This window comes from Gilliamella sp. B14384G12 (genome assembly GCF_016101825.1).
GTDB classification, from domain to species: Bacteria; Pseudomonadota; Gammaproteobacteria; order Enterobacterales; family Orbaceae; genus Gilliamella; species Gilliamella apicola_N.
Genome location: NZ_JACFPU010000002.1, coordinates 288358 through 346028, shown reverse-complemented (window position 1 = coordinate 346028; position 57671 = coordinate 288358). Strand labels below are relative to the sequence as shown.

The following is a 57671-nucleotide window of genomic DNA, read 5'->3' as shown; positions in this document are numbered from 1 at the left end:
GTTTTATGATAAAAATGCCTTATCGGCATTATTAAACGAATCGCCAATAAAAAGAAACATCAAATCTTATATACAGAATGATAAAAAAACACAACTTTATAATCAACCCGATGATAACTCGGCAACAAATATTTACCTAGTCAAACACGATTTTGTTACAATTTTAGATGAGATTTTGAATGAATACCAAGACGATATTCTTTGGTACAAAATAAGTTATAAAAGTGAAGAACACGGTAACATAACTAAATGGATTAAAGGAAAACCGTTTATCTCTAATTTAGATTAGTTTGAATTTGAATATTTGGCATAAAACAAGTTATCACAGTAACAAGCACAGTAAAATAATTAAATGGATTAAAGAAAACTCATTTAACTTTAAGAGAAATGATTAACGAGAACACTTAATTAAATAAATCAGAATGTATATTGATTAACCAGCTAGAGTCAGCAATATAGCTAAATTACAATCCTTAATATTATTGTTATTTTGTCAAAAAGTTTGAGGAAATGGGTATGTTTCAGTATAAAACTAAAAAAATTGGTAGCGTTTTTAATTGATTATTTTAATTATTTAACAGGTGGTTATAATTAAATTGTTTTTTTCCTATATAGGGATAAACGTTTCCTATATACATAAAGTTAAATTTGTCTGCTAAGGATCAAATCAATTTTAGTTACCTTTACTGGTAAATAAATTTATTATTTAAAGGCGATACAGTAATACATATGATTTTTAATACTATTCTTTAATAAATTCATTAAATCTAAAAGTTGACCTATCTATTTTATGGATAGAATGTTTTTTTAAATCCTCACACTCATTAGTAATTAAACTTATCCCTCATTTTGATGAATTTAATGTGATCAAAAACACAATTTTACTATTATCGGTGAGTTTATACACAAAAAAGTTAATGCGGATAACCTGTTGAGAATGATAAGATAGCTTATAGCAAAAGGTTTTATAACTTTAGCTTTTTATACTATGATGTATTTACAAATTAAAAATTGTAGTTTTATATCATGTTCTTTACAAAAGAATATTTGTCAAATAATTAAATTGTTGTAAAGTAGGCAGTCTTTTTTTAGTAGTCAATGGATTAAGGATTTTTATGAAAACATGGCAGCGAGTTTTAGCTTGTTTTTTGGGTGGTTGTTTGATTGTTGGCGCATTTTGGTTTTTTACACAAACTTCATTAAGTGATGGTGATAATCAGATAGAAAAAGAAAAAAAAGCGCTCATTTCTGAGTTTAATTCAAATAAAGAAAATATTTTTTCACAAATTAATCAGCTAATCACTGAAGAAAAATATGATGAAGCGATTTCTTTAGCCAGTAAATATCAGGTTACAGAAGACGAAGCATTGTTAAAATTGAAAGATCAGGCTCAAGCAGAGTTAACAAAAGTTAACACCCAGAAACAAATTACAGATTTGTCAAATGAGCTTAATGCAACCCCTGAATCTGAATTACAGAAACGATTTGATTTATACAGTAAATTATTAGAACTCGTTCCTGATAATTCGGAATATAAAACTAAACACGCTGAGTTAAAGCCAATAGTAGAAAGACTACAAATGATAAGCTCTCAATTTATGGGTGAAAATGGTGCTCATCGTAAACTTGAAAAATTTATAAAATTTAAAATGAAAGATGTAAGCAATTATAAACATCTTGAAACTAAATATGTTGAAAATGACGATAATACGTTAACAATTACTACTACGTTTAATGGTAAAAAGGGTGATAGTGGTAAGATTACTAAAAATACTGTCACAGCGATTGTTGATTCAAATGGCAATCCAATTCGTATTGTAAGTTGGAAATAAAAGGAGCAATAGCTCCTTTTTTAAAGTTATTAAATATGTGGCAACACTGCATAATAATGCGATATTTCTTCACTTTCTGCTTGTTCACTTATTTTTTACTGCATTTCATCTCTAATTTAAATCAGTTAATTTTCCTGAAATTTAATAGTTAGTGTTTCGATCAGTTAGCATGAAAACCTAATGATTTTGAGTAAAAAGATGGACCATCTCCTTTTTCAAGTAAAACAATGATGGCTTGCGGTCTATGCAGTTGTTGCCTTTTTTTTTCTAAACTTATGTCATCAAGTTGTTTAATACTTTTTTTTATTCTTTTCCATTTGGATAGGCTGATTGAAACTCGGCTTTGTTCCCATGCATATTCGCTATTAACACTATAAGGGATTATTTCGTGTTCTTCATTATAATAAGCTAAATATAGATCGATATTATCTTTAGATAATCGGGTGGACAATTCAACATTCTTATCCCAATAGCTATCGGAGTCTCGTCTATAACCACTGTTAATATCTAATACACTCTGATTGGCAATAGAAGAGTGACTAAGCGATTTTCCTTTTTCCTTATAGTAAACTTCTGATAACCCTGACGGAGGCTCAATATCTTGAGCATAAACAGAATCAATCAATAAACGTGCCTCTTGAGGCATTTTGATATATTCTTGCTTAAGTAGGATTTTTTGAGTGAGCCATAAATAAGCGTGATTAGGGTATACATAACTGGTATTGCGAAAAGCAGGATTATCCAGCCAATCTTTTTGCGGTTCATCTTGCCAAGGTGGTGCAAACACAGTAAGAACAGGTGGGTCTCGCTCATCCTTTGATTGATTCTCTTTATTATCAGGTTTGATATTACCGTGTTTATCTCTTACATGCCGTTGTAAACGCCCAGCACGTTGTATCAATAGATCGATAGGGGCTATGTCACTTATCATTTCGTCAAAATCAAGATCTAAAGATTGTTCTATGACTTGGGTTGCAATGATCACTTTTGCTTGGCGAATTTCACTATTTGAGGATTTTCCTGCCCATGTTAAGGCTTTTTCTTCAATTTCCAGTCGATCACAAAAAGCAAATCGACTATGAAAAAGTAAAATATGATCAGCGTCTATATTCAAGGTATGTTGTCGTTGTAGCTGTAGTTGCTGATATAACTCAATAGCATCAGCTACACTATTTTTAATCCAGCAGATAATTTTACCTTGTTCTATTGATTGTTGAATTTTAGTTATACCGGTTTCAATGTCCTCAATCCATGCTATTTTAACCTGACGTTTTACTTCTTCCCGGGTATCTATTGGTTGTTCAGTCAGACCATGATAATTAAGTCTCGTTATAAGCGGAAACGGTAATGACTGATTTAAAGATAAGGTTTGTTGGTTATTTGTTAAACCTTTATTGAATGCATTAAGTAACTTTTCACGTAAAAACCCAGGTAATGTGGCAGTTAAGATAATGGCGCTACCGCCTTGTGAGGCGTGATAATTAAGTAATACTTCTAGCAGCGTTACCATGTAGCTGTCATAAGCATGAACCTCATCTAATATAAGTAATTTATGTCGCAGACCTAATAAACGCAATGATTGATGTTTAAATGGCATGATAGCCATTAAAACCTGATCCAGTGTACCTACGCCAACTTCTGCTAATAAGGCTTTTTTACGAGTATCAACAAACCATTCGTTACATTCAGCACTGACAGATTGTTCACCATTAGAATATTTTTGTTGGCTGATATGATCGTTCGTTAAAATGGATTGGGTAAAATTTGGATTCATATAGCTAGCGCCGTGAGTCAACACTAATGATGGATGACTACCTGTTTGATATAATTTTTCGTAGACATTTGCGGTGCGTTGATAAATGGCATTAGCTGTTGCCATAGTTGGTAGACCAATATAAATTCCTTGTACTTTTTGGGCTGACATTAATCGGCTTGCTAAAATCATTGATGCTTCGGTTTTTCCTGCACCCGTCACATCTTCCATAATAAACAATTCAGGGTGCTTATCAGATAATTGACAGGATAATGCGTACTCTTGTAGTGGTGTTGGCCTTTCAATAAAGGGAAAGAGATTTTTAATATTCTTAAATTGAGCAACAGAAGATAATTTGGGTAGAGTTGCTATGGCATTTTCAGCTTGAATGATTGCATGATTTTGCCAATATTCCGATAATGGCATCACTTGCCAATTAAATGAGAATAACTGCTCATTTGATCCTAACCAATCGCTGATAACCGTTAAACCAGCAATCAACCAACTTATTTGGTTCAGTTTTTCTTGATGTGTTTTATCGATAAAAAATTCTGGATAATGTTGTAATTTATTATCTTTAATAAAAAGCTGATTAATTGCTTGAATATAATCGGATGCACTTTCTTTATCTTGTTCATTAAATGCTAAAATGCCTTTTATATTTTTTAGTAGTTCAGGAGGCTTTCCATGATGCCCAGTCATGATTAATAACCAAATATTATATAAATTCTTAATTTTTATATCATATTTGTCTAGTTGAATTTCTGGCTTGAGTGATAAGGATTCACGCCATAACCACCAACCCAGTGAGTCATGTCTTGATAAATATTCTTTTGAGGGATCAGCGGCAACAAGTTGTGGGTTATTGTGCTTAAATAATTTTTGAAATCCATTAGCAAATTTACCAATATCATGCCAAGCTAAAAAATAGGCAAACCAAAGTGCGGCTTGTTCTTTGTCATTTGAAGAAAAACCTATTTTTTCAAATAATTCAAAAGAATTGAAATAATTGTGTTTGACTATCTGATAACCGCATGCCGCTACATCCAAATTGTGGTAAGCAAGCAAATGATAGGAAGAATTATCGGTATTTTGTCGACATTTTCCCCAATATTGATAAAAAGATTCCGCCATTATAATTATTATCCTTTTTTAATTGTCGATAGATTGATTCATATTTTTTATTGGATAACAGAACTAAAAATATAAAGAAAAACCAAATAACTTCATATAATTAATTTTATTATATGCCCTATCGTTTAGCTAAACAGATATTGTGCTAGTAAATCGATTTTTTGTGGTTAATTCTTTTGTTAAGGTTGTTTACTAATCTATTTAGATTCTAATGAATAGAAAGCTTATAATTTGTTCTGATACTAATATAACTGGTTTAATATAAAAATACAGATAATAATTTAGAGTTTTATACTGAAACGTTATGTTAACCTGAAACTTTTTTACAAAAAACTTGTTTTTTTAAAAGGCTAAATGGATTAAGTGCTATGTTTATCTACTCATAAAGACAGCTATTAATAAATGTAATATCGGTATTAATGTTAACGTTTGTATTTATTCTTGAGTTTATGAATTAGGTTTTGCTCATTTAGTTGAAGTTTGGCAAAATAGATGACCTATTATAGGTGGAATAGTTGTTTGGAATTATGATGACAATAATTTCAATACTACTCATCAATATTGATATGAGTAATTAAACAGGAATAACATTAGGATGATTAACCAAATCAAACAAAAAATAAACGCAATACTTATAACAAGCTGTATAAGTGGGTTAGTTATTTGTTCTATGACGGTTAATGCTCAAGAAACTCAGCCAGAACAATCACCATCAGCAATAGAGATTAAAACTGATACTGATTTATCAAATCAACCATTAATAAATGATGAAACTAATTTTGTTGGTCCTGTTCAAGTTACTGAAAAAATCTATCATAAAACTACTTTTTCTTTATTAGGTGAGCCTAAATATCCTGAAGATTTTGATCATCTTGATTATGTAAATCCAAAAGCACCAAAAGGTGGAACGATTAAACTTGCTGAAATAGGCACTTTTGATAATTTTAATCGCTATGCAAGTCGAGGTGCGCCAGAAAAGAACTCAGGATCATTATACGACACCCTTTTTACAAACTTAGCGGATGATATTACCAGTTTTTATCCACTAATTGCGACATCGGTGACTTATTCTGACAATTATCGTTGGGCGGAAGTTGCCATTAATCCCGATGCCCGTTTTCAAGATGGTAAACCGATTACGGCACATGATGTTGAATTTACCTTTCAAAAATTTATGACTGAAGGCGTACCACAATATCGTGTATATAATCAGGGTATTACTGTTAAAGCGCTGGATGATTACCATGTGCGCATCGATTTACCAGAAACAGATCGAGAAAAGTTATTATCTTTTATTGGTAATATGCCTGTTATACCTCAACATTTTTGGCAAAATCATAATTTTGCAGAACCAATTGCTACACCACCTGTGGGCAGCGGACCTTATTATATCAGTAATTATAAAATGGGACATTATGTGGTTTATCGACGCAATCCTAACTATTGGGCAAGCGATTTACCCGTTAATAAAGGGATGAATAATTTCGATGAAAAACGCATTGAATACTATATGGATAGTAGTATTTCATTAGAAGCTTTTAAAGCGGGTGAATATGATCTTCGTGGTGAGGGACAGCCTAAAAACTGGTTTACCCAATATCAAGGCCAATATTTTGATTCAAATAATATTATCAAACAGGAAAAACCGATTCAAACGGCTGTAGATACCAAATGGTTAGCGTTTAACTTGCAAAAAGATTTGTTTAATGATGTTAAAGTTCGTGAAGCAATTACTTTAGCGTTTGATTTTCAATGGTTAAATCACGCTTTTTATTATGATAGTTACAAAAGACCTTACAGTTTTTTTGAAAACACCATTTATGCGGCGATAGGTACGCCAAGTGAACAAGAGTTAAAATGGCTTAATCAATATAAAGATATTATTCCTGAACGGGCGTTTGATAATGCCTTTTACATTCCTAAAAGTGATGGTCTTGGATTTAATCGTGATAATTTATTAAAAGCGACTGATTTACTTCAACAAGCTGGATGGATTATTAAAGAAGGTAAACTCGTTAATGCTAAAACCAATCAACCTTTTGAATTTGAACTTGTTACATATCTTGGGGATGATATTAAATATGCGATACCTTTTCAGCAAAACTTAGCTCGTCTAGGTATCACCATGAAAATCGTGTCACTTGATTATGCTCAGTTTACACGCCGTTTGCGTGAGCGTGATTATGATATGATGCCACGTACTTATGGTGCTGAAAATTATCCCTCATCAGACTTAATGATCCTTTGGGGAAGTAACTATCTTAATTCATCATGGAATGCATCAGGATTACATAATCCAGCAATTGATGGAATTATCGCTGAAATTACTAAAAATTTAGATAATCAAGCTCAGCTTATTCCTCTTGGGCGCGCTCTTGATCGCATCTTAACTCAAGAATATCCTATGATTCCAATGTGGTATAACAGCAATACTTACTATGCATATTGGAACAAATTTGGGCAGCCAGCTGTTCAACCCGCTTACGCTATTGGCGTAGATAGTTGGTGGTATGATGCAGATAAAGCAGCTAGCCTGACTAAAAATCGGAAACATTAACATGCTTAATTATCTTATTCGACGATTATTACTCATTATTCCTACGCTGTTTGTTATTTTAACGATTAACTTCTTTATTGTACAAGTAGCGCCAGGTGGCCCAGTTGATCAAGCATTAGCACTGATTGAAAATGGTCCAGAAGCAGGACAAGCTATTTTGCCGGGAGGAGATAATAGCGCTGTAAAATTGCAACAACCTAAAAATGAGTCAACTTATCGGGGATCGCGCGGGCTTGATCCACAAATTGTGGCTATGATCGAAAAACAGTACGGTTTTGATAAACCAATAATTGAACGTTATTTTGAAACATTAAAAAAATATGTCATGTTTGATTTTGGCAATAGCTTTTTTAAAAGTGAATCTGTAATAGGTTTAATTATTAAAAGTTTACCTGTTTCGATTTCACTCGGCCTTTGGAGTACCCTCATTGTCTATCTTATTTCGATTCCTTTAGGGATCCGCAAAGCGGTTAAAGATGGATCGGCTTTTGATTTTTGGTCAAGTACGTTAATCATTATTGGCTATGCGATACCCGCTTTTTTATTGGCGGTGTTACTCATTGTGCTGTTTGCCGGTGGAAGTTATTGGGATATTTTCCCATTACGAGGATTAGTTTCCAACCATTTTGAGCAGCTCGATTTTTGGGGTAAGGTAAAAGATTATGCTTGGCATATCTGTTTACCGACTATTGCAATGGTGATCAGTGGTTTTGCATCGTTAACCATGTTAACCAAAAATTCATTTTTAGATGAAATCCGTAAACAATATGTCATAACCGCTAGAGCCAAAGGTCTAAGTGAACGACAAATTCTTTATAAACATGTGTTTCGTAATGCAACTTTACTTATTGTATCGGGCTTTCCAGCTGCATTTGTCGGTATCTTATTTACCGGTTCGTTACTGATAGAAATTATTTTTTCACTCAATGGGCTTGGGCTATTGGGGTATGAGGCGATCATTCAACGAGACTACCCGATTATTTTTGGCTCGTTGTATATTTTTACGTTAATCGGACTAATTGCTAAACTATTATCCGATTTATCCTATATGATAATTGACCCACGCATAGACTTTGAGGCTCGCAATTGATGACTAGTAATTACTCTATTAATCAGCAACGTTGGCAACGATTTAAACACAATCGGCGTGGATACTATTCGCTTTGGTTGTTTATGATTTTTTTTGTAATTAGCCTATTTTCTGATTTTATTGCTAACGATAAACCGATTTTTATTAAATATCAGGATAATTACTATTTACCTATTTTTCATTTTTATCCTGAAAGTGAATTCGGTGGACAATTTGATACTCAAACAAATTTTTTAGATCCGGCTGTGCAACATAAAATAGAAGCAGATGGTTGGATTTTATGGCCTCTATTTCGTTATAGCTATAATACGTTAATTTATGATACGCCAAGCACTTTTCCAACTTCGCCATCACTTTCTCATTGGTTAGGTACGACCGATGCTGGTTTTGATGTATTGGCAAATATATTATATGGCTTTCGTATCTCTATGTTCTTTGCCATTTTATTAACATTCTTTACCACGATTATCTCAGTTATTATCGGCGCTGTTCAAGGTTATTATGGTGGCAAAATTGATTTGATTGGACAACGTTTTATCGAAATTTGGTGTGGATTACCTGAGCTATTTGTGATTATTTTACTGGCGAGTATTTTACCACTTGATTTTTGGTGGTTACTCGGGATAACGGTATTATTTGGTTGGATGGCTTTATCAGGTATTGTGCGTACTGAATTTTTGCGTACCCGTAATTTTGATTATATCCGTGCAGCCAAAGCAATGGGTGTCGGCGACAGCAAAATTATGTTTCGTCATATTTTACCGAATGCAATGGTCGCAACATTAACATTTTTACCTTTTATTTTATGTGGTTCAATTACGACATTAACTTCTCTGGATTTTCTAGGTTTTGGTTTACCGATTGATTCGCCATCTCTTGGTCGTTTGTTGCTACAAGGTAAAAATAATTTGCAAGCACCTTGGCTTGGTATTAGCTCATTTTTAATTATTGCAACTTTGCTATCATTGCTTATATTTATTGGTGAAGCAATCAGAGATGCTTTCGATCCAAACAAGGGAGTGTATCGATGAGTTCTACTTTATTATCTGTTGAGGATTTAAGTATTGCTTTCAAACGTGATACACAATCACAATCGCGTGTTGTAAGCAATGTTAGTTTTAATATTGATGAACAAGAAACACTTGCTTTGGTTGGTGAGTCAGGTTCAGGCAAAAGCGTAACTGCATTATCCATTTTACGTTTATTACGTAAAGAACAGGTGAGTTACCCAACGGGTGATATTTTATTTGCAGGGCAATCCTTGTTGCATGCACCCGATAAAGAGCTTCGTAAAATTCGTGGTAATCAAATTAGTATGATTTTCCAAGAACCGATGGTATCGCTCAATCCATTACATACTGTTGAAAAACAGCTTTATGAAGTACTTTCATTGCATCGTGGTATGCGGCCTAATGCTGCCCGTAGCGAAATATTGCAATATCTTGATCGTGTTGGAATTAAAGAGCCTAAAAATAAATTATCTGCTTTTCCTCATCAGCTATCGGGTGGGGAGCGACAGCGAGTCATGATTGCCATGGCAATTCTAACTCACCCTAAATTATTAATTGCTGATGAACCTACCACCGCTTTGGATGTATCCGTACAAGCACAGATTATTCAATTGCTTAAAGAGCTTAAAAATGAATTGAATATGAGTTTGTTATTTATTTCGCATAACCTTGGTATTGTCAAAAAGTTAGCTGATAAAGTGGCCGTTATGCAACAAGGTAAAATTGTTGAATATAATAGTAAACAACGTATCTTTTTGCGTCCTGAACATGAATATACTCAAACCTTGCTAAATTCCGAACCAAGTGGCGATCCGGTTGTTTTGCCTCAAACGCCAGGAATATTGCTTAGCGTTAACCATCTTAATGTTGATATAATAACTAAAAAAAGGCTGTTTAGTCACGAACAAAAAAGAATTGTTGATAATGTAGGTTTGACGATACACCAAGGTGAAACAGTGGGTATTGTCGGCGAGTCGGGTTCAGGAAAAAGTACAACAGCTTTGGCTATTTTACGATTGATTAAATCTGAAGGTGAAATCTTATTTGATAGCCACCCAATACAGAATTTAACGGGTAAAAAACTGTTACCATTTAGAAGCCGAATGCAAGTTGTGTTCCAAGATCCATTTTCGTCACTCAATCCTCGTTTTAATGTTGAGCAAATTATTAGCGAAGGTTTAGTTACTCATAAAAAACTGAGAAAAAATGAACGTGAAAAAGCGGTAATTGAAATTATGCAAGAAGTCGGTCTCGATCCTGATTTACGTTTTCGTTATCCAACCGAATTTTCTGGGGGACAACGACAACGTATTGCTATCGCTCGAGCATTAATTTTACAACCAGAATTATTGATTTTAGATGAACCAACTTCATCTTTAGATCATACTATTCAAAAGCAAATCATTGAGTTACTCAAATCTCTACAGGAAAAACATCAGCTCAGTTATCTCTTTATTAGTCATGATTTAGCACTAATATATTCAATATGTCATCAAGTCATTGTTATGAAAGATGCACAAATTGTCGAGCAAGGTTCACGAGAAAAGATCTTTTATTCTTGCGAACATGAATATACCAAAGCGTTACTGTCATTTTTAGACAAACCTCATCGCAGAGGAAGCAGAACCCTCATTCATGCTGATAAAGCTGAAAAAATAGAAAAGGGTGATCACAAAAATGATAATTCACAAAATCAAAAACAAGAAAAAAAGGTCGATTGGGAAAATGCGCTATTAATGCGCAAAAAATAGTTGTACGTAAAGCTATGGTTGAATTTAGTTCACTGTTTGCCAATGGATGAATATTTATCTCTATTTATAGGTTAGTTATGAAAAAACAAACATTACCTTGTTCTATAACACTTTGCTCATTGTTACTTTCACCAACTGTAATGGCGTTAAGTTGCAGTGAAAATCTTACTCAAAATAGGGTTCAAGCAAATAATTATATTTTTCAAATTTTGGATTTTATTGATTTACCCGCTCAAGGAATTAAACAAGAAGTTAGAACATCAACAACAATAATTAATAATCGTAATGAGTCAACAGCTAAACAGATTCTCAATTATGATGAAAATGGATTAATTACTCAAAGCCAATATATTTTGTTCTCGGATGATAATAAACGTGTTTATTCCGAAAATTTGCAAAAAACAACCGCCGGTTGGGAAAACTTTATTGAAGATCTGGAATATAAAACAAGCAGTATCATTCAATTTAAAACCGATGAACAAGGTAAAATCGTTGAGTCACAACAAGCAAAAAAAGCGTTAGACTTTATCTTCACTGAAACGGATAGCTACCAATATGATAGTAACAACTGTCTGATTAGCAAACAGGTACAATGGAAAGTTAAAGGGGTTGATGATGAGGGTAAATTTACCGGTGTTGATCAAAATGGTGCGTCAGCTTATACCTTTAATTATCAACAACAGCAATTAGCTAAAGTTTTATATCAGTTCAGTAATAATACCCAAAATGAAACTAACTTTTCATATCAATACGATAATCAATATCGCTTAACTGCAATACAATCAGCTTATCTATCGGCAAACAAAGATGAAGTGAATTATACCACTCAATTCTTAACCTTTGATGGCAAAAACGATTGGCTCACCGCGTCTAAAATAAGACACGATCAAAAAAATAAACAAACTAATATTGTTAGAGAAATAACCTATTACTGATGTTTAACATTAATCAGCGTTATCCAACTGGATAACGCTTTTTATCGATTAATTATATCAAACTCTATTTTAGTTAACTTCGGACAAACAAAATATAAACGGCATGCATAGTCCATGCAAGGGCTAGCGCAACGGTAAGTATTTTTTCCCGTTTTGGATGGATTTTATGCTGATGCAAAATAGTAATAATCTTCTGTAATGCGCACCAAATCGGCAATGAAATCATTAAAAATAAAAATAATTTACCCGTTTCTGTATTTACTACTTTAAGTATATAAGAACGCGTTGTTGCATTACCAAAAGGAATAATGAATGCAATTATTATCATGATGGCTGGCAAAAATATCGCAGCCCATGTGCCACCTAAAACAAATAATCCTTTTGCAAGACTTCCCTTTGAATGTGTAGTTTGAATTTCTTGATTTTTCATCGGATAAATACCATCTATTTTAAAACAAATAACACTAAGCAAATTGAAATAGCGATTGTCACTAACCATAAACCGATAGTGAATAAATAATCTTGTGCTCTCTTATTTGATCTTGTTGAAAAAATAACTTTAGGGACTAAATTAAACCAACTTATTGAATGACAAATAGCAACCAATAATGCTAGGCAATTGAGCACAACAACAAAAGGACTACGTAAAAAGAAGATAAAGCGGTAAAACTCATCTTGTCCCATACTATTGGTATACATGCATATTACGCCATACATTAACATTAAACTGCCCCAAAGCATCGCAAAGGGGATTAGTTTATTGATGATTGACCAAAAACGAGATTGCTTTTGTGGTAAATCACTATATTCAGACTGATTACTTATATTATTATGTGATTGATAATTATCATTATTTTTGTTAATCATAACTTTCTCAATGTGGGTACCATTATTAGGTAGTTAACGTTTTTAGAGTTTAATTAAGTATTATAAACACTAAGCTATCCAAACCGTCAAATTAAAGTCGCACATAATATCGGCTTTTGACCTAACAACACTAGGCAGAAAGTGCGCTAAAGGTCAATAGCTATAATCTTAAAATATTGAGTTATCAAATAAATAGAAAGAGTAGATAAAAAAACAAAAAATTTAAAAAAAGAAGCTAAGCTCACATTTTTTAAGATTGATATTCGTTAAACTAATAATAATGTTTTATCTATTTAACTTTGAGATGAAAATCCCCACGAGAGTGGGGAACGTATCTTAATTGTTGCTAACTACTGGTTTATCCCTATTAATATAAGGAACTATTTTTTAGCGATTTAATTATAACATATTATTAAAAGTATTTCATATTTGTAATAAAAATTCATTATTGCTGACTACTTTTGCTTTTTATTGCTTTATTTAAATTCCTATGTTAAATTAGAAATGGCTAGAACATACTAGCTATACATTATCAGCATTGAATGAAATAGCCATTAGGCGTACAACCTGTGATTATATATGCATTGCTGATATTTACAAACAATTATTTAACTATTAACCCAAGGAGGTTGATAATGCGTTTGATAAAATATTTTTTTGGTTCAAAATATCAGTTAGGTATCAGTGATAAATTTCGAATAAAAATATGGAGTTTTGAAATTAAACAGAAAATAGGTGAACATGAAACTCGATCCTATAGTTTAACTATACAAAAACAAATTCATTAAAATTTATTTTTTATGAAAACCGATAAGCGGTGTTGTGTAAAATGCCGCTTATTATAAATAAAAAAGGAGTAAATTTTGTTTTCGTTATCATTGTTAGATGAAAAATGGATTCCTGTAAGGCATTTTAATGGTCAGATAAGTAAAATTAAGCCCAGTCAGTTAATTGATGAAACCATTTCTGATTTAGCCTACTTTAGAGCCGATTTTCAAGGCGCTGCATACCAATTTCTTATTGGTTTACTACAAACTGCTTTTTACCCCAAAAATAATGATGAATGGTTAGACTATTGGGGTGAGGGGATACCACAATCGCAGCTAGATAAAGCATTTGAACAAATTAAACCAGCAATGCAATTTGGTGCCGCTAAACCTGCTTTTATGCAAGACTTTACACCATTAAATGGTAATAAAGTGCCAATATCGGGTTTATTGGTTGAGGCACCTGGTGAAAATACATTAAAGAAAAACACCGATCATTTTATTAAGCGGGATTTTGTTAAGGCTATCTGTCCACATTGTGCAGTTATGGCATTATTTACTTTACAAACTAATGCCCCATCAGGTGGACAAGGACATCGAGTCAGTTTGCGAGGTGGAGGACCAATTACCACGTTAATAATGCCTGAGCTGAACTCGCCAACACCATTATGGAAAAAGTTATGGTTAAATGTAGTGCCACTTAATGATGATGAAAAACCACAATGCTATGATGAAACCGTCTTTCCATGGTTAAACAAAACTATAACCAGTGAACCGCCAAAAAATTTAAGTGTATATCCTGAACAAGCTAATTTTTGTCAAGCTTTTTGGGGCATGCCTCGCCGAATTGAGCTAGATTTTGACAATATAACGCAAGGCAATTGTGATCTTTGTGATGAGGAGTCGTCTGAGCTTATTAGCCAGTATCAAACTAAAAATTATGGTGTTCAATATCAAAACTGGCGGCATCCTTTATCTCCTTATCGAACAGACAGTAAAACGGGAGCACCGATATCCATCAAAGGTCAGCCTGGTGGATTAAGTTATCGCGATTGGTTAGGAATGGTTACTACTAATGATGAAAACCAATCAGCTCATGTTGTTATCGTTCATAATTATCGTGATTTGGAATCTCACGGAAAATATCACCTTTGGTGTTTTGGTTATGATTTTGACAATATGAAGGCTCGCTGCTGGTACGAACATAACTTTCCTGTCTATCCAATATTTGCTGACCCAGATAGTGATATTAAAGAGTTAATAGCACTAGCACTTGAGTTTAGTAAAGATACTTTACCAATACTACGTAAAGCCTTGGCTAGTATCAATAAACAATCAAGTTCCGTTGATATTGCTTATTGGAAAGAAACTGAAATACCTTTTTATGAATTTGTTAAACAACTTATTGATGAAAAAGATAACCCAAATGGTCGCTTTCATTTGTTGTTAGATTGGACAAATACCTTATTAAAATATATCACCCAAATTTACGATAAGGCTGCTTTTTCAGACCCTGAACAGCTATTTAAAATTCGTAAAAATAAAAATAAAAATAAGGATAAGAAAAAATATGATAAGTTTTGTTATCAAATTGTTGCAAGACAATTTTTACTTAAAGATTTTACTAAACTTAAAAATATCAAAAAGATTAAAAATAATAAATCGTCTTGATTGCATGTAGGGAGAACAACATGTCAGATACTACCCAAAAAAAGCTGATCATCTTAAATGATAACCATAAAAAGATTATTGATGAATGGTTTTCTATGTTGCAGCAACGGCGAGGTAAATTCAATGGTATCACTTATAATGGACGCAAATTGCGGGCTGAATTACGTCGAAATTCATTATCTGAATTAATATTTTTACAAGATGGCTACACTATTTTAGCTAATAAACTTATTAATAACGACAGTAAATTAGCTAAAACAGAAGTTCATTATTATGCATTACAGATATTTGTCAATGTGGCTACTTTCGTAGAATCAAATAGTGACAAAATACCATTTGCTGCACAATTAAGTGAAAAAATTAATGGAGGCGAACGTAATTATTTATCTGAATTGCGATTTGAACGTCTTCTTGCCAGTGAAAACCCTGATGAATTTTGTCAGCGTTTAATTCGTGCTGTCAAGTTACGAGGTAAAAAAGGGGTTAATCTAACTTCCCTTGCTGATGGCATCTTTTTATGGATGCAAGAGTGGCATGCGCGTGAACATGGTTGGCCAGCTGATACTAACCCGTTTAAACGCCTTTCTGTTCGTTGGGCAATGGACTACTTTTTAACTAAAAATAATACTAATACTAATACTAAGGAATAATCATCATGACTACATTTATTCAATTACATCTATTAACCGCTTATGCTCCCTCAAACTTAAACCGTGATGATTTAGGTCGACCAAAAACCGCTAAAATGGGTAATACTGACCGTTTACGCATTTCGTCACAAAGCTTAAAAAGAGCTTGGCGAACCTCTGACTTTTTTTATCAATCATTGAGTGATCATATAGGCGTTCGTTCACGCCGTTTTGCTCGAGATTGGGTGTATAAACCAATGATTGATAATGGTATATCTGAAAAAATAGCTAAAGAAAGTGCAATTAAAATAGCCGATCAGTTTGGTAAACTAAAAAATGAAAAATCACCAAAAGATCCATTGAGTAATTTAGAAACCGAACAATTGGTACATATTAGTAATTATGAACAACAAGCAATTAAACAATTAGTTGATTTATTAACTAGTGAAAAACGTGAGCCTACCGATATTGAAATTAAATTATTGCGTAAAGAAAATAGTAGTATTGATATTGCATTATTTGGACGAATGTTAGCTGATAGAACGGCATTTAGTATTGAAGCTGCGTGTCAAGTTTCTCATGCATTAGGGGTAAGTACCGTGACTATTGAGGATGATTTTTTTACAGCCGTTGATGATTTAAATAATAATGGAGACTCAGATGCCGGTTCAGGTTCAGGGCATTTGGGCGAACGTGGATTTGCCTCTGCACTGTTTTATACTTATGTCTGTATCAGCCGTGATTTATTATTAGAAAATTTAAATGGCGATGAAGTATTGGTTGAAAAAACCTTAAAAGCTTTAACTGAATCAGCCGCCAAAGTAGCACCAACTGGTATGCAAAATAGTTTCGCTTCACGGGCATATACTTCCTACTTATTGATAGAAAAAGGGAGTCAACAACCTCGCTCTTTAGCGGTAGCTTATTTTAATCCAATTCGTAGTCAAGATCTGGTTAATGATGCCATTATCCGTTTAGAAGAGCAACGTGATAAATTTGATAAAGTTTATGGCCAATGCGCTGATAGTCGCTATGTTCTCAATAGTGAAACAGGAGAAGGAACCCTTAGCGCGGCATTAGATTTTGTTGCGCAAAAATAGGAGAGCCGACAAGATGATAGCCCATCTTATTTTTCAGATTTATGCCCCTTTTACCTCTTGGGGCGAACCTGCTGTTGGCGAAGTTCGTCACAGCAATATTATTCCCTCTCGCTCTGCTTTATTGGGATTAGCCTCGGCGGCGCTCGGAATTCGACGTGATGATAATCAAATTGATCATTTTAATCAGCATTATCATTTTGCGATTCGTCCTTTTATTGCTAATAATAGCTGGTTTAGAGATTTTCATACTGTTCAAACTCCGAGAGCTAACAAAAAGCTAATCTGGTATACGCGCTTTGATGAAATCCGACAAAACCCCCTTGAGCTGGAAACTGTATTATCACAACGTGAATATTATAATGATGTTTACTATCAAATTGTAATGTCTGAAACTGAAAATGCACCCTATAGTTTAACCCAAATACAACAAGCATTACTTAACCCCGTTTTTCCATTATACGCAGGAAGGAAAAACTCACCTTTATCGTTGCCATTGTCACCTATCTTGTATCAAGGAACATTGTGTGATGCTTTTATTTTTGCAGATAAACATTATCAAGAGTGTCATCGTCAAGATCCGGTTCTCAATAAATTATTAAAAAGCAAGGCTAATGAATATTATTGGGAACAAGACAGTCAAGAAGATCACTTTAAGGTAATTAAAATTCAACTTCGGCAAGATCAACCAATAAGTCGTGAGCGCTGGCATTTTAGTTGTCGTCAGCAGTTTTCAGGCAAGTTGAAAGGGAGTGAATAGATGTATTTTTCTCGAGTTACTTTAAAACTAAACCAACTTCCTTATGTTATGCAACAAAAATTGCAAAATTCGGGACCTTATGCAATTCATCAATGGTTATGGCAACTCTTTCCTAATCAAGAAAAACGGACCTTTTTATTTCGTGAAGAGCGAATTGGTAAAGGTTATCAATATTATCTATTATCGGAAGTAGCACCACTCTCAAATCATCAGTTTTTTTTAATAGAAACTAAACCGTATCAACCAAAATTAACCGCTGGAATGAGATTGTTTTTTTCACTGCGGGCAAATCCAGTAGTGTTTAAAAATGGTAAGCGTAGTGATGTGTTGATGAACGCTAAATATCCGATTAAAAAACAACATTTAGAAATGGAAACTAATGAGATAAAACTTCGCCAAAATCAAGCTGCAATAAATTGGTTAATTAAACAGAGTGAAACCAGAGGATTTTCATTATTAACGACTAATGATCAACAAGTAAATTGTGCAGTAATTAGTTATGTCCAACAGCAATTTATTAAAAAAAGTGATCTTAAACCAATCATTTACAGTAGCGTTGATTATCAAGGCGTGTTGACAGTGACGGATGCTGAATTGTTTTTAAATACCATCTATCAAGGAATTGGCAAAAGTAAAGGATTTGGTTGTGGTTTATTCTTGATAAAACATTATCAATAGGATAAACGGTTATGGTTTTTATTCCACTTAATCCCATTCCTTTAAAAAATAGAACTTCAATGATTTTTTTGCAATATGGACAAATTGATGTTCTAGATGGAGCGTTTGTATTAATTGATAAAACAGGCATTAGGACTCATATTCCAGTGGGTTCTATCGCTTGCATAATGTTAGAACCGGGCACCAGAGTTTCACATGCTGCTATCAAATTGGCCGCAATGGTTGGAACTCTGCTCGTTTGGGTAGGTGAAGCAGGCGTAAGAATGTATTCATCGGGGCAACCCGGTGGAGCAAGATCTGACAAACTGCTTTACCAAGCTAAATTGGCTTTAGATGATGATTTACGTTTAAAAGTGGTCAAAAAAATGTTTGAGTTACGATTTGGCGAACCTGCACCTAGTCGTCGTTCAATTGAACAGTTACGAGGTATTGAAGGATCGCGCGTACGTGAAACTTATTCATTACTGGCTAAACGTTATCATGTTAAATGGCACGGAAGAAAATACGACCCTAAAGATTGGCAAAAAGGCGATACGGTTAATCAATGTATAAGTGCAGCCACATCTTGCTTATATGGGATCACTGAAGCGGCTGTTTTGGCGGCTGGCTATGCTCCAGCAATCGGATTTGTGCATAGTGGCAAACCACTCTCATTTGTTTATGATATTGCCGATATTATTAAGTTTGATACCGTTGTTCCCAAAGCATTTGAAATAGCTGCAAAAAACAAGATTGATCCTGATCGGGAAGTTCGTGTGGCCTGTCGTGAAATTTTTAGAAGCCAGAAGACATTAGCAATATTAATTCCGCTTATTGAAGAAGTTTTGTCCGCTGGTGGTATAGAACCGCCTCTACCACCTGATTATGTCCTGCCACCAGCTATCCCAGAACCTCAATCTTTAGCCGATAGTGGCTTTAGGAGCCGCTAATATGAGTATGTGTGTTGTGGTAACTGAAAATGTTCCACCTCGATTACGTGGTCGTTTAGCAATTTGGTTACTTGAAATTAGAGCCGGAGTTTATATCGGTGACATATCAAAACCAATAAGAGAAATGATATGGCAACAAATTGTTAAACTTGCAGAAGAAGGCAATGTAGTCCTTGCTTGGGCGACTAATACAGAATCAGGATTTGACTTCCAAACTTATGGCGCTAATAGAAGGGTTCCGGTAGATTTAGATGGACTAAGATTAGTCTCTTTTTTACCTATTGAAAATCAATAGGTTAACGTTCTTTAAAAAATTAAAAAAATTGGTAGATTTTTGGGGTACCAATAAATCTAAATAAAACAATTATATATATTTAGAGTGTTCCCTGTATACACAGGGATAAACCGCATTAACATAATTAACAAAGCCATGATCACAGGTGTTCCCTGTATACACAGGGATATGTAGTTAGATTAATTAGGTAAAATAATGAAAAGCCTTTAGCTACAAGGCTATAAGCATATACTCTCCTTAAAGTCTTAATAACGTTTTAACTTTATTTCTTTACTAATATAGGCATATATTCACTTTTATTTTTTTATGAATATAAAAAATCGAATGAGATTTATTAAAAATCTTAAATAGTTATGAATTTCATTTTAAAACATGAAAATTGAAGGTAACTGTTAACTAAACTAATAATCAAAAATAGCGTACAATAGCGCGTTATTAAACATATGATCATCATAAATAGTTTAGGAATTTAGCATGACAGGCAAATTTATTGTCATTGAAGGTCTTGAAGGTGCGGGTAAAACGACAGCAGTTAATACCGTTGCTCGTATTTTGAATCAATATAACATTTGCGATTTACAATTTACTCGTGAACCAGGTGGTACACCAATTGCTGAAGCATTACGCAATCTTATTAAAAATGGTTTGGATGATGAACCTTTGACGGATAAAGCCGAATTGTTGATGTTATATGCCGCTCGTATTCAATTGATTGATAATGTGATTAAGCCTGCTCTTAATGCTGATAAATGGGTTATTGGTGATCGGCATGATTTATCAACGCAAGCTTATCAAGGCGGTGGTCGCCAGTTAGATAAAGTTTTTATCACCACATTAAAAGAGCAAGTTTTAGGTAATTTTAAGCCGGATTTAACGTTATATTTAGATATTGAACCACAAATTGGTTTAATGCGCGCTAGGGCAAGAGGTGAACTCGATCGTATTGAACAACAATCATTACCTTTTTTTGAGCGAATTCGTCAACGTTATTTAGAACTGGCAAATCAAGATGAAACCATTTTTACCATTGATGCATCTAAATCAATCAATCAGGTGACAATGCAAATTGAACAGATCCTAACAACATGGTTAACACAACAGGTTACTAATGTATGATTTTAAATGATTATCCTTGGCTGATATCGCCTTATCAACAATTTGCTGAAGGAATTATACATAAAAAAACTCATCATGCGTTATTGATTAATTACCTGCAAGGAAGTGGTGAAGATGAGTTCATTAATATGGTGGCTAATCGTTTATTATGTTTGTCTGGAGAGCAATTAGAACCTTGTTCAAGTTGCCACAGTTGTAAGTTATTTATGTCCCATCATCATCCGGATTTTTACATCATAACGAATGAACAAGATAAACAATCTATTGGTATTGATCAAATTCGAAAAATTACCACTAAAGTGTACGAAAAATCCCAACAAGGTGGCAATAAAGTTATTTGGATTAAGCGGGCTGCTTTAATGACAGAAGCTGCAGCTAATGCATTACTTAAAACATTAGAAGAGCCTCCAGAAAATACCTACTTTATTTTAAGTGATGAGCATAATAGCCATTTATTACCAACAATTCATAGTCGTTGTTTTTCTTATTTTTTATCTGTACCTAAATTGGAGCAATCCATCGAGTGGTTAAAAAAGAAACATAATCAGCAAAGTAGCGATAATGAGCTTGCCTCTGCGCTGTTATTGAGCGAAAATGCGCCATTAGCTGCACTAGCTTTACTAAAACCAGAAAAGTGGCAGCAAAGAAAAGCATTTTGTGACCATTTATTACGTGTTGTACCTCATAATGATTATTGGCAACTTGCAAAAACATTTGATAATGAAGAATTTATTGAATGTATTATTTGGTTTTGTGCTTTATTAAGCGATGCATTAAAGGCAAAACAAAAAGCTGGTCGTTTTATTGTTAATCGTGATCAAGTACCATTAGTAAGATTATTAGCAACTAAAAGCAATGAAAAAATTTCTGCACTGTATGAATTATGGCTGCAGGCTAGGCGTTTATTATTGTCTGTAACAGGGCTAAATAAAGAATTAATTGTTTATAATGTGCTAGCTCAGTCTGAGATGATTAGTAATTAAGGCGTTAATATACTTTCTAAAGAACTTTCAGGTTCGATATATGTTTATAAAAGGAATGCAGTGAGTTATTTATCTATTGAATTTGGACTAATCTTTATCGTTTTTTTTGCGTTATATTGGCGGTATCGTCTTTTTCCTAAATTACAAAATAAATTACTTTTAGTTTCAAGTTATCTTATTGTGGCCAGTTTTAGCTTGCAGTTTGCGCTAATTCTTTTTATTTATACCTGTGTAATATATTTTTTCTCAATTATGATTGCCCGGTCAGATGAAAATGGTAATCGGTGGTTAATCTTGGCATTATGTTTATCAATAGCTAATTTGTCGCTGTTTAAATATTTTGATTTCTTCCGTTATGAGTTACAGGCCTTATTTAATTTCCTCCATATACCAATCGCACTACCTGTTGTAACAGTACTTATTCCTATTGGAATATCATTTTATACTCTTCATTCAGTTAGCTATATTGTCTCAGTTAAAAAAAGTGAATTACCTGTAGCTAAATTTTGGGATTTTGCACTGTTTTTATCTTTTTTCCCGAGTGTTATTGCTGGTCCAGTTAATCGTGCTAAAGACTTTTTACCTCAAATAACCACCCGTCATCCCCGCAAGATTTTACAACCTTTTAGAGCTTTTACTTTAATAATTTTATCTGTAATTAAAGTCTATTGTTTAGGCGGAATTATAAGTGAAAACTGGGTTACGCCAATTTTTGCTAATCCTTTAGAATTTAGTGTTATTGATTTGTTAGTAGGGCTTTATGGTTATGCAATTCAAATTTACTTAAATTTTTCAGGCTATACCGATTTAGTTACTGGTATTGCTCTTTTATTAGGATTCCGATTACCAAATAATTTTAACTTCCCTTATTTAGCTTGTAATTTGCGAGAATTTTGGAGCCGTTGGCATATTAGTTTATCGCACTGGATTCGTGATTATATCTATATTCCTCTTGGTGGTAATCGAAAAGGGCTTATTCGTACGCAAATTAATGTGATGTTGGCGATGTTAATATCGGGTTTATGGCATGGTGCAGGAATTAATTTTATTATTTGGGGCGCATGTCACGGAGTTGGTATTATAGCGCTTAATATTAGTGAACATTATTTTGGTCGAGGTTGGGTAACTGAGCGTTCTCCTACATTAGCTAGGTTTCTCACTTGGCATTATGTGTGTTTTTCATGGTTATTTTTTAATTGTGAAAGTTTGCCTGATGCATTAGATTATTTAACCGCATTAACACACAACTTTTTGATTGAACCAAAATATATTGTAACTTTTTTAAGTATCTACGTAGTATTTTTTATTTATCCGATATTAAAAAATATTCCAGATTGGTTTACTTTACTAATAAGTAGAATAAATCTGATTTACTTACCTATCATTTTTATTTCAGTATTATGGTTGACAATATATATTGCACCATCTGGTGTGCCAAACTTTATTTATGCTAACTTTTGATTATGATGATAACTTATTATGGAATATAAAAAATCGGTTACGAAAAACAAGAAAAAAACTTACCTGAATCTGAAATGGCAATCTCCTAATACATTGAATAAAAATACTTTCAAGCGTTCAAGAAAATTTGCTAAAAATAATGTTGTTTCTGAAATTGTTAGAAGCACTTTATCCGCTCGGTGTATTTGTGTGATTTTACTTTTGACAGCGATTGTATTGATGTCAATTTATTACAAATCAATACTCATTTATTGGCAACAAACTTATCATTCAGACCTATTAGATTCCGATACACTTGCGCAAGATGCTCTCCCTGAAGAATTAGAAAAAGATACAGGCAAAGACATTACTATCTCTCAAGATGATGATTTAGTCTCAGATGAAAAAGTGGTTACTGATGAATCTAATCAATCCGATGAACCCGATGAACCCGATGAATCTAATCAATCTGATGAACCTGATGAATCTACTAAACCTATAGAAGCTATTGAAGAAAATCGATCCGAATCAAAAGAAATTAAACTTGAAACAAAAGAAGATATTCTAAGATTATTTAGAGACGAAAAATTACTAGAGGATGAATCACCTACATTAGCGATTATTGAACCAGACACTAAGTCAGAAACCACACAAGAAATTACGCAAGAAACAAAAAGCAATATTGAAGATAAACTTGAAGTTAAAGAGAAAACTGAAGTTAAGGCTGAAGCTGAAGATAAAGTTGACGAGAAAGTTCAACAAACATCTACGGAAGTTAAAACAATAGAAACGCAAGTGGCGGCGATAGATCAAGATGACCAACCAGAGGTTTTGCCTGAGGATGAATCATTAGTTAATGAACCAACACCAATTGTATTGACTCAAAATGATAAAGTTTTTTTTGCTGGAGACTCTTTAATGCAAGGTGTTGCACCTTATGTTAAAAAAATGTTATTCAAACAATATAAGATTGAAAGCATTGATTTAAGTAAACGCAGTACTGGACTTAGTTATCCTAAAGCTTTTGATTGGCCTAAAACGATTAATGATAAATTATCCGAAGATCCTTCAATTAAATTACTTGTCGTTTTTTTAGGTGCTAATGATCCGTGGGATTTTCCTGTCAAAGGTTATGCAACAAATGCAAGATTTAAATCTAAATTATGGGAAAAACAATATCGTTTACGTATCGCCAGTATTTTGGATCATGTCCAAAAACATCGTGTACAAGTTCTTTGGCTTGCACCACCTTGTATGCGTAAGCAAAAACTAAATGATGGTATGGTTTATCTTAATAAATTATATCAGTCAGAGCTTGAAAAAACTCAACAACATTTTCTAACAACCAATGAATTACTCGGTTGTTCATACGAAAAATTCAATAGTTTTATTGAAACGGATAAAGAAAAAATCAAGGTAAGGGTTGATGATGGTGTTCACTTTACACCTTCAGGTCAAAGAATTTTGGCAAAGGCCATTATGGAAAAAATAATTTTCAAAAAATTAGAGGATGTCCATAGTGAATAAGTTTTTAAAGTCTTTTCTGACTGTTATTTTTGTGACTTTCACTTTTGGATATGGTGTGACTGAAAGTGAAGCAACTACGGATTCTGGAATTATTGATTTTGGTGACCCAAACGCGAAGCTATTTGCTACCCGACTGAAATCATTAATGACCAATAAAAGAGCAAATAATGTTGTTAATATCACTCAATTTGGTGATTCTCATACTGCAGCTGATTTTTTTACTGGTGAATTTAGGACATTGATGCAGGGAAAATATGGTAATGCTGGTATTGGCTGGATAACACCAATTGCAATAAAAGGTCAAAGTCATGCGGCAGTGACTTGGAAAAGTAAAAATTGGGATGTGTTAAGTAGTAGAACACTGAGTAATAGGGATTTTCCTATGGGCGGCTTTATTGCTAAACCTAATCAAAATTCTGCAGTTTTACAGATTCAACCCAAATCAGATTCTAATACAGATTGGCGAGTTCAGTTAGTTTTTAAGCCTCTAAAAAATACGTCTAATTTATTTGGGCTTTATGATATTAACAATAATAGAATTAAATTTGATTATGTTCCTAAAGCCAATATTTGGCAAAGTGTATCTGTTGTTGCTAAAATGCCATTAAAAATAACAGGGCAAAGTACGGTTGAACTTGGAGGCATTTGGTTAACTCGTCATCAACAACCAGGCGTTATTGTCTCAGCAATAGCCACAAATGGGGCAAGGCAGGCTATATGGCAGAAATGGAGCCCAAGTTGGTTTAAAGAGTTATCTTTATCAAATAGTGATTTAATCATACTCGAGTATGGGACTAATGAGAGTTTTGATGAAACTTTAGATCTCAATGCATACCGAAAAAATTTAATCAATAATATACGGCTTATTCGTAAATCATTACCCAATGCCGCTATTTTAATAATGACACCACCTGATACAATGGTCAATCAAAAAGATATGCCTAAATCATTTTCGGCAATAATGAATATTCAAAAACAAGTAGCTAGAAGTGAAAAAACATTATTTTGGGATTGGCAAAATGCAATGGGTGGTAAATTTGCTATTAAAGAATGGCGTAAACGAGGTTTAGCTCGCCCAGATTTAGTTCATCAAACTTTAAAAGGTTATAAAGAAAGCGCACGAATATTTTATAAAGATTTAAATGAATTTGTACAAAAAAGATAGATAAAATTTAAGATAAAAAAGGGATAAATGAGTTATGTCATCACCAATTATTGTTGCTGTTGATTTTGCTGATGTTAAGTCAGCTTGGAATTTTATTGATCGGGTTGAGCCTAAAGATTGTCGTTTAAAAATTGGTAAGGAATTATTTACTCATGCTGGACCTGAATTCATAAAACAGATTATGAATAAAGGTTTTGAAATTTTTTTAGATCTTAAATTTCATGATATTCCAAATACCGTGGCTAAGGCAGTAGCAGCGGCGGCTGATTTAGGTGTTTGGATGACGAATGTTCATGCTAGTGGCGGAATTCGTATGATGGAGGCTGCAAAAGATGCACTTTATCCTTATGGTAAAGATGCGCCACTTTTAATTGCTGTAACAGTATTAACGAGTATGGAAGCGGCAGATCTTAAAGATATTGGTATTAATGTTTCACCTTTAGAACAAGCAACTAAATTAGCTATACTTGCCAAAAACTGTGGGCTTGACGGTGTTGTTTGCTCTGCTAAAGAAGTACAAAGTTTTAGAACTAGACTTGGTAGTAATTTTAAATTGGTCACGCCGGGTATTCGTCCTTTAGGCTCAGGTCCTGATGATCAGCGTCGTATCATGACACCACAACGCGCTCAAGCGGCGGGCTCCGATTATTTAGTCATTGGTAGGCCAATTACTAAAGCAGAAGATCCTGCTAAAGCATTACAATCTATTTTATCTACCCTTGATTTAAGTAAGAGTTAATTTAATTATGTCAAATAATCCTCTTGTTTATTCGACCGATCAAGGGCGAATTAAACCAATAGAAGAAAAAATATCTCATCCTAAAGGTGATGGTTTTATACGTATTCAAAGACAGACATCCGGTCGTAAAGGCAAGGGCGTATGTGTTATTTCTGGTTTTGATTTGGATGATAATCAATTGTCTAAGTTAGCAGGAGAACTAAAAAAGCGTTGTGGATGTGGCGGCTCTATTAAAGATGGAACGATTGAAATTCAAGGCGATAAACGAGATTTGCTAAGGTCGTTATTAGAAGATAAAGGCTTTAAAGTTAAACTTGCTGGCGGATGATTTAACTGATAAAACACAACTCCCATGTATAAAATTATGGGAGTTATATATTCAAAAATTAATTCGAACGATAAGTGCGCATTTTTTTGCTGATATCGCGACGTTCTTTAGATATTTCAGCATTCTTAATAATATAATCATCAACTCGATCATCATAATCGCTTTTCATATTAGCAATAATAGCTTGAAGTTCTTCATACGTCATATTTGGTTTAATGTATTCACTTAGGTTTTCAAGTAAGAGTACACGTTTTTGGTTATCGCGAATTTTTTTCTCATTATCTGAAATTTCGCGTTTTAATTTATTTAAACGACGTGATAGGCGAATGTATTCTAATACATCTTGAAACGATGGTGCACTTGCTTTTTCCTTGTCCATCTAAAACCCCTTAATTGTAAAAATTGAAAAATAAACCTTGTCTAATTATATACTAATAATTTTCTAAGATCATATTAATTATATTTTTAAATATCATCAGATTTTGTCGGAAAATTCAATAATTAATTGCCTTTTTATGATTTATTTATCGGCATTTGGCATTATTGTTGAATTTAGTCATTAATTTTATACTCAAATGTATGCACTTCCTCAAATATTTTTACAAAAAAGAGAAAAATTAAAACAACTATTAAGAATTATTACAAAATATTATACAATAGCGCAATATTTCTAAAGAATATCTAATGAGAGAATCATAATGAGCTGGATTGAGAAAATTCTAAGTAAAAATAATATATCGTCAGATCATAAAAAGGCGAATATTCCCGGAGGGGTTTGGACCAAATGTAGTAATTGTGAGCAAGTCATTTATCAAGCTGAACTAGATCGTAATTTAGAGGTGTGTCCGAAATGTGATCACCATATGCATATTGCTGCGAGAGTTAGATTATACCGATTTCTAGATGAAGGTTCTGATGTTGAAATCGGTGCAGAACTTGCTCCAAAAGATATCTTAAAATTTAAAGATACTAAAAAATATAAAGATCGGTTAACTGCTGCTCAAAAAGATACCCGTGAAAAAGAAGCTATGGTGGTTATGAAAGGCACACTACTTGGCATTCCTGTTGTGGTTGCTTGTTTTGAGTTTGCATTTATTGGAGGCTCAATGTCTTCAGTTGTTGGCGCATTATTTACTCGTGCTGCTGAACAAGCTATTGCCGATAAGTGTCCACTAATCTGTTTTTCAACTAGTGGTGGTGCGCGAATGCAAGAAGCTCTCTTTTCATTAATGCAAATGGCAAAAACGAGTGCTATTTTGGCTAAAATGCAAGATGAAGGTTTACCTTATATTTCAGTTATGACTGACCCTACAATGGGCGGTGTATCAGCAAGTTTAGCGATGCTCGGTGATATTAATATTGCTGAACCAAAAGCGTTAATAGGTTTTGCTGGTCCTCGGGTTATTCAACAAACCGTTCGAGAAACGTTACCTGAAGGCTTTCAACGTAGTGAGTTTCTGCTCGAAAAAGGGGCTCTTGATATGATTATCCACCGTAAAGATATGCGACCAAAGATTGCTGGTTTGATCGCAAAATTAATGAAACTTCCAGCCCCTTTTTATGATGTCACTAATAATGAAACAATGTAATTAATCATGCAAGTAGAAAAACCTAATGCCTTGTCTGACTTATCAGCATGGCTTTGTTATCTAGAACAACTACATCCCTCGACAATTGATCTGGGTTTGGATCGTGTCAAAACTGTTGCTCAGCGCCTTAATTTATTGCAACCAGCACCTTATATATTTACGGTTGCTGGTACTAATGGTAAAGGAACAACTTGTAAAACACTCGAGATGATATTACTTGCAGCCAATTTACATGTTGGTGTTTATAGTTCTCCTCATTTATTACGTTTTACAGAACGAGTACGAATTGATAATCAAGAATCAACAGAGCAAGAAACGATAAATGCATTTACACAAATTGAGAATGCGCGCGGTGAAATCTCACTTACCTATTTTGAATATGCTACTCTCGCTGCACTGTACCAATTCAAACAGGCTAAATTGGATGTTGTTATTTTAGAAGTCGGTTTAGGTGGTAGGCTTGATGCAACTAATATTGTCGATGCTGATGTTGCAATTGTGACAACAATAGGTATTGATCATGTTGATTATTTAGGTAGTACTCGTGAAAGTATAGGTCAAGAAAAGGCAGGTATCTTTAAGTCTAAAAGTATTGCTGTTGTGGGAGAACCAGATATCCCTATGTCAATTTTAGATGTAGCTAAGTCAGTTAATTGTCCTATTCATAGTATTAATCATGATTGGTCTTATGAGCAAAAAAGTAACGATAAATGGGATTTTTATTCTAGTCGATGTCAATATCAATCTTTACCAATTCCTAAAGTGCCTTTAGCTAACGCTGCAACAGCAATTGCAGCTTTGAGTTATTCATCGATCCAAATTGAAACAAGACAAATAAATGAAGGTTTATTGAATTCAAGTCTAGTTGGACGATTTCAGACAATAAATACAGACCCACTTGTAATAATTGATGTCGCTCATAATCCCCATGCGGCTGACTATTTAATAAAGCAATTAGCATTATTGCGGTCAGAAAAAAAACATTTAGGTAAAGTTAGATTTGTTATTGCTATGCTTAAAGATAAAGACATTAAAAGTACTTTGTCTATATTGAAAGGGGATGCTTGGTATTGTGCCTCACTTTATGGCGAACGAGGATGCCGTAGTGAAGTATTGAAACAATATTTAATAGAGGATAATAAGCTTAATGTATCAACATTTGATAGCGTTTTAGATGCTTATCAAATGGCTCTACAAGATGCTAAAAAAGATGATATCATAGTAGTATGTGGTTCGTTTTATACGGTATCTGATGTTTTAGCTAATATAGCGGCGGATTAAGTTTAATTAATCATGATGAAAAATAAAAAAAGTAGCAGTACTAATCAAAATAGAATAAGAAATCAACTCGTTGGTTTTGCAACATTATTGTTAATTTTAGCTGTAATAGCGCCATGGATCCTAATAGATAAATCTAATCAACGAACTTTAGCTACTCCAATTTTACAACCAGAAATAGTTAATCAACAAAATCAACTCATAAATTCATCTAATGAGTCAAGTTATGAATTTGACAATATTAATAATATACCTAACACTTCGTATATTTCGGGTGTAGATCAAAATTCTAACCCATTGACGTTACCGAATATTTCCGAAAATGACGAGTCAGATTCGACAGTTTCAGTTTCAGGACAAGAAACCAAAACATTTATGATTCAACTAACAGCGTTAAAAAATAAACAAAAAATTGAAGAACTTGTTGCATTGTTGAGATTAAATAATTATAACGTGAGGCTCGTACCTAAAAATCCAGAACCGAATCAAGTAATTAAATTACAAGTTGGCCCATATGCAAAAAGGGAACAAGCAGAACAAATTATTACTAATTTAAATAATTTAACAAAATTGAAAGGGATTATTGTAGCTAATTAAGAATTATCTTTTTATATCAAAGATAAAATTAATTTATAATTTAATGAGTTTACATATAGTATTATTTATTTACAATAATTAGCGGTGATAAAAATATTTTTTAACATAAAATAGCGGATTATTATGATGAATTGGGTTGATATTACAATTATAGGTATTATTGCTTTTTCAGCTTCAGTTAGTATTGTTCGAGGTTTTATACGAGAAGCTTTATCTCTTGTTAGTTGGGGATTAGCTTTTTTTATAGCAGGTCATTTTTATACTTACATCACTCCATACATGACCTACTTTGATAGCGATATCATTCGCATTGCAGTAGCAATTACTATCCTTTTTTTTGCTACATTATTAGTATGCTCAGTTGTCTCTTATGTTATTGGTCAATTAGTTCAAAAAACTGGCTTATCCGGCACTGACCGAGTTTTAGGTATATGTTTTGGAATTTTGCGTGGTATTTTAGTTGTTGCAGCATTACTCTTTTTCATTGATACCTTTACGCCATTATCAAAATCACCTTATTGGACTAATTCACAGCTTATTCCTCATTTTCATTTTATTATTCGTTGGTTTTTTGATTATATCCAAAATTCATCATCTTTTTTAGTTCGGTAAGCTTGAGGTAGTCATTATATGTGTGGTGTTGTAGGTATTGTAGGAAGTAGTACGGTCAACCAATCAATTTATGATGCATTGACTGTGTTGCAACATCGAGGACAAGATGCTGCAGGTATTGTTACAATTGATGATCAAAATCGCTTTCGTATGCGAAAAGCGAATGGTCTCGTTAAAGATGTATTCCAAGAACATCATATGCAGCGTTTACAAGGTAATTTAGGGATTGGTCATATACGTTATCCAACAGCCGGAAGTTCCAGCCCATCGGAAGCACAGCCCTTTTATGTCAATTCACCTTATGGTATCGCTCTTGCTCATAATGGTAATTTGACTAATACCGATAAACTACGTAATAAAGTTTTTGAGTTAGCTAGGCGTCATATTAACACTAATTCCGATTCCGAAGTTTTACTCAACATTTTTTCCAGCGAACTCGATAAATTTCCAACTTATCCTCTTAGCCCAGATAATATTTTTACCGCAATTCATAATGTACATATGATTATTAAGGGAGCCTATGCTTGTGTAGCAATGATTATAGGACATGGTTTGGTTGCTTTTCGAGATCCTTATGGAATCCGTCCGTTAGTTATTGGTAGAAGAGTTTTAGAAAATCAAAAAATTGAATATATGGTTGCCTCAGAAAGTGTGGCATTAGATATTCTTGATTTTAAGTTTATGCGTGATGTTGAACCTGGCGAAGCGATTTATATCACTCAAGATGGGCAATTATATTCACAGCAATGTTCAGATAATCCTCAATACTATCCATGTATTTTTGAATATGTTTATTTTGCAAGACCGGATTCGTTGATGAATGGTGTATCTGTTTATCAATCTCGCATTTTAATGGGACAAAAATTAGGGCAAAAAATAGCAAATGAATGGAAGGATGTTGATATTGATGTTGTCATACCGATTCCAGAAACATCATGTGATGCGGCGCTTGAGATAGCAAGAATACTAAATAAGCCTTATCGACAAGGATTTGTTAAAAATCGTTATGTTGGACGAACATTTATTATGCCCGGACAAACGGTACGTAAACTTTCCGTAAGAAGAAAACTCAATGCAAATCGTATTGAATTTGAAGGTAAAAATGTTCTCTTAGTTGATGATTCAATCGTACGAGGTACTACATCAGAAAAGATTCTTGAAATGGTTCGCTCGTGTGGTGCGAAGAAAATTTATTTGGCTTCTGCCGCACCAGAAATAAGGTATCCTAATGTTTACGGTATTGATATGCCTGTTGCGAGCGAATTAATTGCTTATAATCGAACAGTTGATGAGATAGCTAAAGATATCGGTGCTGATAAACTTATTTTTCAAAATCTTTCTGATTTAATTGATTCAATTAAAATCCTAAATCCAAACATAACACATTTGGAGTGTTCTGTTTTTAATGGGAAATATATTACCGAAGGTATTGATGATAACTATTTGTCTTCGCTAGAAATAAACAGAAGCGATAAGATTAAGTTAACACCAACTAAAGAATCAGAAAATCTAGAAATTTATAATGAAGGTCAATAAAAAATCATCTAAAATGAAAAAAATGTTAAAAACAGATGAATTATTAGACGGTTTGCCTGTTTTTTTCATCCAATCAATTTGTTACACATTCCTAATCATAACAAGAAAGTAATTTTAAATTAGTTATTACAATGTTTATTAAGTTGAACAATTAGTTTACTAAAATCATACTATTCTTATTTTTATTTAACTTTATGAAAAATAAATAAATTATATTTGTTTACAAAAATTAATCAAAAAATACGTAAATTTATTTTGATTTATGACAATTTTGTAATATCATCCCCCTCGTATAAAGGGTTTTGAATAATTTTAAAATCCTTAAAAAAATAAATATGGAAAGAAAACAAATTTAAAGCATTTTTATCCAGAATAAATTAATAATAGAATTTAATGGTAGATGAGCTTTATTAACAAATAAAAAAAGAACTTGTTACTGCGTAGCATTGTGTCGGTGAAATATAAGGAATAATTAAGATGAGAAATAATCTTAATTTAAAAGTTATCTCTACACTAATTATCATGGCTTTAGGCTGCCAAATGAGTTGGGCAGTCGATAATACTGTTTCTGAAACAGTAACGGCAGTTGATAGTAATAAAGTGATCGAGTTAAAAGATGGTATGAAGGTGCGTGAGATGGTCAATAACCAGCAACGTAGCCTATATCAAATAGCACTTTTAAGCGGTGTCTCTGTTTCAGAATTAAGAGAGATGAATGCTGGCCGTTATGATAAAAAAGATGTGGTAGAAGTTGGAGAGCGTTTAGTGCTCCCTGAAAACTCTCCCATATTGCCTGCATTGAAAAAAACAGATTCTGGTAGTCAAGATAAATATGCTAATTTGCCTAAATTAGGTTCGGATGATAATTATGACGTTAAAGCTGATAAAGATGCTTTAGCAAGCCAAGTTGCATCAACTTTACAGACTTTAGCTACTCAAGATTGGAAGCAAATCACCTCTTCTGAGAATGGCGGCATATCTGGGCATGTAAAAAATAAAGCAAAAGATTATGCTGAAGATTATGTACGTAATAGTGTAAGAAACCAAGTTGTTGATCCATTAAAAGGTGCTGCGCAAGACTTTTTAGGGCAATTTGGTACTGCACAATTACAGTTTGATATCAGTGACACAGGGTCATTTAATAATATCAATGCCAAACTATTTAGTCCTTGGTACGACACCGAAGATACTTTGATCTTTACTCAATTGTCTTTTCAAGAATATGAGCATAATCGACGTATTGGTAACTTTGGTATTGGTCAACGCTGGGATGTAGCTGATAAAACATGGTTATTAGGTTATAACGTATTTTTAGACCACGATTTTCAACGTTCTCATAACCGTTTAGGTATTGGTGCTGAAGCTTGGACAGACTATATGAAGTTTGCCATTAACTATTATCACCCATTATCTGATTGGAAAAATTCAAAAGATTTTGATGATTATTTAGAACGCGCAGCTAGAGGATTTGATATTCGTTTCCAAGGATACTTGCCACAATATCCACACTTAGGTGGTTCATTGATGTATGAACAATACTATGGTGATAAAGTAGCATTATTTGGTAAAGATAATTTACAAAAAGATCCTAGAGCTGTAACTGCGAGTATTGATTACACGCCTGTTCCTTTATTTACGGTTAAAGCCGAACATAAACGTGGTCAAGATAGTAATAAAGAAACTAAAGCTGAACTAACCATGAATTACCGTATTGGAATGCCTCTAAAAGACCAGATGGATCCCGATATGGTTCAAGCCGCTCGTTCAGTTAAAGGTAGTCGTTATGATCTTGTTGATCGCAATAATTACATTGTTCTTGAATATAAAGAAAAGAAAATGAGTGTTGATTTAGGGCTTGAATCACTGCAATTATTGGAAGGTGAGACTTATGACGTTAGCATTGGCGTTCATAATGCTAAAGGTATACGCAGTGTCTCATGGTCTGGTGATATGATGGAAATTGATGCGGGCGGTGGTTTCTTATGTTTTGCAACAGGAACATGTAATTCTTCAAACTGGTTAACACCTCATACCAATATTAACAATTGGAAAATTGTAGCGCCGGATTATGTTGATTCTACTGGTCAACGTCGTCCTATAAGCACTAAAGGTAAATACACATTGGCGGTAACAGTTACCGACGAAAAAGGTAAATCTGCAACATCTAACTCAATTTCATTTGAAGTATTACCAAATCTAAATACACGTAAAGTTGGGGTCTGGGTAATAGATGAAAATGGAAATAAGGTTTCAATGGCTAACAGACCGGCTGATGGTCAAAGTGCAATCACTATTTTTGCAACATTAGTTAAACCTAAAGTAGATGTCGGATCGATTACTTCTGAAGATGATGTAGAAGGTTTTAGTGATGAAGAACTAATGAATAGTATACCTGATAATTTTGCATCAGTACTAAAAGGGTGGTCAGCTACAAGCAATGGAAAAAAAGTGGCTTTAATTGATGGTACCTCAGGTAATGTTAATGCTTGCCCATCACAAGAACCTTGTGTCATTGTAAAAGGTTTTGAAAAAGTTAAGATGGGACAAAAAGTATCTGCTAATGCTGCAACGGCAGCTAATATTGATGCGATAGGTGATACTTACATTTTAGATGTCGCCTCAAATCTTGCTGGTGTTGTTGAATTTGCAATTGCTATTGATAGATTTGGTACCTCTTTCAATAAAGCTAAGGTTAATTTTACAGGTGGTAAAGCTAATACTATTAAAGTTTACCGCGCAGATGGCGTATTAGTAGCAGAAAACACAGGTAATTCTCTTAACTTTGACCCAAATGGTGTTAAAGAATGGATGGTCGATAGTGAGTATTATGTAAAGGCTTATGGTGTTGATGGTCAGGAACTTCCTACTCCATTTACTGTTTGGTCACTTGTCGGTTCCAATGAACAGGCTTGCCCAGGCAGTGCTGCAACTTCTGCATTACCAAGTTATGAGGAAAATCCAAATGGTCCATGGTTTAATGTTGCTATGGGGCCTAATGCTCACTACACAATAAGAAGTAAGAAAACATTGAGTTATGCAACAGCAGGTAAAGGTGTTGCTCCTGTTGCTGGTGCACCTGCTCATTTGAATTTAGAACAGTCGGTTACACCTTCACCGTTAGCGTGTGCGGGAGATCAAGGTTTTAAATTGCAAGTAACAATTACAGATTATAACTAATTAGTCATGCGTATAAGTAATATGAAGATATAATAATAGGTTTTAGGTTAACGAATGATTTCGGTAGCTTATATTTGGGAACACCAACAAAAGTGTTGTATTCATTTAAATACAACATATTCAATTTAAAAATAAAAATAGGAAGTTAAACATGAAAAATTTAACAATCAAAAAAATTGCATTTGGCTTATTATTAGCAGGTTATGCATCAAGTAGCGCATTTGCAACATTACATGCAACAACTAACGAAACAATACATGGTAATGCACCTGTTCTTTCCAAAATAAATGGCGATGTTGCTGATCATACTATTACTGTAACCTTTACTACTGATGCTGCCGGTAACAATAACATTGGAGCAAATGACAATGTTAAAGTTGGTGATTATATGAAAATTTCATATAAATTACTAGACAGCGATGGTGATGTAGATAATGGAAATATCAAAGATTCTCTTACTGTTTATATAAGACAAAAAGATAGCGCTGGTAATTACGGAGCTTGGACACCAATTACAGGAGCAGATCTTCAAGGTCTTTCATTTACAACTGCTCAAAGTGTAAATGGTGTACAATCAGGTTCTATTATATTTGAAATTGATGATAAATTTGCTGGTGCTGATCAAATTGGTTTTAAATTACAAGAACGTACCGAATTTGGTTTACCTAGCACCAATCAATGGTTGAGTATCTCAGACGTTTGGTCATCAGAACTTCCACAAGTATCTACAGATGGCACTGAACCAGATGGACTACCTTCTGATCCAAAAGGTCCAGGTGATCAAGCACCAGGTAAAGGTCCAATTATTAGTGATACCTTTAAAGTTGGTATCTTTAAATATGACGCAAATGATCAGTTAGATACTTCAGTTAACTATGCTAAAGCTGGTGCAACTAACCCTCAATACGGCGATAAATTTGGTGCTGTAGTTTGGAATGATGCTGATAGAAACGATAGCATTGATTCAGGAGAGTTAATTAAAACTTCAGCTTATACATATAAATGGACACTTGACGGTACTTATTTAGACACTAATGCCACTACTGATGAGTTAGCTTCAAGCACTACAACAGCTCAAGGCGATACTATTTACTTAGGTAGCACAACAGCAAATCATAACTCAATATATAACACAGCCTACAAAGCAGGTGCTCAAGGCTATCATTTGAGAGTTGAAACTAACGAATAAATATAAGTAATACTAATTACTTTAAATATTATTAAAACCACTCATATGGGTGGTTTTTCTTTACTATTAAAAAATATTTATTGATGTATATATTATTGTAAGTTATTTAAAAAAAATAAAACTGCATATTATAATGTTGCAAATAATCATAATTTTTAATCTTTAAGCTAATTTATATAATTTTATTACATGATTTATCCTCACGATTATTAGCCAAATAAAATTAAAAAATGAAATGATTCTTCTTATTTTTAAATGGATGCTTTAGAATACTAACCAATTCCAAATAATATTAATTTATCATGATTATTCCTTGGCAAAATCTTGACCCGCAAACATTAGATAACATAATTGAATATTTTGTGTTACGTGAAGGTACCGATTATGGTCTGCAAGAAAAATCCCTCCAAGAAAAGGTTACTCAAGTAAAATCTCAATTAATTGATGGAACTGTGGCAATTTTTTGGTCTGAATTACACCAAACAGTTGATATTAAACTTGTTAAATAATGGCTAAAATCCTTATCGCTTAGTATATGATTTATTGTCCAACTTTGTTATAGTGTGTAGGTTGTAAATTGAATGGAGAGAAAGGAATAATGATTGGTAAACAGCAAACGGATACAACATTAGAGTGGTTTTTATCCCATTGCCATATTCATAAATATCCAGCTAAAAGTACCCTAATTCATCAAGGTGAAAAAGCAGAAACTCTCTATTATATTGTAAAAGGATCTGTAGCCGTATTGATTAAAGATGATGAAGGTAATGAAATGATATTATCTTATTTGAATCAGAATCAATTTTTAGGTGAATTAGGTCTTTTTGAAGAAGGAACAGAGCGAAGTGCTTGGGTTAAAGCGAAAACAAGTTGTGAAGTAGCTGAAATCTCTTATAAGAAATTTAAGCAACTAGTTCAGGTCAATCCCGATATTTTAATGAAACTTGCCAGCCAAATGGCTAGTCGCTTACAAGTAACATCTGAAAAGGTTAGCAATTTAGCGTTTCTTGATGTTGCCGGTCGTATTGCACAAACCTTATTAAATCTGGCTAAACAACCTGATGCTATGACACATCCTGATGGTATGCAAATTAAAATTACTCGTCAGGAAATAGGTCAGATTGTTGGATGTTCTCGTGAGACTGTCGGTCGAATTTTAAAAATGCTTGAAGATCAACATTTAATTTCTGCTCATGGTAAAACTATTGTTGTTTATGGAACACGCTAAGTGATTAAACAAATCTTTAATAACAAGTTGATAAAATGATTTATATGACACGGTATATTTCATGATTCAAGAAAGATACATTCCTAACCATGTAGCGATCATTATGGATGGAAATGGTCGCTGGGCACAGCAACGAAAACAATTACGTGCAGTTGGACATAGAGCTGGTTTAAAAGCAGTACGTAAAATAGCTACCTATGCTGCAACTCTTGGTATAAAAGTTTTAACGTTGTATGCTTTTAGTAGTGAAAATTGGAAACGCCCAGCAAGTGAAGTTTCTGCTTTAATTTCTTTGTTTATTTATGCTTTGAATCGTGAAATGAAAAGTTTACACAAAAATAATGTTCGATTAAATATTATTGGTAATATTTCTCAATTTAATGAAGATTTGCAAAATATGATTATTAATGCAGAACAATTAACGAAAGATAATTCTGGATTAGTTTTGAATGTTGCTGCAAATTATGGTGGTCGTTGGGACATCTTACAGTCAACTAAAAAAATGGCAAAGCAAGTCTTAGATGGTAAAATAACGTTAGATGATATTACTGAAGAACGATTTAATTCGGAAATAAGTATGCATGAGTTTCCTGAAGTAGATTTAGTTATTCGCACTGGCGGTGAATATAGAATCAGTAATTTTTTATTATGGCAGATCGCTTATTCTGAACTTTACTTTACTGATGTTTTATGGCCAGACTTTAATCAAACGTTATTTGACAAAGCAATTGATGCCTTTAATACCAGAGAGCGGCGTTTTGGTGGTATACCTATAGAGGAACATTCATGTTAATTCAACGATTACTTGCTGCAATTGTGCTAATTCCACTTGTAATTATTCTACTTTTTTTTACGCAATTATCGGTATTCGCTTATATCATGATTGCTGTTGTCGGTATAGCTGCATGGGAGTGGTCACAGTTTTTGCATATAACTAATAAGTATTCAAGACTAATGTTTGCTTTTTTTATTGCAGTTATATTAGCTTTGTTATATTTTATGCCAATCTCTTTTGAACTAAAATCCAAACTGTATAATATTATATTATCATTTTCAATTATCTGGTGGTTAGTTGCATTATACTTAGTAATAAGTTATCCCAAAACCATACATTATTGGTCTAATGTTGCTGTAAAATTAACTTTTGCTTTTTTTACGTTAGTTCCATTTTTCCTTAGTATGATAGCGTTAAGATCCATTAACTATCATTCAAATTGTTATACAGGAGCAATCTTGCTGTTATATGTATTTGTGCTAGTATGGGCAACAGATACTGGAGCTTACTTTGCTGGGCGAATTTTTGGTAAACGAAAATTAGCACCGAAAGTTTCCCCAGGTAAAACTGTAGAAGGTTTCATTGGTGGCGTTAGTGTCGCGTTTTTAATTAGCTTGATTGTTTATTATTCTAATCTGTTCAATATAAAATTTAACGTTTTTTTTATCAGTTCTTTTTTTGCTGTCTTGGTTTCAGTATTAGGTGATTTAACTGAAAGTATGTTTAAACGTGAAGCCGGTATTAAAGATAGTGGTAATTTAATACCAGGACATGGCGGTATTTTAGATAGAATTGATAGTTTAACAGCCGCTGTTCCAATTTTTACAGTACTATCTTTATATTTATCATAGAGAGGTAATATATTTTGCTCTGGTCGTTGCTGCTATTTATCCTTACTATGGGTATTTTAGTCACAGTACATGAATTTGGGCATTTTTTTATTGCTCGTTTATGTGGTGTTCATGTTGAATGCTTTTCAATTGGTTTTGGTAAAAAAATATGGTCACATAAATTTTCAAGTGGAACTGAATTCGTAATTGCTATGATTCCTGTTGGTGGTTATGTTAGAATGCTTAATGAAGATGTAAAAAAAACTTCAAACCATGATAAAAAATTTGCTTTTAATAGAAAAAAAATTTGGCAAAAAATGGCAATCATATTCGCAGGGCCTTTTGCCAACTTTGTTTTAGCTGCGATAATTTATTGGATAATTTTTTTAAACGGAGTAATGGTTTATCCCGTAAAAGTAAAAGATACCATTGCTGATACTCCTGCTTCTACATTGTATATGCCTTATGGAGCAGAACTAAAAACTATTAATAATATTAATATTAATAGCTGGAATGATGTAAATTTAGCGTTGATATCTGTATTAGGTAAAAATAGTGTATCTTTATCTTATATTGATACAGATAATAATGATAACCCAACAGAAATTACAAAAAGTGTTGATATTAGCCATTGGTATTTTGACATAGAAAAAGAATCGTCCATTACGGCATTTGGTTTTCTTCCTAAAACGTTGGAAGTTTATCCAATTTTGAGTAAAATTGTACCAAAATCGGCTGCAGAAAAAGCTGGATTACAAGTAGGTGATGAAATTATCAGTTACAATAATCATCTTTATACAAATTGGAATGATTTTTCTGATGAAATAAAAAAAGCAAATGCAATGGTATTAAAGGTTAAGCGAGATAATAGTGAAATTTATCTTAATTTAATACCAACAGTTCAGAAAAATGGAGAAGGTGTAGCTGGTTTATATCCTTCCTCAGAGGCAGTAGTTAAGCAATATGGTTTTTTAGAAGGATTAGGTAAAGGTATTGAACAAACAGTATTAACGACAAAACTAACTGTTGGTTCACTTTATCAGTTAATAACAGGTGTTATTGGTCTTAAACATTTATCAGGGCCTATAACGATAGCAAAAAGCGCAGGGCAAACAGCAAGTTATGGTTTCACACCTTACTTATATTTCTTAGCATTTATTAGTATAAGTTTGGGTGTTATCAATCTTGCACCATTACCAATATTAGATGGGGGGCAGCTTGTCTTTTTATTGCTTGAAAAGTTAAAAGGGAAAGCTTTATCCGATGAAACCCAAGAGCGATTATTTCGCATAGGTTTTTTTTTATTAATATTGATAATGGGAATTGCACTATTTAACGATTTTTTACGATTGTGATGGGATGAGGTTATAAACATTTACAATGAAAATAAATAAATTACTTATAGCATCTTTGCTGTTCAGTGGTACAGCAATGTATAGTTCCAACGCATTTTGTGTTGATGATTTTATAGTAAAAGATATTGAATTTGAAGGTTTGCAAAGAGTTACTCCTGGCGCTGCATTGCTTGAGATGCCTGTCCAAGTTGGCGATTATGTTAATGAAGCTGATTTAGGGCGTATTATCAAATCCCTTTATGCTAGTGGTAATTTTGATAATATCAGTGTTTCCCGAGATGGTAATAAATTGATTGTTCATGTTCAAGAGCGTCCAACTATTGCGAGTATCACTTTTTCTGGTAATAAATCAGTGAAGGATGATATGTTGAAAAAAAACTTAGATAGCTCTGGCATTCGAGAAGGTGAAGCATTAGATCGTACTATGCTTTCGGCAATTGAAAAAGGTTTAGAAGATTTTTACTACAGTGTTGGGAAGTATAATGCAAATGTTACAGCTGTAGTTACCCCATTATCTCGTAATCGTGCTGATTTAAAATTGGTAATTGCAGAGGGTAAATCGGCATTAATTGATCAAATCAATATTGTTGGTGCTAAAGCATTTTCTTCAGAAGAACTTATTTCACGTTTTTCATTACGTGATGAAGTTCCATGGTGGAACATGCTTGGTGATCGAAAATATCAAAAACAAAAATTGGCTAGTGATTTAGATGAATTGCAAAGTTTCTATCTAAATCGTGGTTATGCTCGTTTTAATATAGATTCCACGCAAGTAAGTTTAACGCCAGACAAAAAAGGTATTTACGTAACGATTAATATCCATGAGGGGGAACAATACAAGTTATCTGGTCTTGATTTTAAAGGAAACTTTTCGGGTCATAAAGATGCGATTGCTAAAATAGCTAATGAGCGCATATCAGTTGGCGATTTATATAATGGTCAGAGAATAACAGATATCGAAGATAATGTTAAACGCTTACTTGCTAATTTCGGTTATGCTTACCCTAGAGTCGTTATTCAGCCAGAATTGAATGATTCTGAACATACTGTAAAACTAATAGTGATGGTTGATGTTGGACAACGTTATTATGTTCGTAATATTAGAATAGTCGGAAATACAGTGACTAGTGAAAGTGTTATCCGCCGTGAGCTTCGTCAAATGGAAGGTTCATGGTTAAGTAACGGTTTAGTTGAGTTAGGTAAGGAACGTTTAAATCGATTAGGTTTTTTTGATACTGTCGAAGCGAATACTGAACGAGTGCCTGGAATAGATGATCAAGTTGATATCATTTATAAAGTTTCTGAGCGTAACACTGGTAGTATTAAATTTGGTGTGGGTATTGGTTCAGATAGTGGTGTTAGTTTTAATGCAGGTATATCGCAAGATAACTGGTTAGGTACAGGTAATAGTGTATCATTTGATATTAACACCACTGATACTGATAAAACGGCCTCTGTTTCAATTGTTGATCCCTATTTTACTGTTGATGGTGTAAGCTTAGGTGGTAGTGTCTACTATAATACTTATAAAGCGGATGATGATGATGAAGAGTCAGAATACTCGAGTAAAACATGGGGAGCATCAGCAAATTTAGGATTTCCAATTAGTGAAAATAATTTCATTCGCTTTGGTACTGAATATGCCAATCATAAATTGTCTGATATGAAAGCTCAATATGGAATGTGGCGTTATTTTGAATCTATGGGTGAAAATATGAAGAATAGACGTTCTATTTCTTTCGACACTAATGATTTATTACTAAATGCTTATTGGACGTATAATTCATTAGATCGAGGATTTTTCCCTACTGATGGTTTAAGAGTGACCGCTAACGCAAAAATAACAGTACCTGTATTTGATAACCGATTCTACAAAATAATCACTGATGCTTCCTATTATTATCCATTTGATTCTGAACATCATTGGGTTTTCTTAACTCGAGGTCGTTTGGGTTATGGTAATGGTTTTGGTGGTAAAGAGTTGCCATTCTATGAGAACTTTTATGCTGGTGGTTCGACTGTACTACGTGGTTTTAAAGCCAACACTGTTGGTCCTAAAGCAGTTTATTTTAATAGTGATGATGGTTGTAGTGGTTTAGAAAATACAAGTAATTGTAAAAGATCGAAGGATGCAGTTGGTGGTAATGCTTTAGCATTTGTTAGTACAGAGTTGATCGTTCCTACTCCATTTGCTGGAGAAAAATATACAGATAGCATTCGTACCTCTGTATTCTTTGATGCTGGTACAGTATGGGATACTGAGTGGAATTTTAAGAACAAGGATATTCCAGATTATAGTTCACCTTCTGATATAAGAATGTCGGCAGGATTGGCTGTTCAATGGATGTCACCATTAGGTCCATTAGTTTTTTCTTATGCCCAACCGCTTAAGAAATATAATGGTGATTCAGCTCAACAATTCCAATTTAATATCGGTTCGACATGGTAAATCCATGTCAAAATTAATAAATAGACATAGGTGAAGAAAGTGAAAAAAATCATATCCGTTCTTAGTATAAGTGCTGCATTACTGTTTACTGGTATAGCAAATGCAGAAGTCAAAATCGGGGTTATTGATGTAATGTCTGTATTGCAAAACATGCCTCAACGAGAAACAGTTGGACAAGCTTTAAATAAAGAATTTGAAGCCAGAGAAAAATCATTGCGTGAAGAAGAAAAGAAAGCTAGTGATGCGGCAGCTCGTTTAAAGAAAGATGGTTTAACATTATCCGCTTCTGAAAAAACAAAGTTAAATAAAACAATTTCAGATTTTGAAAATAAAGCACAAGCGTTTACTACAGATTACCGCAAACGCGAATCAGAAGAAGTGGGTAAATTATTAACTAAAATCCAAGAAGCTGTTAAAAGTATTGTTACTACAGAAAAATACGATATTATTTTAAAAGCAGAAGCTACATTATCAGCATCGGATGCGGTAGATATCACTAATAAAGTATTGGAAAAGGTTAAAAAATAATGTTTGCTTTCCGTTTAGAACAGTTGGCTAAACAATTTGATGCAAAGTTATATGGTGATGGTAATATAACTATCACAGGTATTGCATCAATGAAAAGTGCAGTATCAGGACAGATTACTTTTTTGTCCGATAAAAAATTGCAGAATAATTTATCAGAATGTAAAGCTTCTGCCGTAGTAATGACAGAAGAAAGTCTTAAGTATTGGCAAGGTGCTGCATTAATTGTAAAAGATCCTTATTTTACTTATGCAAAATTAGCTCAGTACTTTGATACAACACCTGCACCAGCTAAAGATATAGCAGTATCAGCGGTAATTGATTCATCTGCTCAGTTAGGCAGTAATATTTCAATTGGTGCAAATGCTGTTATCGAAAGTGATGTTGTATTAGGTGATAATTGTGTTATTGGTGCGGGTTGTTTTGTAGGTAAAGGTACAAAGATAGGTGCAAATACAAAATTATGGGCTAATGTCACGGTTTATCACAACTGTATTATTGGAGACAATTGCTTAGTTCAATCAGGAACGGTCATAGGAGCGGATGGATTTGGTTATGCTAATGATAAAGGAAACTGGATTAAAATTCCTCAATTGGGGCGTGTTGTCATTGGCAATAATGTAGAGATAGGTGCATCAACCACAATAGATAGAGGTGCGCTGGATGATACGATTATAGGTAATGGTGTTATTATTGACAATCAATGCCAAATCGCTCATAACGATATAATTGGTGATCATACCGCTGTTGCGGGAGGCGTTATTATGGCTGGTAGCTTAACTATTGGTCGTCACTGTCTAATCGGTGGAGCAAGTGTTATTAATGGACATATGGAAATATGTGATCAAGTAACCGTCACTGGCATGGGAATGGTGATGCGTCCTATCACTGAACCTGGTGTATATTCATCTGGGATCCCACTACAAGAAAATAAAGTATGGCGAAAAACCGCTTCGTTAGTGTTACATATTGATGAAATGAATAAACGTTTGAAAGCGCTTGAGAAGAAACTATTAAATGTCTCGACGTAGACGTTTACGGTCGGTATAATGCTCGCCTATTTTATAAATTTGTTGGCTCAATTATCAATTTAAAATAATCATGAGCAGATATTATTCAATAATTTCGAGGTATAAAGATGCAAGTTTCGGTGGAAACAACAAAAGGTTTAGGTAGACGTTTATCCATTACCATTAAATCAGAAGATATTAAAAAAGCAATTGATAAAGAGCTGATTAATACTGCAAAAAAAGTACGAATTGATGGTTTCCGCAAAGGAAAAGTACCTTTAAAAATTGTTGAACAACGCTATGGTGCGTCGATTTTACAAGATGCATTAAGTGACTTAATGCAACAAAATTTCATTGAAGCGATTGTTCAAGAAAAAATAAATCCAGTAGGTGCACCAACTTATACTCCAACAGAATATAAAGATGGAGAAGATTACACTTTTACTGTTGAATTTGAGGTTTACCCTGAAGTTAAAATCAAAGATCTAGATAAGATCGAAGTTGAAAAACCAGTAGCCGAAGTTGTTGATGCTGATGTTGAAACTATGATTGAAACATTACGTAAACAACAAGGGACTTGGAAAGAAGTTGATCAATCAGCTAAAGAACAAAATCGTGTAACTTTAGATTTTGTTGGTCAAGTTGATGGTGAAGAATTCGAAGGCGGTAAAGCTAATGATTTTGTATTAGTTTTAGGTCAAGGTAGAATGATTCCTGGGTTTGAAGATGCTATTTTAGATCATAAAGCTAATGACCAATTTGATATTAACGTAACATTTCCAGAAGATTATCATGCGGAAAATTTAAAAGGTAAGCCTGCAGTATTTTCTGCAACATTGAAAAAAGTGGAAGAGCTTGAACTTCCAGAGCTTACTGAAGATGTCATTAAACGGTTTGGTATCGCAGATGGTACAGTTGAAAGCTTACGTATTGAAGTACGAAAAAATATGTCGCGCGAACTTAATGCAACTATTCGTAATAAAATTAAAGCACAAGTTATTGATGGTTTAGTTAAGAATAATGAAATTGATGTTCCTGCTGCATTAGTAGAACGCGAAATTGATGTACTACGTCAACAGGCTGTATCACGATTTGGCGGAAACATGAAGCAACCAATGGACCTTCCGAAAGAATTATTCGAAGCTGAAGCTAAACGCCGTGTATCAGTTGGTTTATTATTTAGCGAAATTATTGAAAGCAATAAGATTAAAGCTGATGATGCAAAAGTTAAATCATTAATTGATGAAATTGCTTCTGCTTACGAAGATCCTAAAGAAGTTTTAGAATATTACAGTAAAGATAAGAAAGCGATGGATAACATTCGATCTGTAGCGATTGAAGATCAAGTAGTTGATTTATTATTAGCTAGTGCTAAAGTAACCGATAAAAACTACTCGTTTTCTGAATTAATGAATCAGCAAGTGGCTTAATATCTATACACTGCTTCATTAAATAAAAAGATTACTTTTAAGCCCAAATAAGAATTATCTGTTTGGGCTATTTTGTTTAATTAGGAGATAAAAATGCCTTTAGAACCATATATGGGTGTGATTCCAATGGTTGTTGAGCAAAGCTCTCGTGGAGAAAGAGCTTACGATATATATTCACGGTTATTAAAAGAGCGAATCATCTTTTTAACAGGACAAGTTGAAGATAATATGGCTAACTTAATTATCGCTCAAATGTTATTTCTAGAAGCTGAAAATCCTGAAAAAGATATCCATTTATATATAAATTCACCAGGTGGTGTTGTTACAGCCGGACTGGCCATTTATGATACTATGCAATTTATAAAACCTGATGTTAGCACAATTTGTTTGGGACAAGCATGTTCAATGGGATCATTGCTTTTGACTGCCGGAACAAAAGGTAAACGATATTGCTTACCTAACGCTAGGGTAATGATTCATCAACCATTAGGCGGTTTTCAAGGACAAGCTTCCGATATTCAAATACATGCACAAGAAATCTTACAAGTAAAAAGCCGTTTAAATAATATTTTGGCAATGCATATTGGTCAAGATATTAGTGTAATTGAAAAAGATACAGATCGTGATAACTTTATGTCTGCCGAAAAAGCAGTTGAATATGGTTTAGTGGATGCCATATATAGTAAACGTTCATAATAAATTAGCTAGGTGGTAAAAGTGAATAATGAAAGCTCAGAAAAATTACTCTATTGTACTTTTTGTGGTAAAAGTGAACATGAAGTTCGCAAACTAATTGCAGGACCATCATCTATTTATATTTGTAATGAGTGTATTGGGCTATGCAATGATATTTTAAAAGAAGAGACAAAAAGTTTTCTCTCACATGAAGAATTTAATAGTAAACCATTACCAACTCCTCATGAAATTCGAAACCATCTTGATGAATATGTTATTGGTCAAGAAAAAGCAAAAAAAGTATTATCTGTAGCTGTTTATAATCATTATAAACGTTTACGTAATTATGCAAGTCATAATGATGTCGAATTAGGTAAAAGTAATATTTTATTAATTGGTCCAACCGGTAGTGGTAAAACATTATTAGCTGAAACTTTAGCTCGCTTTTTAGATGTTCCTTTTGCGATGGCAGATGCAACAACATTAACAGAAGCAGGGTATGTTGGTGAAGATGTTGAAAATATCATCCAAAAATTATTACAGAGTTGTGATTATGATATTGAAAAAGCACAACGTGGCATAATTTACATTGATGAAATAGACAAGATTTCAAGAAAATCAGATAATCCTTCAATCACAAGAGATGTGTCAGGTGAAGGTGTACAACAAGCTTTATTAAAAATTATTGAAGGTACTATTGCCTCTGTGCCACCCAAAGGCGGACGTAAACATCCTCAACAAGAATTTTTACAGGTTGATACCTCAAAGATTCTGTTTATTTGTGGTGGGGCATTTAGTGGCTTGAATAAAGTAGTAGAAAATCGAGTATCTGTTAATACTGGTATTGGCTTTGGAGCTGATGTTAAAAGCAGTAAAAATAAGGCAACGGAGTCCGAGTTACTCGCTCAAGTTGAATCTGAAGATTTAGTAAAATTTGGTTTGATTCCTGAATTTATTGGTCGATTACCCGTTATCGGTACATTATCAGAATTAGACAAAAATGCCTTAATTAGTATTTTAACTGAACCTAAAAACGCTTTAACTAAGCAGTTTGAAACATTATTTAGGTTAGATGGAGTTGAATTAGAGTTTACTGAAGATGCATTAAACGCTATTGCAATAAAAGCGTTGCAACGTAAAACAGGAGCTCGAGGTTTACGTTCTATTGTTGAAAATATTTTATTAGATACAATGTATGATATACCATCTATGAAGAATATTAAAAAAGTTATTGTTGAACAAGAAACAGTAGAAAAATCCCAAGCACCAGCTTTAATTTACCGAGAAGATGTTGAGTTGTCAGCTTAACTATGAAGATGCTTGTTATTGTTGAAACTTTAACAAGCATGATCTAATTTATATTATATCTAATTACATGTAGATATTGTCAAAATGTTTAAGGAATAGTATATATTTGACTCATAACAATAGGCTTGAATATCTAAAATCAATCCCAATATCAACATAATGGGTTTGTACTATTAGAGAGAAAAAAATGAAAACAAAACAAACTAAACAAATGATTATGCCTATTTTACCATTACGTGATGTTGTGGTATTTCCACATATGGTAATTCCTCTCTTTGTTGGTCGAAATAAATCGATACGTTGTCTTGAGAGTGCAATGGAAATGGATAAACAAGTTTTCCTTGTTACTCAAAAAAATCCATCACAAGATGATCCAGATGTTGATGATTTATACGAAACTGGGACTGTTGCCAATATTTTACAACTGCTTCAACTTCCAGATGGAACAGTAAAAGTTTTAGTTGAAGGTGTTGAAAGAGCTAAAATTGTTGATATTTTAGAACAAAAAGAAGACGACTTTTTTATTGCCAATATCGAAACATTGCATGAAAAAAACAAAAATGATGATTTAAATGAAGCTTTAATGCGAGTTGTACTTTCTAATTTTGATGATTATGCAAAACTGAATAAAAAGGTAACACAAGAAGTTGTTGATTCAATTCGTTTGATTAAAGAGCCTTCACAACTGGCTGATTCTATTGCCGCTACATTATTTTTGAAAGTAGAACAAAAGCAAGAATTACTGGTTACAGCTAATTTGGAAAAACGTTTTGAGTTACTTATTTCATTGATGGAATCTGAAATCGATTTATTGCAAGTTGAAAAAAATATTCGTCAGCGTGTTAAGCAACAAATGGAAAAAGCGCAAAAAGAGTATTATCTTAACGAGCAAATAAAAGCAATTCATAAAGAATTGGGTGATATCGATAATAAACCAGATGAATATGAAGAGTTAAAAAGTAAAATTACCAAAGCTAAAATGCCACAAGAGGCAACAGAAAAAGCTTTGGCTGAACTTAATAAACTCAAAATGATGCCTGCAATGTCTGCTGAAGCAACTGTAGTCAGAGGATATATTGATTGGATGATACAAATTCCGTGGCATAAACGTAGCAAAGTTAAAAAAGATATTGAGGGCGCTCAAAAAATTCTAGATAAAGATCATTATGGTTTAGAAAGAGTTAAAGATCGTATATTGGAATATTTAGCTGTTCAAGGTCGAATTAATAAAGTCAAAGGACCTATATTATGTCTAGTTGGACCTCCAGGTGTAGGTAAAACGTCTCTAGGTCAGTCTATTGCTAAAGCAACAGGGCGTAAATATGTCCGAATGGCATTAGGTGGGGTTCGTGATGAGGCAGAAATTCGTGGACATAGAAGAACTTATATCGGCTCTATGCCAGGTAAATTGATTCAACGTATGGTAAAAGTTGGTGTCAAAAATCCATTATTTTTATTGGATGAAATTGATAAGATGGCATCTGATATGCGAGGCGATCCTGCTTCTGCGTTGTTAGAAGTACTTGATCCGGAACAAAATAATGCTTTTAGTGATCACTATCTTGAAGTTGATTATGATTTATCTGATGTAATGTTTGTTGCTACTGCTAATTCGATGAATATTCCAGCACCATTGTTAGATCGAATGGAAGTTATTCGTCTTTCAGGCTATACAGAAGATGAAAAATTAAATATTGCTAAACAGCATCTTATTACTAAACAAATAGAGAATAACGGGTTAAAACCAAAAGAAATTAGTATAGATGATTCAGCTATAATTGGAATTATTCGCTATTATACTCGAGAAGCAGGGGTTCGTAGCTTAGAAAGGGAAATAGCAAAAATTTGCCGTAAAGTTGTAAAACAATTAGCTTTAAATAGCAAGTTAAAAAAAGTGACAATAACTCAGGATAATTTAAAAGATTTTCTAGGAGTACAACGATTTGATTATGGTAAAACCGATAATGAAAATCGAATTGGGCAAGTTATTGGTCTTGCTTGGACTGAAGTAGGCGGTGATTTACTTACAATTGAATCAGTTAGTGTACCGGGTAAAGGTAAATTAACTTATACGGGTTCATTGGGTGATGTGATGCAAGAATCTATTCAAACCGCATTGACAGTGGTTCGTTCTCGTGCTGAAAAGTTAGGTATTAATGGTGATTTTTACGAAAAACGTGATATTCATGTCCATGTACCCGATGGTGCGACACCGAAAGATGGTCCAAGTGCTGGTATCGCTATGTGTACATCCTTAATTTCAACGTTAACAGGGAATCCTGTTCGTTCGGATGTTGCTATGACTGGGGAAATTACTTTAAGAGGCGAAGTATTACCTATTGGTGGTCTTAAAGAAAAATTACTTGCAGCACATAGAGGTGGAATTAAAACGGTTGTTATACCGATGGATAATGTGAAAGATCTAGAAGAAATTCCAGATAATGTTAAAGCTGAAATTGATATTTGCCCAGTAAAATGGATTGATGAAGTAATAACAATAGCATTACAAAATAATCCGTTTGGTGTAGAACTTGAACAAGATAAAATTAGTTTAAAACATGCAGCTAAAAAGGCAACTAAACAAATAAAATCTAAAATTCCAGTTCAGACACAATTAAATTAATTGTATTTAATTTTAAAAAGATCAACTTAATGTTGATCTTTTTTTATCTCTTAACGTTCTGATAATAGCCAATTTAGGTAAATATGCTATACTTGCCGAATTAATCTTTAGATATATGGAGAATCGCAAGAAATGATGGATACAATCCGCACAGCTGCAAACCATATTGTAGTTAAAATTATTTTTGCAATAATTATTTTATCATTTATATTCACAGGGATAGGTTTCTTTGGGTTTGGGGGCGGCAATAATGAGCGTGATGCTCAACAATACATTGCAAAAGTTGATGGAGAAGGGATAAATCGAGCACAATTTGAAGCTCAAGTACGGGAAGTTACTTCAAGTTCAGCGGGTGATCCTGCTTTTATCAAACAACTTCGCCGTAATGTATTATTTTCACAAATAACGAATTTTTTATCTTATAAATTTGCCGAGCAGTTAAATGCAAATGTTAGTAATGAAAGAGTCAAAGAATTCATCAGACAACAACAAGTATTTTTTGAAAATGGTAAATTTAGTAATAAAAAATATTTAGAACTGCTTTCAGCAAATGGCTATACGCCTGATGGTTATGGTGCAAGCTTGAAAACCTCTTTGCAACAACAACAAGTCATTAATGCGTTAGTAAACACCAGTTTTGTATTACCTGTAGATTCTGAGTTAGCCAAGCTCCAAGATCAAACTAGAACAGTTTACACATCAACTTTAAGCCCTGAAGTAGTAAATATGGATGATGTTAAAATTACTATTGAAGATGAAAAAAAATATTATGAAGAACATAAGAACGAGTTTTATCGGAAAGAAAGAGTTAAATTTAACTATATTTTGAATAATAAATCTAATTATATAGATAAAATTCGTATTAGTGATGAAGAAGTACAACAACAATTTAAAAAAAATAAAAAAGATTATTCCTTTCCTGAAAAACGAGCTTATAGTGTAATTTATGTCACTGATAAAGAACAGGCAGATGATATTATGAAAGATCTATCATCTGGTGGTAATTTTGATTCTATTGTTAAAACGGTTAATCAGAATGCTAGTATCACTCCGTATGGAAAAAATGGTTCATTGGGATGGTTTACTATAGATGATTCTTTACCTCAAGCATTTAAGGATGCTAATTTAAAAAAAGTTGGACAAATTTCTAAGCCGATAAAAGTTGATGATGGTTATGTTATCGTCAAATTAGATGATATACAAAAATCAAAAGTTATGGATTTTGATTATGCAAAACATATGATTACTTCAAAGCTAGAAGATGAAAAATTAAATGCTATGTTTGATTCTGTTGAAAACAAGATTCAGGCAGCAGTAAACAAAAATCCTAATTCGTTAGAAGCCATTGCAAAAGACTCTGATTTACAAATAGTTAATTCAGATTGGTCTTATTATAATGATATTACTACAATCTTACGATATCCTGAAGTTAGGGATGTTGCATTTGGTGATCAAATGATTATTGATGATCAAGCAACAGGTAACGTTTCAGAAATGATAACAGTTGGTCAAGGTATTAATATGATTGATTTTATTATTCAAGTTGTTGATTATCGTAAGGAAGGGATAGCGCCTTTTGAAGAAGTCCAAGATGAAATTAATAAGAAACTTTATCAAAATATTGCTAACGAACGTTTCACATCGACTGTAGATAATATATTAACGCAATTAAACGAAACAGGTAGTTCGCCAAATGTAAACTTTTCTCAACGTTATAAACTTACTCGGGACTCAAAAGTACTGAATACGAAAGTTGTTGATATGGTTTTTGATTTGGTGCCATCAGTCACATCTAAAAGAGTTTATGGCGTTCAATATTTAGATGATAGAAGTGCTGCTATTGTGGTATTAACTGATGTAAAAACACCTAATGAACAGAAAGATATCTCGTCTGAATTATTACCATTATATATCAATAATATATATTATTATCTTACTGAAGATATTCGTTCCAAAGCTAAGATTGAAATTATGCCAGATGCAAATTTGTGATCCACATCATAAATTAGTGCAAAATTCAGCAAAAATGAAAAGTCACTTCGGTGACTTTTTTCATTTATGAAATTAATAAACCTTTAACATTTGATTAAATGAGATAGTTAAAAAGCATATTAATTGCATAACTATTTTTAAGAGGTTAATCAAATGAAACTATTTTCAATTTTTTGTATTTTATTATCAAGCATCACTTTTTCCGGTTTAAGTTTTGCAGATAGCCCACCTAATGAAGTAACTAAAAAGGAACAGCAACAAATTATACAAGTTAATATTAATACAGCTACAGCAGAAGAGTTAGCTAAAGTTTTAACAGGTATAGGGATAAGTAAAGCCAAAAAGATTGTTGAATATCGTGAAAAATTTGGGGCGTTTGTATCTATCGAACAATTGAAGGAAGTTTCCGGTATTGGTCAAGCAACGTTGGACAAAAATGTAGGTAAAATAGCGTTATAATTTTATTTTAAGCCGCCGATTTTTAATATCGGTCGGCGATTATCACATATTAATTATTGATAGGATCAATATCAATACTCCATCTTACTTTTGATGTTTCATTCCATTTTTCTATATCAATAATAAGGTTATCTAAAATTAATTGTAATAATTGCCTATTTGTGTGTTGTAACAAAAGTTGCCAGCGGTAATATCCTGCCTTTTTAGGTTGATTTGCTGGCATAGGACCAAGTTGCCATAAGGAATTATCACCATACTCTTTCAATCTGTCATGAATAAGTTGCAAAAACTTTTGTGCATGATGATTATTGCGATCAGCTGCCCGAATTAATGCTTGATAACTGAATGGAGGTAATAACGTTTGTTGACGCTCTTTTAAGGCTTGTTTAGCAAATTCTTGATATCCATTATTTAATAATACATTTAATAATGGATGCTCAGGATGATAGGTTTGTAATATTACTTCTCCTGTTTTTGTTTCTCTGCCAGCTCGCCCTGACACTTGAGTATAGATTTGAGCAAATTGCTCTGTAGCTCGAAAATCACTCGAAAATAAAGCTCCGTCGACATCTACAATGCCAACTAATGTTATATCAGGAAAATGATGACCTTTAGCTAAAATTTGTGTGCCAACTAAAATATGTGCACCACCTTGCTGAATACTTTGTAAATAATTCTCTAATGCTCCTTTTTTTGCTACTGTATCACGATCAATGCGACTTATTTTAGTGTTAGGAAAAAGAAGCTCAAGTTGTTTTTCTAATTGCTCAGTACCAAAACCAACCGGTACTAAATGAGTTGAACCACATTTTGGACATTGTTTTGGAATTGCTCTTGGTGTATCACAGTAATGACAACTAAGTTTTTGTGATTGGTTGTGAAAAGTATATGGACGATCACAACGAGGACATTCCGCAATCCAACCACAATCATGACATATTAATAAAGGTGAATAACCACGCCGATTTAAAAATAGCATAACTTGATTATTATTGTGTAAATGGATTTTTATTTGTTCAATTAAGGGTTGTGATAAGCCAGCTACAAGTGTTAAACCTCGAATATCTAAAATAGATTGCTTTACAGGTTTAGCATGACCTGCACGTTTTGTTAATTGTAACAATTGGTATCTATGATTTTTAACATTATTTAAAGTTTCTAATGAAGGCGTTGCAGAACCTAATAAAATAGGGATATTTTTAAGTTTTGCACGAATAATTGCTAAATCACGAGCATTATAACGCCATCCTTCTTGCTGTTTATAAGAACTATCATGCTCTTCGTCAACGATAATCATGCCTAGATTTTTAAATGGTGTGAAAAGTGATGAACGGGTACCAACAACAATAGCATTTTCTCCATTTTTGCTTCTTAACCAAACAGCTAGTCTCTGTTGATTAGTTAATCCAGAATGTAGAATATCTATTGGAGCATTAAATCGTTCTTTAAAACGTTTAATTGTTTGTGGTGTAAGGCTAATTTCAGGTACCAATACTAATGCTTGTTTACCTTTAGCTAATACATTAGATATTATATTGAGATACACTTCAGTTTTTCCTGAACCAGTGACGCCCTCTAAAAGAAATACTGCAAAATTATGACGATGATTATTTACTGTATCTATTGCATAGAATTGTTCTTGATTTAATTTAATCAAGTTTGGATTTGCAGAAAAATTTGTTTGCCACATTATATTATCTGCTTGGACATTTACGCGTGTTATTAGTTTTTTTTTCTCTAATTCATTATAGATAGTAGTACTTACGTTGATAGAATCAACAGTATTGTCTCTAAATGATGATAATAATAATTTTTGTTTTGGTGTCCGTGATAATGCGGTCAGATCAATATTCTCTCCTAATTCAGTTAATTGCCAATGTGTGATTTGAGTTTTGTTAGCTTCGCGTCCTTGCCTTAATAAAACAGGCATCGCATGAAATAACACTTCACCAATTGGATAATGATAATAACTTGCCGCCCAATTTAATAATTGCCAGATATCTGGGGTAAAAAGAGGTTCGCTATCAATAATTGTAGTTATATTTTTTAAACTTTTAATATCAATATTTGTTTGCTGATCTATTTTAACAATAATACCTATGGCATTGCGGGTACCAAATGGAACTTTCACCCGCATTCCAATTTGGGCGGGCTTGGTTAAATTATAATCATAAAGTTGGTGAAGTGGTACTGGTAAGGCAACATGAGCAATAAGCATTGATAATCACAACTATATTTAAAGAGAGTAATATTGTACGCAGTTTTTATTTAACTCGCAAAAACATACCAAATTTATAGATGATTTGAAAGGTCAAATCAAACTAATTTTTTATATGTTCTGATAATGATTAATTTAATCAGGTGAGTAGCTACTTGTAAAATTTTGCTATCTTGGATATATTCTAAAGAGTTGATAAATTTTTTAAGGAATCAAAAATATGCCCGAGTCATTTTCGCATATTAATCAGCGTGGTGATGCTCATATGGTTGATGTTTCAAATAAACAGCTAACAATGCGACAAGCAAGCGCAGAATCATTAGTTTTAATGAATACCAAAACACTTGATATGATTATCGAAGGTAAACATCATAAAGGGGATGTTTTTGCGACAGCAAGAATTGCTGGTATTCAAGCTGCAAAAAAAACTTGGGATATTATTCCTCTATGCCATCCGCTTTTGCTCAGTAAAATTGAAATTAATATTGAAGCTGATCGAATAAAAAGTTGTATTCGAATTCAAGCTAACTGTCGATTAAACGGGCAAACAGGTGTTGAAATGGAGGCTATGGTAGCAGCTTCAGTTGCTGCTTTAACTATTTATGATATGTGTAAGGCTGTACAAAAGGATATGGTTATTACGCAAGTAAGATTATTGAATAAGAGTGGTGGTAAGTCTGGAGACTTTATTGCCAAGGAACTAGATGAATAAAATTATTTTTTTTGCTCAAATTAGAGAGTTAGTTGAAATTGACAGCATTATCTTAGATGCTAATCAAGTGTCTATTTTGGAATTGCTTGAACAACTCAGCAAACGTGGCGATAAGTGGGCTTTAGCATTCAAAGAGAGAGTTATTTTATGTGCCGTGAACCAAGTATTGGTTGATTCTGATTATATTATTCAGGCTGGCGATGAAATTGCCTTTTTCCCTCCTGTAACAGGTGGTTAAAATGATGGATATTATTAAAGTAAATGAAGAGTCAATTGATAATCATCAGTTAATTAATTGGCTTTCAGAATTACCCCAAGATGGTGCAATTGTCACTTTTATGGGTAAGGTTCGTTGTTTTGAAAAACAGACATTGAGCCTTTATTTAGAACATTATGCAGAAATGGCAGAGAAAGTATTAGCTAATATAATCGTTAATGCTCGAAAAAGATGGCAATTAAGTCGAGTTGTGGTTATACATCGAGTTGGGGAAATTAATGCTAATGAGCAGATCGTATTTGTTGGGGTAAGTAGTGCTCATCGTGCCGATTCATTTGCGGCTGCTGAATTTATTATGGATATTTTAAAAAATGAAGCTCCATTTTGGAAGAAAGAACGAACCATTGATGGTGATAGCTGGATTGAAGCAAAAAAAACCGACGTAGATGCATTGAAAAAATGGAATTAATCCTTATTTAATATATAATACGATAGTTTATATGGCATTTTTAGGAGAGATAAGGAATGGCAAGTTTTTCGCCGAATGGTTTGATTAATGAACAAGCTGGCAGTCGTGTACAAACATATATGAGCCATGTATATGGTTGGATGACTGTTGGTTTATTATTAACAGCTTTAGTTGCTTGGTTTGCTTCAAGTAATCTTGCACTGATACAGTTATTATCTAAAGGTATGTGGGTATTATTAATAGCGGAACTGGCATTAGTTTTCGTTATTTCTGGTATGATTAATCGTCTTTCTGGTGCTGCCGCAACGACATTATTTATGCTTTATTCGGTTTTAAATGGTTGTACCTTTTCAATCTATTTTAAA

At 33.3% G+C, this 57671-nt stretch carries 52 protein-coding genes (2 of these 52 only partly in view); 47 read left to right on the top strand and 5 right to left on the bottom strand.

The window, feature by feature from the left end:
* Positions 1 to 289: the 3' end of a hypothetical protein gene (locus H3S73_RS04135; RefSeq protein ID WP_198235655.1), read on the top strand. The gene continues 788 nt to the left of window position 1, outside the view; only the last 289 of its 1077 coding nucleotides appear in the window; its start codon lies off the left edge, out of view; the stop codon is at positions 287 to 289.
* 826 nt (positions 290 to 1115) lie between these two features.
* Positions 1116 to 1832, top strand: coding sequence for a hypothetical protein (locus H3S73_RS04130; protein ID WP_198235654.1), 717 nt, complete (start codon positions 1116 to 1118; stop codon positions 1830 to 1832).
* A 160-nt stretch (positions 1833 to 1992) separates the two neighbouring features.
* Here H3S73_RS04130 and cas3 read toward each other — a convergent pair whose 3' ends face one another.
* Positions 1993 to 4719, bottom strand: a complete 2727-nt coding sequence (gene cas3, locus H3S73_RS04125) for a CRISPR-associated helicase Cas3' (RefSeq protein ID WP_198235653.1) — start codon at positions 4717 to 4719, stop codon at positions 1993 to 1995.
* Between the two features lie 595 nt (positions 4720 to 5314).
* On the opposite strand from cas3, the gene H3S73_RS04120 reads away from it, so the two are divergent.
* The 5 genes from H3S73_RS04120 (at position 5315) to H3S73_RS04100 (ending at position 12062) form a co-directional block, all read left to right on the top strand.
* The gene (locus H3S73_RS04120) at positions 5315 to 7276 is read left to right on the top strand and encodes an extracellular solute-binding protein (RefSeq protein WP_198235652.1); all 1962 of its coding nucleotides are present in this window, start codon (positions 5315 to 5317) and stop codon (positions 7274 to 7276) included.
* Position 7277: 1 nt separating this feature from the next.
* Positions 7278 to 8366, top strand: a complete 1089-nt coding sequence (locus H3S73_RS04115) for a microcin C ABC transporter permease YejB (protein ID WP_086308514.1) — start codon at positions 7278 to 7280, stop codon at positions 8364 to 8366.
* The gene (locus H3S73_RS04110; protein WP_086326554.1) at positions 8366 to 9397 is read left to right on the top strand and encodes an ABC transporter permease; all 1032 of its coding nucleotides are present in this window, start codon (positions 8366 to 8368) and stop codon (positions 9395 to 9397) included. Before H3S73_RS04115 ends, H3S73_RS04110 begins: the two co-directional genes overlap by 1 nt.
* Positions 9394 to 11127: a microcin C ABC transporter ATP-binding protein YejF gene (gene yejF, locus H3S73_RS04105; RefSeq protein WP_198235651.1), complete on the top strand. Its 1734-nt coding sequence runs from the start codon at positions 9394 to 9396 to the stop codon at positions 11125 to 11127. The genes H3S73_RS04110 and yejF overlap by 4 nt, the downstream gene beginning before the upstream one ends.
* A gap of 77 nt (positions 11128 to 11204) precedes the next feature.
* Complete coding sequence (locus H3S73_RS04100; protein ID WP_198235650.1) at positions 11205 to 12062, top strand: hypothetical protein; 858 nt, start codon at positions 11205 to 11207, stop codon at positions 12060 to 12062.
* A gap of 73 nt (positions 12063 to 12135) precedes the next feature.
* On the opposite strand, the gene frdD is transcribed toward H3S73_RS04100, so the two are convergent.
* Positions 12136 to 12492, bottom strand: coding sequence for a fumarate reductase subunit FrdD (frdD, locus tag H3S73_RS04095; protein WP_198235649.1), 357 nt, complete (start codon positions 12490 to 12492; stop codon positions 12136 to 12138).
* A 14-nt stretch (positions 12493 to 12506) separates the two neighbouring features.
* Positions 12507 to 12929, bottom strand: a complete 423-nt coding sequence (locus H3S73_RS04090) for a hypothetical protein (protein WP_086326550.1) — start codon at positions 12927 to 12929, stop codon at positions 12507 to 12509.
* A gap of 635 nt (positions 12930 to 13564) precedes the next feature.
* Between H3S73_RS04090 and H3S73_RS04085 the strand changes: the two genes are divergently transcribed.
* The 15 genes from H3S73_RS04085 (at position 13565) to yciH (ending at position 27053) form a co-directional block, all read left to right on the top strand.
* Positions 13565 to 13717 (top strand): hypothetical protein, encoded by a 153-nt coding sequence (locus H3S73_RS04085; protein WP_172398407.1) that lies wholly within the window; start codon positions 13565 to 13567, stop codon positions 13715 to 13717.
* A gap of 75 nt (positions 13718 to 13792) precedes the next feature.
* Positions 13793 to 15367, top strand: a complete 1575-nt coding sequence (casA, locus tag H3S73_RS04080; RefSeq protein ID WP_198235648.1) for a type I-E CRISPR-associated protein Cse1/CasA — start codon at positions 13793 to 13795, stop codon at positions 15365 to 15367.
* A gap of 20 nt (positions 15368 to 15387) precedes the next feature.
* The gene (gene casB, locus H3S73_RS04075; RefSeq protein ID WP_198235647.1) at positions 15388 to 16017 is read left to right on the top strand and encodes a type I-E CRISPR-associated protein Cse2/CasB; all 630 of its coding nucleotides are present in this window, start codon (positions 15388 to 15390) and stop codon (positions 16015 to 16017) included.
* A 5-nt stretch (positions 16018 to 16022) separates the two neighbouring features.
* The gene (gene cas7e, locus H3S73_RS04070; protein WP_086326398.1) at positions 16023 to 17096 is read left to right on the top strand and encodes a type I-E CRISPR-associated protein Cas7/Cse4/CasC; all 1074 of its coding nucleotides are present in this window, start codon (positions 16023 to 16025) and stop codon (positions 17094 to 17096) included.
* A gap of 13 nt (positions 17097 to 17109) precedes the next feature.
* Positions 17110 to 17853 (top strand): type I-E CRISPR-associated protein Cas5/CasD, encoded by a 744-nt coding sequence (cas5e, locus tag H3S73_RS04065; RefSeq protein ID WP_198235646.1) that lies wholly within the window; start codon positions 17110 to 17112, stop codon positions 17851 to 17853.
* Positions 17854 to 18531: a type I-E CRISPR-associated protein Cas6/Cse3/CasE gene (gene cas6e, locus H3S73_RS04060; RefSeq protein ID WP_198235645.1), complete on the top strand. Its 678-nt coding sequence runs from the start codon at positions 17854 to 17856 to the stop codon at positions 18529 to 18531.
* An 11-nt stretch (positions 18532 to 18542) separates the two neighbouring features.
* Positions 18543 to 19460: a type I-E CRISPR-associated endonuclease Cas1e gene (cas1e, locus tag H3S73_RS04055; RefSeq protein WP_198235644.1), complete on the top strand. Its 918-nt coding sequence runs from the start codon at positions 18543 to 18545 to the stop codon at positions 19458 to 19460.
* A 1-nt stretch (position 19461) separates the two neighbouring features.
* Positions 19462 to 19755 carry a type I-E CRISPR-associated endoribonuclease Cas2e gene (gene cas2e / locus H3S73_RS04050; RefSeq protein ID WP_025316428.1) on the top strand — a complete coding sequence of 98 codons (294 nt, stop codon included), beginning with the start codon at positions 19462 to 19464 and terminating at the stop codon, positions 19753 to 19755.
* A gap of 474 nt (positions 19756 to 20229) precedes the next feature.
* Positions 20230 to 20871, top strand: coding sequence for a dTMP kinase (gene tmk / locus H3S73_RS04045; protein WP_198226268.1), 642 nt, complete (start codon positions 20230 to 20232; stop codon positions 20869 to 20871).
* Positions 20868 to 21854, top strand: a complete 987-nt coding sequence (gene holB, locus H3S73_RS04040; RefSeq protein WP_198226270.1) for a DNA polymerase III subunit delta' — start codon at positions 20868 to 20870, stop codon at positions 21852 to 21854. Before tmk ends, holB begins: the two co-directional genes overlap by 4 nt.
* A gap of 60 nt (positions 21855 to 21914) precedes the next feature.
* On the top strand, positions 21915 to 23315 hold the full coding sequence (locus H3S73_RS04035) for an MBOAT family protein (RefSeq protein WP_198226272.1): 1401 nt from the start codon (positions 21915 to 21917) through the stop codon (positions 23313 to 23315).
* An 18-nt stretch (positions 23316 to 23333) separates the two neighbouring features.
* On the top strand, positions 23334 to 24821 hold the full coding sequence (locus tag H3S73_RS04030; RefSeq protein ID WP_198235643.1) for a DUF459 domain-containing protein: 1488 nt from the start codon (positions 23334 to 23336) through the stop codon (positions 24819 to 24821).
* Positions 24814 to 25986: a hypothetical protein gene (locus H3S73_RS04025; RefSeq protein ID WP_198226276.1), complete on the top strand. Its 1173-nt coding sequence runs from the start codon at positions 24814 to 24816 to the stop codon at positions 25984 to 25986. The genes H3S73_RS04030 and H3S73_RS04025 overlap by 8 nt, the downstream gene beginning before the upstream one ends.
* Positions 25987 to 26020: 34 nt before the next feature.
* Positions 26021 to 26725, top strand: coding sequence for an orotidine-5'-phosphate decarboxylase (gene pyrF, locus H3S73_RS04020; RefSeq protein WP_198226279.1), 705 nt, complete (start codon positions 26021 to 26023; stop codon positions 26723 to 26725).
* A 7-nt stretch (positions 26726 to 26732) separates the two neighbouring features.
* Entirely contained in the window at positions 26733 to 27053 is a 321-nt protein-coding gene (gene yciH / locus H3S73_RS04015; RefSeq protein WP_198226281.1) for a stress response translation initiation inhibitor YciH, read from the top strand.
* Positions 27054 to 27111: 58 nt separating this feature from the next.
* Here the strand turns inward: yciH and tmaR are convergent, their stop codons facing one another.
* Complete coding sequence (tmaR, locus tag H3S73_RS04010) at positions 27112 to 27432, bottom strand: PTS system regulator TmaR (RefSeq protein ID WP_025316420.1); 321 nt, start codon at positions 27430 to 27432, stop codon at positions 27112 to 27114.
* A 319-nt stretch (positions 27433 to 27751) separates the two neighbouring features.
* Between tmaR and accD the strand changes: the two genes are divergently transcribed.
* From accD to H3S73_RS03905, 21 genes are all read left to right on the top strand, one after another.
* Positions 27752 to 28642, top strand: a complete 891-nt coding sequence (gene accD, locus H3S73_RS04005; protein ID WP_198226283.1) for an acetyl-CoA carboxylase, carboxyltransferase subunit beta — start codon at positions 27752 to 27754, stop codon at positions 28640 to 28642.
* A 3-nt stretch (positions 28643 to 28645) separates the two neighbouring features.
* Complete coding sequence (folC, locus tag H3S73_RS04000) at positions 28646 to 29923, top strand: bifunctional tetrahydrofolate synthase/dihydrofolate synthase (protein ID WP_370528778.1); 1278 nt, start codon at positions 28646 to 28648, stop codon at positions 29921 to 29923.
* A gap of 12 nt (positions 29924 to 29935) precedes the next feature.
* On the top strand, positions 29936 to 30517 hold the full coding sequence (locus tag H3S73_RS03995; RefSeq protein WP_198226287.1) for an SPOR domain-containing protein: 582 nt from the start codon (positions 29936 to 29938) through the stop codon (positions 30515 to 30517).
* Between the two features lie 126 nt (positions 30518 to 30643).
* Positions 30644 to 31129, top strand: a complete 486-nt coding sequence (locus H3S73_RS03990; RefSeq protein WP_198226710.1) for a CvpA family protein — start codon at positions 30644 to 30646, stop codon at positions 31127 to 31129.
* A gap of 18 nt (positions 31130 to 31147) precedes the next feature.
* Positions 31148 to 32665: an amidophosphoribosyltransferase gene (purF, locus tag H3S73_RS03985; RefSeq protein ID WP_198235641.1), complete on the top strand. Its 1518-nt coding sequence runs from the start codon at positions 31148 to 31150 to the stop codon at positions 32663 to 32665.
* Positions 32666 to 33142: 477 nt separating this feature from the next.
* Positions 33143 to 35842: an inverse autotransporter beta domain-containing protein gene (locus tag H3S73_RS03980; RefSeq protein WP_198235640.1), complete on the top strand. Its 2700-nt coding sequence runs from the start codon at positions 33143 to 33145 to the stop codon at positions 35840 to 35842.
* Positions 35843 to 35993: 151 nt separating this feature from the next.
* The gene (locus H3S73_RS03975; protein WP_198235639.1) at positions 35994 to 37031 is read left to right on the top strand and encodes a hypothetical protein; all 1038 of its coding nucleotides are present in this window, start codon (positions 35994 to 35996) and stop codon (positions 37029 to 37031) included.
* Between the two features lie 302 nt (positions 37032 to 37333).
* Positions 37334 to 37540 carry a YheU family protein gene (locus H3S73_RS03970; protein ID WP_198226294.1) on the top strand — a complete coding sequence of 69 codons (207 nt, stop codon included), beginning with the start codon at positions 37334 to 37336 and terminating at the stop codon, positions 37538 to 37540.
* An 86-nt stretch (positions 37541 to 37626) separates the two neighbouring features.
* Positions 37627 to 38259: a cAMP-activated global transcriptional regulator CRP gene (gene crp / locus H3S73_RS03965; protein WP_025316411.1), complete on the top strand. Its 633-nt coding sequence runs from the start codon at positions 37627 to 37629 to the stop codon at positions 38257 to 38259.
* Between the two features lie 61 nt (positions 38260 to 38320).
* Complete coding sequence (locus H3S73_RS03960; protein WP_198226296.1) at positions 38321 to 39052, top strand: isoprenyl transferase; 732 nt, start codon at positions 38321 to 38323, stop codon at positions 39050 to 39052.
* On the top strand, positions 39046 to 39885 hold the full coding sequence (locus H3S73_RS03955; protein ID WP_198235638.1) for a phosphatidate cytidylyltransferase: 840 nt from the start codon (positions 39046 to 39048) through the stop codon (positions 39883 to 39885). The genes H3S73_RS03960 and H3S73_RS03955 overlap by 7 nt, the downstream gene beginning before the upstream one ends.
* Before the next feature lie 14 nt (positions 39886 to 39899).
* Entirely contained in the window at positions 39900 to 41219 is a 1320-nt protein-coding gene (rseP, locus tag H3S73_RS03950; RefSeq protein ID WP_198235637.1) for an RIP metalloprotease RseP, read from the top strand.
* A gap of 25 nt (positions 41220 to 41244) precedes the next feature.
* Positions 41245 to 43668 carry an outer membrane protein assembly factor BamA gene (gene bamA, locus H3S73_RS03945; RefSeq protein ID WP_198235636.1) on the top strand — a complete coding sequence of 808 codons (2424 nt, stop codon included), beginning with the start codon at positions 41245 to 41247 and terminating at the stop codon, positions 43666 to 43668.
* A 39-nt stretch (positions 43669 to 43707) separates the two neighbouring features.
* On the top strand, positions 43708 to 44196 hold the full coding sequence (locus H3S73_RS03940; protein WP_198235635.1) for an OmpH family outer membrane protein: 489 nt from the start codon (positions 43708 to 43710) through the stop codon (positions 44194 to 44196).
* Entirely contained in the window at positions 44196 to 45224 is a 1029-nt protein-coding gene (gene lpxD, locus H3S73_RS03935; protein ID WP_198235634.1) for a UDP-3-O-(3-hydroxymyristoyl)glucosamine N-acyltransferase, read from the top strand. Before H3S73_RS03940 ends, lpxD begins: the two co-directional genes overlap by 1 nt.
* A 107-nt stretch (positions 45225 to 45331) precedes the next feature.
* Positions 45332 to 46633: a trigger factor gene (tig, locus tag H3S73_RS03930; RefSeq protein ID WP_198235633.1), complete on the top strand. Its 1302-nt coding sequence runs from the start codon at positions 45332 to 45334 to the stop codon at positions 46631 to 46633.
* Between the two features lie 93 nt (positions 46634 to 46726).
* Positions 46727 to 47329, top strand: coding sequence for an ATP-dependent Clp endopeptidase proteolytic subunit ClpP (gene clpP / locus H3S73_RS03925; protein WP_198235632.1), 603 nt, complete (start codon positions 46727 to 46729; stop codon positions 47327 to 47329).
* A 12-nt stretch (positions 47330 to 47341) separates the two neighbouring features.
* Positions 47342 to 48616, top strand: a complete 1275-nt coding sequence (gene clpX, locus H3S73_RS03920; protein ID WP_198235631.1) for an ATP-dependent protease ATP-binding subunit ClpX — start codon at positions 47342 to 47344, stop codon at positions 48614 to 48616.
* Between the two features lie 187 nt (positions 48617 to 48803).
* A complete protein-coding gene (gene lon, locus H3S73_RS03915) occupies positions 48804 to 51239 on the top strand; it encodes an endopeptidase La (protein WP_198226313.1) in 2436 nt (811 codons plus the stop codon).
* 132 nt (positions 51240 to 51371) lie between these two features.
* Positions 51372 to 53231, top strand: coding sequence for a SurA N-terminal domain-containing protein (locus H3S73_RS03910; protein ID WP_198235630.1), 1860 nt, complete (start codon positions 51372 to 51374; stop codon positions 53229 to 53231).
* 153 nt (positions 53232 to 53384) lie between these two features.
* A complete protein-coding gene (locus H3S73_RS03905) occupies positions 53385 to 53690 on the top strand; it encodes a helix-hairpin-helix domain-containing protein (RefSeq protein ID WP_198226317.1) in 306 nt (101 codons plus the stop codon).
* Positions 53691 to 53739: 49 nt separating this feature from the next.
* Here H3S73_RS03905 and priA read toward each other — a convergent pair whose 3' ends face one another.
* Positions 53740 to 55908 (bottom strand): primosomal protein N', encoded by a 2169-nt coding sequence (priA, locus tag H3S73_RS03900; RefSeq protein ID WP_198235629.1) that lies wholly within the window; start codon positions 55906 to 55908, stop codon positions 53740 to 53742.
* A gap of 220 nt (positions 55909 to 56128) precedes the next feature.
* Between priA and moaC the strand changes: the two genes are divergently transcribed.
* The 4 genes in view from moaC to H3S73_RS03880 are tightly spaced (at most 56 nt apart) and all read left to right on the top strand, a layout consistent with a single transcriptional unit that may run on beyond the window.
* Complete coding sequence (moaC, locus tag H3S73_RS03895; RefSeq protein ID WP_086326377.1) at positions 56129 to 56620, top strand: cyclic pyranopterin monophosphate synthase MoaC; 492 nt, start codon at positions 56129 to 56131, stop codon at positions 56618 to 56620.
* Positions 56613 to 56858 carry a molybdopterin synthase sulfur carrier subunit gene (moaD, locus tag H3S73_RS03890; protein ID WP_086326376.1) on the top strand — a complete coding sequence of 82 codons (246 nt, stop codon included), beginning with the start codon at positions 56613 to 56615 and terminating at the stop codon, positions 56856 to 56858. Before moaC ends, moaD begins: the two co-directional genes overlap by 8 nt.
* A gap of 1 nt (position 56859) precedes the next feature.
* Positions 56860 to 57306, top strand: a complete 447-nt coding sequence (locus H3S73_RS03885) for a molybdenum cofactor biosynthesis protein MoaE (protein ID WP_198235628.1) — start codon at positions 56860 to 56862, stop codon at positions 57304 to 57306.
* Between the two features lie 56 nt (positions 57307 to 57362).
* Positions 57363 to 57671, top strand: partial view of a Bax inhibitor-1/YccA family protein gene (locus tag H3S73_RS03880; RefSeq protein WP_198235627.1) — the beginning only. 390 nt of this gene lie beyond the right edge of the window; only the first 309 of its 699 coding nucleotides appear in the window; the start codon lies at positions 57363 to 57365; its stop codon lies off the right edge, out of view.

Bases quoted from the DNA above. Each gene is read 5' to 3' on its own strand.
- H3S73_RS04130 (WP_198235654.1), top strand. From the start codon at position 1,116: ATGAAAACATGGCAGCGAGTTTTAGCTTGTTTTTTGGGTGGTTGTTTG.
- cas3 (WP_198235653.1), bottom strand. From the start codon at position 4,719: ATGGCGGAATCTTTTTATCAATATTGGGGAAAATGTCGACAAAATACC.
- H3S73_RS04120 (WP_198235652.1), top strand. From the start codon at position 5,315: ATGATTAACCAAATCAAACAAAAAATAAACGCAATACTTATAACAAGC.
- H3S73_RS04115 (WP_086308514.1), top strand. From the start codon at position 7,278: ATGCTTAATTATCTTATTCGACGATTATTACTCATTATTCCTACGCTG.
- H3S73_RS04110 (WP_086326554.1), top strand. From the start codon at position 8,366: ATGACTAGTAATTACTCTATTAATCAGCAACGTTGGCAACGATTTAAA.
- yejF (WP_198235651.1), top strand. From the start codon at position 9,394: ATGAGTTCTACTTTATTATCTGTTGAGGATTTAAGTATTGCTTTCAAA.
- H3S73_RS04100 (WP_198235650.1), top strand. From the start codon at position 11,205: ATGAAAAAACAAACATTACCTTGTTCTATAACACTTTGCTCATTGTTA.
- frdD (WP_198235649.1), bottom strand. From the start codon at position 12,492: ATGAAAAATCAAGAAATTCAAACTACACATTCAAAGGGAAGTCTTGCA.
- H3S73_RS04090 (WP_086326550.1), bottom strand. From the start codon at position 12,929: ATGATTAACAAAAATAATGATAATTATCAATCACATAATAATATAAGT.
- H3S73_RS04085 (WP_172398407.1), top strand. From the start codon at position 13,565: ATGCGTTTGATAAAATATTTTTTTGGTTCAAAATATCAGTTAGGTATC.
- casB (WP_198235647.1), top strand. From the start codon at position 15,388: ATGTCAGATACTACCCAAAAAAAGCTGATCATCTTAAATGATAACCAT.
- cas7e (WP_086326398.1), top strand. From the start codon at position 16,023: ATGACTACATTTATTCAATTACATCTATTAACCGCTTATGCTCCCTCA.
- cas5e (WP_198235646.1), top strand. From the start codon at position 17,110: ATGATAGCCCATCTTATTTTTCAGATTTATGCCCCTTTTACCTCTTGG.
- cas6e (WP_198235645.1), top strand. From the start codon at position 17,854: ATGTATTTTTCTCGAGTTACTTTAAAACTAAACCAACTTCCTTATGTT.
- cas1e (WP_198235644.1), top strand. From the start codon at position 18,543: ATGGTTTTTATTCCACTTAATCCCATTCCTTTAAAAAATAGAACTTCA.
- cas2e (WP_025316428.1), top strand. From the start codon at position 19,462: ATGAGTATGTGTGTTGTGGTAACTGAAAATGTTCCACCTCGATTACGT.
- tmk (WP_198226268.1), top strand. From the start codon at position 20,230: ATGACAGGCAAATTTATTGTCATTGAAGGTCTTGAAGGTGCGGGTAAA.
- holB (WP_198226270.1), top strand. From the start codon at position 20,868: ATGATTTTAAATGATTATCCTTGGCTGATATCGCCTTATCAACAATTT.
- H3S73_RS04030 (WP_198235643.1), top strand. From the start codon at position 23,334: ATGGAATATAAAAAATCGGTTACGAAAAACAAGAAAAAAACTTACCTG.
- pyrF (WP_198226279.1), top strand. From the start codon at position 26,021: ATGTCATCACCAATTATTGTTGCTGTTGATTTTGCTGATGTTAAGTCA.
- yciH (WP_198226281.1), top strand. From the start codon at position 26,733: ATGTCAAATAATCCTCTTGTTTATTCGACCGATCAAGGGCGAATTAAA.
- tmaR (WP_025316420.1), bottom strand. From the start codon at position 27,432: ATGGACAAGGAAAAAGCAAGTGCACCATCGTTTCAAGATGTATTAGAA.
- accD (WP_198226283.1), top strand. From the start codon at position 27,752: ATGAGCTGGATTGAGAAAATTCTAAGTAAAAATAATATATCGTCAGAT.
- H3S73_RS03995 (WP_198226287.1), top strand. From the start codon at position 29,936: ATGATGAAAAATAAAAAAAGTAGCAGTACTAATCAAAATAGAATAAGA.
- H3S73_RS03990 (WP_198226710.1), top strand. From the start codon at position 30,644: ATGAATTGGGTTGATATTACAATTATAGGTATTATTGCTTTTTCAGCT.
- purF (WP_198235641.1), top strand. From the start codon at position 31,148: ATGTGTGGTGTTGTAGGTATTGTAGGAAGTAGTACGGTCAACCAATCA.
- H3S73_RS03980 (WP_198235640.1), top strand. From the start codon at position 33,143: ATGAGAAATAATCTTAATTTAAAAGTTATCTCTACACTAATTATCATG.
- H3S73_RS03975 (WP_198235639.1), top strand. From the start codon at position 35,994: ATGAAAAATTTAACAATCAAAAAAATTGCATTTGGCTTATTATTAGCA.
- H3S73_RS03970 (WP_198226294.1), top strand. From the start codon at position 37,334: ATGATTATTCCTTGGCAAAATCTTGACCCGCAAACATTAGATAACATA.
- H3S73_RS03960 (WP_198226296.1), top strand. From the start codon at position 38,321: ATGATTCAAGAAAGATACATTCCTAACCATGTAGCGATCATTATGGAT.
- H3S73_RS03955 (WP_198235638.1), top strand. From the start codon at position 39,046: ATGTTAATTCAACGATTACTTGCTGCAATTGTGCTAATTCCACTTGTA.
- bamA (WP_198235636.1), top strand. From the start codon at position 41,245: ATGAAAATAAATAAATTACTTATAGCATCTTTGCTGTTCAGTGGTACA.
- lpxD (WP_198235634.1), top strand. From the start codon at position 44,196: ATGTTTGCTTTCCGTTTAGAACAGTTGGCTAAACAATTTGATGCAAAG.
- tig (WP_198235633.1), top strand. From the start codon at position 45,332: ATGCAAGTTTCGGTGGAAACAACAAAAGGTTTAGGTAGACGTTTATCC.
- clpP (WP_198235632.1), top strand. From the start codon at position 46,727: ATGCCTTTAGAACCATATATGGGTGTGATTCCAATGGTTGTTGAGCAA.
- lon (WP_198226313.1), top strand. From the start codon at position 48,804: ATGAAAACAAAACAAACTAAACAAATGATTATGCCTATTTTACCATTA.
- H3S73_RS03910 (WP_198235630.1), top strand. From the start codon at position 51,372: ATGATGGATACAATCCGCACAGCTGCAAACCATATTGTAGTTAAAATT.
- H3S73_RS03905 (WP_198226317.1), top strand. From the start codon at position 53,385: ATGAAACTATTTTCAATTTTTTGTATTTTATTATCAAGCATCACTTTT.
- priA (WP_198235629.1), bottom strand. From the start codon at position 55,908: ATGCTTATTGCTCATGTTGCCTTACCAGTACCACTTCACCAACTTTAT.
- moaC (WP_086326377.1), top strand. From the start codon at position 56,129: ATGCCCGAGTCATTTTCGCATATTAATCAGCGTGGTGATGCTCATATG.
- moaD (WP_086326376.1), top strand. From the start codon at position 56,613: ATGAATAAAATTATTTTTTTTGCTCAAATTAGAGAGTTAGTTGAAATT.
- H3S73_RS03885 (WP_198235628.1), top strand. From the start codon at position 56,860: ATGATGGATATTATTAAAGTAAATGAAGAGTCAATTGATAATCATCAG.